This is a genomic window from Marinobacter santoriniensis NKSG1 (assembly GCF_000347775.1).
GTDB classification, from domain to species: domain Bacteria; phylum Pseudomonadota; class Gammaproteobacteria; order Pseudomonadales; family Oleiphilaceae; genus Marinobacter; species Marinobacter santoriniensis.
Genome location: NZ_APAT01000029.1, coordinates 1 through 55,977, shown reverse-complemented (window position 1 = coordinate 55,977; position 55,977 = coordinate 1). Strand labels below are relative to the sequence as shown.

Annotated in this window: 64 protein-coding genes and 1 pseudogene (1 of these 65 only partly in view); 9 read left to right on the top strand and 56 right to left on the bottom strand. The window is 56.8% G+C overall.

Going from position 1 to position 55,977, the window contains the following annotated elements; translation table 11 throughout:
* The 7 genes from glnE to typA form a co-directional block, all read right to left on the bottom strand.
* A protein-coding gene (gene glnE / locus MSNKSG1_RS18005) for a bifunctional [glutamate--ammonia ligase]-adenylyl-L-tyrosine phosphorylase/[glutamate--ammonia-ligase] adenylyltransferase (RefSeq protein ID WP_040887085.1) crosses the window boundary here: on the bottom strand, positions 1-325 show its 5' end (the start). The gene continues 2,579 nt to the left of window position 1, outside the view; 325 of the gene's 2,904 nt are visible here — the first part of the coding sequence; it begins with the start codon at positions 323-325; the stop codon falls past the left edge of the window.
* Positions 326-395: 70 nt separating this feature from the next.
* Positions 396-1,250: a CYTH domain-containing protein gene (locus MSNKSG1_RS18000; protein ID WP_008940726.1), complete on the bottom strand. Its 855-nt coding sequence runs from the start codon at positions 1,248-1,250 to the stop codon at positions 396-398.
* A 101-nt stretch (positions 1,251-1,351) separates the two neighbouring features.
* The gene (locus tag MSNKSG1_RS17995; RefSeq protein ID WP_040887084.1) at positions 1,352-2,392 is read right to left on the bottom strand and encodes a porin; all 1,041 of its coding nucleotides are present in this window, start codon (positions 2,390-2,392) and stop codon (positions 1,352-1,354) included.
* A gap of 240 nt (positions 2,393-2,632) precedes the next feature.
* A complete protein-coding gene (locus MSNKSG1_RS17990) occupies positions 2,633-3,658 on the bottom strand; it encodes a porin (protein WP_008940724.1) in 1,026 nt (341 codons plus the stop codon).
* 500 nt (positions 3,659-4,158) lie between these two features.
* Positions 4,159-4,617: a D-aminoacyl-tRNA deacylase gene (gene dtd / locus MSNKSG1_RS17985; protein WP_008940723.1), complete on the bottom strand. Its 459-nt coding sequence runs from the start codon at positions 4,615-4,617 to the stop codon at positions 4,159-4,161.
* 84 nt (positions 4,618-4,701) lie between these two features.
* Positions 4,702-5,664, bottom strand: coding sequence for a prolyl aminopeptidase (gene pip, locus MSNKSG1_RS17980; protein ID WP_008940722.1), 963 nt, complete (start codon positions 5,662-5,664; stop codon positions 4,702-4,704).
* 135 nt (positions 5,665-5,799) lie between these two features.
* Positions 5,800-7,617, bottom strand: coding sequence for a translational GTPase TypA (gene typA, locus MSNKSG1_RS17975; RefSeq protein ID WP_008940721.1), 1,818 nt, complete (start codon positions 7,615-7,617; stop codon positions 5,800-5,802).
* 222 nt (positions 7,618-7,839) lie between these two features.
* Between typA and MSNKSG1_RS19495 the strand changes: the two are divergent.
* The 4 genes and pseudogenes from MSNKSG1_RS19495 to MSNKSG1_RS17960 form a co-directional block, all read left to right on the top strand.
* Positions 7,840-8,358: pseudogene (locus MSNKSG1_RS19495) on the top strand (GGDEF domain-containing protein); the annotation flags it as partial.
* Entirely contained in the window at positions 8,332-8,901 is a 570-nt protein-coding gene (locus MSNKSG1_RS19490) for a GGDEF domain-containing protein (protein WP_406564609.1), read from the top strand. The pseudogene MSNKSG1_RS19495 and the gene MSNKSG1_RS19490, both read left to right, overlap by 27 nt.
* Positions 8,902-9,236: 335 nt before the next feature.
* Positions 9,237-10,640: a glutamate--ammonia ligase gene (gene glnA / locus MSNKSG1_RS17965; protein ID WP_008940720.1), complete on the top strand. Its 1,404-nt coding sequence runs from the start codon at positions 9,237-9,239 to the stop codon at positions 10,638-10,640.
* Positions 10,641-11,008: 368 nt separating this feature from the next.
* A complete protein-coding gene (locus MSNKSG1_RS17960; protein ID WP_040887090.1) occupies positions 11,009-12,325 on the top strand; it encodes an IS1380 family transposase in 1,317 nt (438 codons plus the stop codon).
* A 182-nt stretch (positions 12,326-12,507) separates the two neighbouring features.
* Here the strand turns inward: MSNKSG1_RS17960 and MSNKSG1_RS19710 are convergent, their stop codons facing one another.
* Both MSNKSG1_RS19710 and MSNKSG1_RS17955 read right to left on the bottom strand, forming a co-directional pair.
* Positions 12,508-12,633: an IS1/IS1595 family N-terminal zinc-binding domain-containing protein gene (locus MSNKSG1_RS19710; protein ID WP_455032232.1), complete on the bottom strand. Its 126-nt coding sequence runs from the start codon at positions 12,631-12,633 to the stop codon at positions 12,508-12,510.
* 264 nt (positions 12,634-12,897) lie between these two features.
* A complete protein-coding gene (locus tag MSNKSG1_RS17955) occupies positions 12,898-14,199 on the bottom strand; it encodes an IS1380 family transposase (protein ID WP_008940718.1) in 1,302 nt (433 codons plus the stop codon).
* Between the two features lie 342 nt (positions 14,200-14,541).
* On the opposite strand from MSNKSG1_RS17955, the gene MSNKSG1_RS17950 reads away from it, so the two are divergent.
* From MSNKSG1_RS17950 to ntrC, 4 genes are all read left to right on the top strand, one after another.
* Complete coding sequence (locus tag MSNKSG1_RS17950; RefSeq protein ID WP_227498062.1) at positions 14,542-15,798, top strand: methyl-accepting chemotaxis protein; 1,257 nt, start codon at positions 14,542-14,544, stop codon at positions 15,796-15,798.
* Positions 15,799-16,629: 831 nt separating this feature from the next.
* Positions 16,630-17,157, top strand: coding sequence for a DUF4124 domain-containing protein (locus tag MSNKSG1_RS17945; protein ID WP_040887083.1), 528 nt, complete (start codon positions 16,630-16,632; stop codon positions 17,155-17,157).
* 242 nt (positions 17,158-17,399) lie between these two features.
* Positions 17,400-18,494 (top strand): nitrogen regulation protein NR(II), encoded by a 1,095-nt coding sequence (glnL, locus tag MSNKSG1_RS17940; protein WP_008940715.1) that lies wholly within the window; start codon positions 17,400-17,402, stop codon positions 18,492-18,494.
* A complete protein-coding gene (gene ntrC, locus MSNKSG1_RS17935) occupies positions 18,491-19,924 on the top strand; it encodes a nitrogen regulation protein NR(I) (protein WP_008940714.1) in 1,434 nt (477 codons plus the stop codon). Before glnL ends, ntrC begins: the two co-directional genes overlap by 4 nt.
* 50 nt (positions 19,925-19,974) lie before the next feature.
* Here the strand turns inward: ntrC and MSNKSG1_RS17930 are convergent, their stop codons facing one another.
* From MSNKSG1_RS17930 to MSNKSG1_RS17840, 19 genes are all read right to left on the bottom strand, one after another.
* Positions 19,975-23,565, bottom strand: a complete 3,591-nt coding sequence (locus MSNKSG1_RS17930; RefSeq protein WP_227498061.1) for a DUF6701 domain-containing protein — start codon at positions 23,563-23,565, stop codon at positions 19,975-19,977.
* A gap of 110 nt (positions 23,566-23,675) precedes the next feature.
* A complete protein-coding gene (locus MSNKSG1_RS17925) occupies positions 23,676-24,098 on the bottom strand; it encodes a hypothetical protein (RefSeq protein ID WP_008940712.1) in 423 nt (140 codons plus the stop codon).
* A complete protein-coding gene (locus tag MSNKSG1_RS17920) occupies positions 24,088-24,858 on the bottom strand; it encodes a PulJ/GspJ family protein (RefSeq protein ID WP_008940711.1) in 771 nt (256 codons plus the stop codon). Before MSNKSG1_RS17920 ends, MSNKSG1_RS17925 begins: the two co-directional genes overlap by 11 nt.
* Positions 24,858-25,343 carry a type IV pilus modification PilV family protein gene (locus tag MSNKSG1_RS17915; protein WP_040887089.1) on the bottom strand — a complete coding sequence of 162 codons (486 nt, stop codon included), beginning with the start codon at positions 25,341-25,343 and terminating at the stop codon, positions 24,858-24,860. Before MSNKSG1_RS17915 ends, MSNKSG1_RS17920 begins: the two co-directional genes overlap by 1 nt.
* A 5-nt stretch (positions 25,344-25,348) precedes the next feature.
* The gene (locus MSNKSG1_RS17910) at positions 25,349-25,816 is read right to left on the bottom strand and encodes a type II secretion system protein (protein WP_008940709.1); all 468 of its coding nucleotides are present in this window, start codon (positions 25,814-25,816) and stop codon (positions 25,349-25,351) included.
* A 56-nt stretch (positions 25,817-25,872) separates the two neighbouring features.
* Complete coding sequence (locus MSNKSG1_RS19655) at positions 25,873-26,373, bottom strand: prepilin-type N-terminal cleavage/methylation domain-containing protein (protein ID WP_008940708.1); 501 nt, start codon at positions 26,371-26,373, stop codon at positions 25,873-25,875.
* 28 nt (positions 26,374-26,401) lie between these two features.
* Positions 26,402-26,929, bottom strand: a complete 528-nt coding sequence (locus tag MSNKSG1_RS19615; protein ID WP_008940707.1) for a type II secretion system protein — start codon at positions 26,927-26,929, stop codon at positions 26,402-26,404.
* 35 nt (positions 26,930-26,964) lie between these two features.
* A complete protein-coding gene (locus tag MSNKSG1_RS17895) occupies positions 26,965-27,507 on the bottom strand; it encodes a hypothetical protein (protein WP_152638819.1) in 543 nt (180 codons plus the stop codon).
* 9 nt (positions 27,508-27,516) lie between these two features.
* A complete protein-coding gene (locus MSNKSG1_RS17890) occupies positions 27,517-28,743 on the bottom strand; it encodes a type II secretion system F family protein (protein WP_008940705.1) in 1,227 nt (408 codons plus the stop codon).
* Positions 28,743-30,512, bottom strand: coding sequence for a GspE/PulE family protein (locus MSNKSG1_RS17885; protein ID WP_008940704.1), 1,770 nt, complete (start codon positions 30,510-30,512; stop codon positions 28,743-28,745). Before MSNKSG1_RS17885 ends, MSNKSG1_RS17890 begins: the two co-directional genes overlap by 1 nt.
* On the bottom strand, positions 30,512-31,630 hold the full coding sequence (locus MSNKSG1_RS17880) for a tetratricopeptide repeat protein (protein ID WP_008940703.1): 1,119 nt from the start codon (positions 31,628-31,630) through the stop codon (positions 30,512-30,514). The genes MSNKSG1_RS17885 and MSNKSG1_RS17880 overlap by 1 nt, the downstream gene beginning before the upstream one ends.
* Positions 31,627-32,466, bottom strand: coding sequence for an ExeA family protein (locus MSNKSG1_RS17875; RefSeq protein ID WP_008940702.1), 840 nt, complete (start codon positions 32,464-32,466; stop codon positions 31,627-31,629). Before MSNKSG1_RS17875 ends, MSNKSG1_RS17880 begins: the two co-directional genes overlap by 4 nt.
* Position 32,467: 1 nt before the next feature.
* Positions 32,468-34,186: a pilus (MSHA type) biogenesis protein MshL gene (mshL, locus tag MSNKSG1_RS17870; protein WP_227498060.1), complete on the bottom strand. Its 1,719-nt coding sequence runs from the start codon at positions 34,184-34,186 to the stop codon at positions 32,468-32,470.
* A 26-nt stretch (positions 34,187-34,212) separates the two neighbouring features.
* Positions 34,213-34,536, bottom strand: a complete 324-nt coding sequence (locus MSNKSG1_RS17865; RefSeq protein WP_008940700.1) for a hypothetical protein — start codon at positions 34,534-34,536, stop codon at positions 34,213-34,215.
* A gap of 1 nt (position 34,537) precedes the next feature.
* On the bottom strand, positions 34,538-35,224 hold the full coding sequence (gene gspM, locus MSNKSG1_RS17860; RefSeq protein ID WP_008940699.1) for a type II secretion system protein GspM: 687 nt from the start codon (positions 35,222-35,224) through the stop codon (positions 34,538-34,540).
* A complete protein-coding gene (locus tag MSNKSG1_RS17855) occupies positions 35,221-35,829 on the bottom strand; it encodes a PilN domain-containing protein (RefSeq protein ID WP_008940698.1) in 609 nt (202 codons plus the stop codon). Before MSNKSG1_RS17855 ends, gspM begins: the two co-directional genes overlap by 4 nt.
* Positions 35,829-36,647 (bottom strand): type IV pilus biogenesis protein PilM, encoded by an 819-nt coding sequence (locus MSNKSG1_RS17850; RefSeq protein ID WP_008940697.1) that lies wholly within the window; start codon positions 36,645-36,647, stop codon positions 35,829-35,831. The genes MSNKSG1_RS17855 and MSNKSG1_RS17850 overlap by 1 nt, the downstream gene beginning before the upstream one ends.
* A 310-nt stretch (positions 36,648-36,957) precedes the next feature.
* Positions 36,958-37,485: a single-stranded DNA-binding protein gene (gene ssb / locus MSNKSG1_RS17845; protein WP_008940696.1), complete on the bottom strand. Its 528-nt coding sequence runs from the start codon at positions 37,483-37,485 to the stop codon at positions 36,958-36,960.
* A gap of 57 nt (positions 37,486-37,542) precedes the next feature.
* Positions 37,543-38,913, bottom strand: a complete 1,371-nt coding sequence (locus MSNKSG1_RS17840; protein ID WP_040887086.1) for an MFS transporter — start codon at positions 38,911-38,913, stop codon at positions 37,543-37,545.
* 186 nt (positions 38,914-39,099) lie between these two features.
* Here MSNKSG1_RS17840 and uvrA point away from each other — a divergent pair, with 186 nt between their 5' ends.
* Complete coding sequence (gene uvrA / locus MSNKSG1_RS17835) at positions 39,100-41,922, top strand: excinuclease ABC subunit UvrA (protein ID WP_008940694.1); 2,823 nt, start codon at positions 39,100-39,102, stop codon at positions 41,920-41,922.
* Between the two features lie 228 nt (positions 41,923-42,150).
* Here uvrA and rplQ read toward each other — a convergent pair whose 3' ends face one another.
* The 28 genes from rplQ to rpsJ all read right to left on the bottom strand — a co-directional run bounded on the left by rplQ (position 42,151) and on the right by rpsJ (position 55,780).
* Complete coding sequence (gene rplQ / locus MSNKSG1_RS17830) at positions 42,151-42,549, bottom strand: 50S ribosomal protein L17 (protein WP_008940693.1); 399 nt, start codon at positions 42,547-42,549, stop codon at positions 42,151-42,153.
* A 33-nt stretch (positions 42,550-42,582) separates the two neighbouring features.
* Positions 42,583-43,587, bottom strand: coding sequence for a DNA-directed RNA polymerase subunit alpha (locus MSNKSG1_RS17825; protein WP_008940692.1), 1,005 nt, complete (start codon positions 43,585-43,587; stop codon positions 42,583-42,585).
* Positions 43,588-43,622: 35 nt separating this feature from the next.
* Positions 43,623-44,243, bottom strand: coding sequence for a 30S ribosomal protein S4 (rpsD, locus tag MSNKSG1_RS17820; protein ID WP_008940691.1), 621 nt, complete (start codon positions 44,241-44,243; stop codon positions 43,623-43,625).
* A gap of 18 nt (positions 44,244-44,261) precedes the next feature.
* Positions 44,262-44,651 carry a 30S ribosomal protein S11 gene (gene rpsK, locus MSNKSG1_RS17815; protein WP_007153992.1) on the bottom strand — a complete coding sequence of 130 codons (390 nt, stop codon included), beginning with the start codon at positions 44,649-44,651 and terminating at the stop codon, positions 44,262-44,264.
* 13 nt (positions 44,652-44,664) lie between these two features.
* A complete protein-coding gene (gene rpsM / locus MSNKSG1_RS17810; protein WP_008940690.1) occupies positions 44,665-45,021 on the bottom strand; it encodes a 30S ribosomal protein S13 in 357 nt (118 codons plus the stop codon).
* Between the two features lie 142 nt (positions 45,022-45,163).
* Complete coding sequence (gene rpmJ, locus MSNKSG1_RS19025; RefSeq protein ID WP_004580765.1) at positions 45,164-45,277, bottom strand: 50S ribosomal protein L36; 114 nt, start codon at positions 45,275-45,277, stop codon at positions 45,164-45,166.
* Positions 45,278-45,310: 33 nt separating this feature from the next.
* Positions 45,311-46,633: a preprotein translocase subunit SecY gene (gene secY, locus MSNKSG1_RS17805; protein WP_008940689.1), complete on the bottom strand. Its 1,323-nt coding sequence runs from the start codon at positions 46,631-46,633 to the stop codon at positions 45,311-45,313.
* Positions 46,634-46,650: 17 nt separating this feature from the next.
* Complete coding sequence (gene rplO / locus MSNKSG1_RS17800; RefSeq protein WP_008940688.1) at positions 46,651-47,085, bottom strand: 50S ribosomal protein L15; 435 nt, start codon at positions 47,083-47,085, stop codon at positions 46,651-46,653.
* Position 47,086: 1 nt separating this feature from the next.
* Positions 47,087-47,275 (bottom strand): 50S ribosomal protein L30, encoded by a 189-nt coding sequence (gene rpmD / locus MSNKSG1_RS17795; RefSeq protein WP_008940687.1) that lies wholly within the window; start codon positions 47,273-47,275, stop codon positions 47,087-47,089.
* 4 nt (positions 47,276-47,279) lie between these two features.
* Positions 47,280-47,780, bottom strand: coding sequence for a 30S ribosomal protein S5 (gene rpsE / locus MSNKSG1_RS17790; protein WP_008940686.1), 501 nt, complete (start codon positions 47,778-47,780; stop codon positions 47,280-47,282).
* Between the two features lie 12 nt (positions 47,781-47,792).
* Entirely contained in the window at positions 47,793-48,140 is a 348-nt protein-coding gene (rplR, locus tag MSNKSG1_RS17785; RefSeq protein WP_008940685.1) for a 50S ribosomal protein L18, read from the bottom strand.
* Positions 48,141-48,149: 9 nt separating this feature from the next.
* Complete coding sequence (gene rplF / locus MSNKSG1_RS17780) at positions 48,150-48,683, bottom strand: 50S ribosomal protein L6 (protein WP_008940684.1); 534 nt, start codon at positions 48,681-48,683, stop codon at positions 48,150-48,152.
* Between the two features lie 9 nt (positions 48,684-48,692).
* Positions 48,693-49,085, bottom strand: a complete 393-nt coding sequence (gene rpsH / locus MSNKSG1_RS17775; protein WP_008940683.1) for a 30S ribosomal protein S8 — start codon at positions 49,083-49,085, stop codon at positions 48,693-48,695.
* A gap of 88 nt (positions 49,086-49,173) precedes the next feature.
* Positions 49,174-49,479 carry a 30S ribosomal protein S14 gene (gene rpsN, locus MSNKSG1_RS17770; RefSeq protein ID WP_008940682.1) on the bottom strand — a complete coding sequence of 102 codons (306 nt, stop codon included), beginning with the start codon at positions 49,477-49,479 and terminating at the stop codon, positions 49,174-49,176.
* A gap of 13 nt (positions 49,480-49,492) precedes the next feature.
* Positions 49,493-50,032: a 50S ribosomal protein L5 gene (gene rplE, locus MSNKSG1_RS17765; protein ID WP_008940681.1), complete on the bottom strand. Its 540-nt coding sequence runs from the start codon at positions 50,030-50,032 to the stop codon at positions 49,493-49,495.
* A 15-nt stretch (positions 50,033-50,047) separates the two neighbouring features.
* A complete protein-coding gene (gene rplX, locus MSNKSG1_RS17760; protein WP_008940680.1) occupies positions 50,048-50,368 on the bottom strand; it encodes a 50S ribosomal protein L24 in 321 nt (106 codons plus the stop codon).
* Positions 50,369-50,385: 17 nt separating this feature from the next.
* A complete protein-coding gene (rplN, locus tag MSNKSG1_RS17755; RefSeq protein WP_008940679.1) occupies positions 50,386-50,754 on the bottom strand; it encodes a 50S ribosomal protein L14 in 369 nt (122 codons plus the stop codon).
* A gap of 18 nt (positions 50,755-50,772) precedes the next feature.
* Complete coding sequence (rpsQ, locus tag MSNKSG1_RS17750) at positions 50,773-51,039, bottom strand: 30S ribosomal protein S17 (protein WP_008940678.1); 267 nt, start codon at positions 51,037-51,039, stop codon at positions 50,773-50,775.
* 1 nt (position 51,040) lies between these two features.
* Positions 51,041-51,232: a 50S ribosomal protein L29 gene (gene rpmC, locus MSNKSG1_RS17745; RefSeq protein WP_008940677.1), complete on the bottom strand. Its 192-nt coding sequence runs from the start codon at positions 51,230-51,232 to the stop codon at positions 51,041-51,043.
* On the bottom strand, positions 51,232-51,645 hold the full coding sequence (gene rplP, locus MSNKSG1_RS17740) for a 50S ribosomal protein L16 (RefSeq protein ID WP_008940676.1): 414 nt from the start codon (positions 51,643-51,645) through the stop codon (positions 51,232-51,234). Before rplP ends, rpmC begins: the two co-directional genes overlap by 1 nt.
* Before the next feature lie 12 nt (positions 51,646-51,657).
* The gene (gene rpsC / locus MSNKSG1_RS17735) at positions 51,658-52,341 is read right to left on the bottom strand and encodes a 30S ribosomal protein S3 (protein ID WP_008940675.1); all 684 of its coding nucleotides are present in this window, start codon (positions 52,339-52,341) and stop codon (positions 51,658-51,660) included.
* 11 nt (positions 52,342-52,352) lie between these two features.
* Complete coding sequence (gene rplV / locus MSNKSG1_RS17730; protein ID WP_008940674.1) at positions 52,353-52,685, bottom strand: 50S ribosomal protein L22; 333 nt, start codon at positions 52,683-52,685, stop codon at positions 52,353-52,355.
* Positions 52,686-52,701: 16 nt separating this feature from the next.
* Positions 52,702-52,977, bottom strand: coding sequence for a 30S ribosomal protein S19 (rpsS, locus tag MSNKSG1_RS17725; protein WP_007154011.1), 276 nt, complete (start codon positions 52,975-52,977; stop codon positions 52,702-52,704).
* A gap of 24 nt (positions 52,978-53,001) precedes the next feature.
* Positions 53,002-53,829, bottom strand: a complete 828-nt coding sequence (gene rplB / locus MSNKSG1_RS17720) for a 50S ribosomal protein L2 (protein ID WP_008940673.1) — start codon at positions 53,827-53,829, stop codon at positions 53,002-53,004.
* Positions 53,830-53,846: 17 nt separating this feature from the next.
* Positions 53,847-54,140, bottom strand: coding sequence for a 50S ribosomal protein L23 (gene rplW, locus MSNKSG1_RS17715; RefSeq protein WP_008174862.1), 294 nt, complete (start codon positions 54,138-54,140; stop codon positions 53,847-53,849).
* The gene (gene rplD / locus MSNKSG1_RS17710) at positions 54,137-54,742 is read right to left on the bottom strand and encodes a 50S ribosomal protein L4 (RefSeq protein ID WP_008940672.1); all 606 of its coding nucleotides are present in this window, start codon (positions 54,740-54,742) and stop codon (positions 54,137-54,139) included. Before rplD ends, rplW begins: the two co-directional genes overlap by 4 nt.
* An 11-nt stretch (positions 54,743-54,753) precedes the next feature.
* Positions 54,754-55,392, bottom strand: coding sequence for a 50S ribosomal protein L3 (rplC, locus tag MSNKSG1_RS17705; RefSeq protein ID WP_008940671.1), 639 nt, complete (start codon positions 55,390-55,392; stop codon positions 54,754-54,756).
* Between the two features lie 76 nt (positions 55,393-55,468).
* The gene (gene rpsJ, locus MSNKSG1_RS17700) at positions 55,469-55,780 is read right to left on the bottom strand and encodes a 30S ribosomal protein S10 (protein ID WP_004580743.1); all 312 of its coding nucleotides are present in this window, start codon (positions 55,778-55,780) and stop codon (positions 55,469-55,471) included.
* Positions 55,781-55,977: the final 197 nt, after the last annotated feature.

Here is a 55,977-nt window from a genome sequence, read left to right as displayed (position 1 = left end):
CCCGCCGGAACTGGCGGAGGGCCTTGTGGAGATCGGGCTCAGTACTCACACCGGACCGGAACTCCTGCCAACGCTCAGCCAGATAGGTCTTCGTCGTGGGCTCAGCCAGCGAGCGAGAGGCAACCAGTTCCTGCACCTGCTCCGGATGGCGCTCAAGGGTTTGCCGGATAAACAGGCTGCGCCCGATCGCATCAGCGATCGTCTGCTCTGAAAAACGCTCATCTGCCATTAACCAGTCCGGCACGCCGTCCGGAAAAACGCTTCCCCAGCAACTCGATACATCGTCAGCAATCAGCGACGGCAATGCACTCCATGGCTCGGACATAAATCAGACCTCTGCAACGGCGAAATAGTGTTCACTGCGACATGAACCGACATCCAAAAGCACGGCGCCTTCACGCATGGGCCAGAGCCAGTTGCAACTGCCCCAGATCCCGAGCAGACACAAGCGAACGGATCGGTGTACCGGATTCGATCGCGTCGAAGACAGAATCAGGATTCGAAAGGACCTTTGATGCGTGACCAATACTCCGAAGCCCCTTGAGTTCGTCTTCCCTGAACTTCGGCGGCGTACCGGTCAACCATGCCAGACTCAATCGCTGGAGAAATCCCTCAACCGTCAGAGGCCCTGAACCCGTCTCAATCCGCGGGTGATACAGCCCTGCCAGATGGTAGCCCTGCTCTGCCTTGCTGACGAGGTTCAGGAAAACCGGGACCTTGGCCGCCAGGGTCTGAGCATAGGACATCAGGGCCCCGGAATCCCCGGCTTTCAGCTCGAACTCAACCTCGTGCAACGGCACCACTTGATCACCACTGACAACCTGACCGGAATCCAGCGCTACTTCAATTTCAGCGGTCTCAGTGACGATCCACCAGGTGCGACGCTGGAAATTGGTCTCGAAAATGACTGATAGCTCGGCCAGGTTCACGCGTTCCGCCAGCGGCGAATCCGCCAGAAGTCCCAGTTGCAGGTTCGGCCCCGGCAATGGCCACTCCCACTCCTGCCGACGGTGGGCACCAGCAACGAAATCGCCCCGGGTTTTCAACGTCTGGATAAAGCGATCGCCCGCCTGCCGGACTCTCAGGGCTGCCTTTTCCCGATTCAGGTCGGCCGCTGGCGTGTCGAAATAGCGATTGACCAGGTGTTTCTCTTCACCGAAACGGGCCTCCCGGAGCGTCGATACCCACCGCTCCACCGCCGGGATGTTCTCTTCCGAAATCGTCAGTTTGATTTCAAGCTCTTCTGCCACACTGCCTTCTCCTGAGATATTTATCTGAGAATACATAAAAAAACCGGCGACCCGAAAGTCACCGGTTCTTCTGGCACTGCCCTGATCAACTGTTCAGGGGATCAGAAGTAGTAGACAGCACCAACGGCGGCAATGGAACGACGATCAGTGTAGGCGTCGTTACCCTGCACATTCGTGTATTTGTACACCTTATCGCCACTGTACATGTAGCCCTCTATCCAGACGTACATGTTGTCGGACAGGTTATGCAGCGCCTGGAGAGCCCAGACGTCGCTCTTGAGATTATCGGGCGTGTCGAAGTCTTCGAGCTGGTAGGAGGCAGAGAAGGTGTTGGCGCCCATGGTGTAGATTCCCATCACGCCGTAGACGTCGGACACGTCCTTGCGAGTCTGGTACTCACCGGTCACACGCAGATTGTCCAGGTTGTAACTGGCCCGCAGACCGTAGGTGTTTTCGTTGTTGGGGTCAGAGCCTGCTTTAGAGCTGGAGTAAGAGGAGTTACCGTCATTGGAGTCCATCGCCAGCGCCAGCTCCAGACCATCCATTTCGTACATGGCTGCCAGCTGATACGGATAGGACTTGCTGCCGGCTTTGCTGTCGCCATTGACCTGAACCGCCGCACCGACTTTCAGGCCACCCCAGGATGGGGACTGGTACTGAACGAGATCACCTTCGCCAGTGTCGTAGCTACCACCGACACCGGTACCGTATTCGTAGTGATTGTAGATCTCATCGATGGCGGTTTCGTAGGTGGAATCGTCAGAACCGACCCAGATTTTTCCGAACCGGTCGCCTTTCACACCGATGTAGGCCTCGTCCAGGTCAGTCAGGCCCTGACCGCCACCTTTCTGATCAGCACTGAACTCCATCTCCGCCTTCAAGAAGCCTACGACACCCGGCGCGATCTCGTGATCGTGCTTGAAACCAATGGTGGAACCGTTATCAGCAAAATCCAGAGTGGAAGGGCCATTGTCGTAGTTGTCATGGACCACGGCGAGCTGGATGTTACCGTAGATTTCCGGCATGGAATCTATCCGGGCCGACAGCTCGGAGGCGGACAACATGGAGGAGTCGTCAGCGGCCAATACTGCACAAGAGAAGGTTGCGGCGGAGATAGCCGTTGTGATGAGCGCTTTTTTCATATTGAGTGTTCCTTATTGGCATTTACTCAGGTTTTAGCAACGCGTTCCAACCCCGACTCTGACGCGATAATCAGTGTTAGAAAAGCACGATGATCAAGATTCTACATTATCCGAACGCACTCAAGCAGAGCCCTGCAATCCGAACCGGTAGTAACCGGGAGAACATAAAAAAAACCGGTGACCCAAAAGTCACCGGTTTTTCTGGTACCACTTTGACTAGCTGTTCAGAGAATCAGCGGATCAGAAGTAGTAAACAGCGCCTACGACGCCAACAGTCTCTTGGCTCTTGTTGGCAACACCGTATACGCCGTCGTCGCCGCCACCAAGGTAGCCTTCAACGTAGACATACATGTTGTCGGACAGGTTGTGAAGAGCCTGAGCGGTGACAGTGCTCTTCTCGGTATCGTTGGCATCATCAGCAACAGCCAGCTCGTAAGACAGAGCAAACTGGTTCGCGCCCATGGTGTAGACGCCTTGTACGCCGTACAGATCGCCAACGTCTTTACGAGTCTGATATTCACCTGTGAAAGCCAGATCGCCCATGGTGTAAGTACCACGCAGGCCGTAGGTGTTTTCGTTGTTGGACTGAACGCCAGCGGTGTCTGGGTCAAGATCTTTGCGAACGTCGTTAGAATCCATCGCGAAAGCGATTTCCAGAGCGTCTACAGAGTAGATAGCCGCCAGCTGGTAAGGATAGGATTTAGATCCACCGTTCTTGTCGCCATTGATCTGAAGAGATGCACCCAGCTTCAGGCCACCAAAGCTCGGAGTTTCGTATTGAATCTGGTCACCTTCACCAGTGTCATAGCTGCCACCGATGCTCAGGTCAGCCGCTTCATAGAAGTTGGCGATGCTATCAATGGCGCGCTCGTAAGTTGAATCGTCAGAACCGACCCAGACCTTACCGAACTTGTCGCCTTTCACACCGATGTAGGCTTCGTCCAGATCGGTCAGACCATTGCCGCCACCCTTCTGGTCAGCGGTGAATTCCATCTCGGCCTTGAAGAAACCTTCAATGCCCGGAGCAATTTCGTGGGAGTGCTTGAAGCCGATGGTGCTTCCATTGTCGCGGTGATCGATGCTGGAGTCGCCGCCGTCAACATTGTCGTAGACCAGCGCGTACTGGATGTTTCCGTAAACAGTCGGCATGGAATCCATCTTGGCAGCCAGCTCGGAGGCGGACAGCATGGATGAGTCGTCGGCAGCCAGCGCTGCGCCAGAGAAAGTGGCCGCTGCAATAGCAGATGCGATGAGCGTTTTTTTCATGTTGCGTCTTCCTTTTTGAGTTAACTCAGGTTTTAGCGACGGGTTCTAATCCCGATTTCTAGGGCGTCACCAGCCAGGCTGGATGAGCCGGATTCTGCATTATCTGCATGTCATTTTTGTGACAGTTCGATAACTTTTCTTATTTTTCTGAAAAATCTACGCCTCGGCAGATCTTTATAGTTCAATCACTTACAAGGCCTTCTTAAAGCCTTGCATGATGAATCTGTTTTAATACAAAGACACCGATTTTGCAAATTTTAAACCGCGCCTTTTTAGCCTGATTGGCACCTGAAACGCAATCTTTTATAGCGTTTCATTTCAAGCGCTTTGACGAACCTCTCATTACAAGTATGAGGCCAGCCTCTTAATTTTTCTTTGGTATCAGTCAATTACAGAAAAACCATTCCCGTGGCATCCAGGGTAGACCGCCAGAGCCCGGAATCTCACGCACCAAAGTGCAGCATGTCGAATGTGCACGCCTGATTTAAGTGCAGGAAAGCTCAGACCTCTGTGCCGGACACCTCCAGAAGAAAGGTAACAGGGCCATCGTTAATCAGCGCTACTTTCATATCCGCACCGAAACGCCCCGCAGCCACCCGGCTCATATCCATCGAGCCCTTGGCGTATTCGACAAAGTCCAGGAAAAGGGTATTGGCGAGCTCCGGTTTGGCGGCGTATGAAAAACCAGGGCGGGTGCCGGAACGGGTATCGGCAGCCAGAGTGAATTGAGGAACCACCAGCAATTCGCCTTCAATGTCCAGAAGACTTCGGTTCATCCGGCCCTGGTCATCAGGAAAGATACGGTAGGAAAGGATTTTCCGGCACAGCTCTTCGGCACACCGGGCATTGTCTCCCTGCTCGACGCCAAGCAACAGAAGGACACCACGCTGGATGGCGCCAATCTCCGCGCCGTCAACAGTGACACTGGCTTTCGATACTCTCTGGATCAGCCCCTTCATTCGCTTCCTGCAAACCGGCTCGAGTAATAAACGCGCGAAAGTTTATAGGGGCCAGTCATTAACCGCAACCCATCCCGGGCCACTTTAATCTGCGTGCCACTCCGACCGCGCTGCTACCTCCTCAACCCCACGGATCAGCGCATCCACGATGGCCGGCTCCGACGCTGAATGGCCGGCCTCGCGAATAATACGAAGCTCCGCCTCTGGCCAGGCCTTGCTCAGCGCCAGAGCATTATCCAGAGGACAGACCATATCGTATCGACCGTGAACAATAACCCCCGGGATGTCGGCCAGTTTGCGGGCATCCCGGACAATTTGATCCGGCTCCAGAAAGGCATTGTTCATAAAATAGTGGCATTCGATTCTCGCCAGGGCGATCGCGACGTGGGGATGCCCGAAATGTTCCACGACTCTCGGATTCGGATGCAGGGTCGCACAACGGCCCTCCCAGATAGACCAGGCCTTGGCCGCCTGGATCTGCTCCAGCTCGTTGCTGCTGGTCAGCCGTCGATAGTAGGCGGACACCATCTCGCTCCGCTCCTCCGGCGGGATCGGGGCCATATAGTCTTCCCAGTAATCCGGAAAGACCCGGCTGGCACCTTCCTGATAAAACCAGTGGATATCCCGGGGCCGACACAGGAATATACCTCTCAATACCAGGCCAAGCACTCTCTCCGGATGGGTCTGAGCGTAGACGAGGCTGAGCGTCGACCCCCAACTGCCACCGAAAAGCATCCATCGGTCAATTCCTAGAAACTGACGGACGGCCTCCAGGTCCTCAACCAGCTTATCGGTACTGTTACCCTCCAGCTCGGCCAGAGGCGTCGAACGGCCGGCACCACGCTGGTCGACCAGAATGATGCGAAACCGCTCCGCGTCGAAAAAACGCCGGTGATAATCTTCACAACCTCCCCCCGGCCCGCCATGCACAACGATGACCGGAATCCCGTCGGGATTACCACTTTCCTCGACATAGAGTTCATGAGGAGGATCGACGGCCAGTCGATGCTGGGCATTTGGCTGGATTTCAGGGTAGAGGTTGAGCATGGGCGGTACTCCGGCGCAAAGACTTTACCGGAGTTTGGCTGAACATCGGATGAGAAGAAAGTTCTCCGCCGGATCGGGAAAAATAAAAAAGGGCAGATGAAAATCTCATCTGCCCTTTTGGGTGATCGCAAACGCTTACTTCTTGGCGCGCTTACGCTCGTTCTCGGTCAGCAACTTCTTCCGCAAACGGATCGATTTGGGGGTCACTTCCACCAGCTCGTCATCGTCAATGAATTCCAGCGCCTGCTCCAGGGTATGCTTGATGGGCGGCACCAGGCCAATCACTTCGTCCTTGCCGGAAGCACGCATATTGTCCAGCTTCTTGGCCTTGGTGGGGTTGATCACGATGTCGTTATCACGACTGTGAATACCGCACAACTGCCCTTCATAGATCTCGTCCCCCGGGGCCAGGAACAGCTTGCCGCGACTTTGCAGGGTTTCCAGCGAATAGGTCATCGCGGTACCTTTGGCCATCGAGATCAACACACCGTTCTGGCGGCCACCCATGGCACCTTCCTTGATCGGTCCATAGTGACTGAACGTGGAAGTCAGAATGCCGGTACCGGACGTCATGGTCAGAAAAGCATTACGGAAACCGATCAGGCCACGGGCCGGAATGAGGTATTCCACACGCATGCGACCCTTACCATCCGGAATCATGTTGGTCATCTCGCCCTTGCGCAGACCGAGCTGCTCCATCACCGGTCCCTGGTGCTGTTCCTCGATATCCACGATCACATTCTCGTACGGCTCCTGCTTGACGCCGTCAATCTCGCGGATAACCACTTCCGGACGGCCCACAGCCAGCTCAAAGTTCTCCCGACGCATGTTCTCGATCAGAACCGACAGGTGCAGCTCACCACGGCCGGATACCTTGAACTTATCGGCAGAATCACCTTCTTCCACCCGCAGCGCCACGTTGTGAAGAAGCTCTTTTTCGAGGCGTTCCTTGATATTGCGGCTGGTGACGTACTTTCCTTCTTTACCGGCGAACGGAGAGTCGTTCACCTGGAATGTCATGGAAACGGTTGGCTCGTCAACGGTCAGTGCCGGCAGAGTTTCCACATTGTTCGGATCACACAACGTATCGGAAATGAAGAGCGGATCCAGACCGCTGACACAGACAATGTCGCCCGCCTGCGCTTCATCGACTTCAACCCGCTGAAGACCGGAATGCCCCATGATCTTCAGAATACGACCATTACGCTTCTTGCCATCGGAACCGATGGCCACTACCGGAGTATTGGTACGCACAGCACCACGCATGATTCGCCCGATACCAATTACGCCCAGGAAGCTGTTGTAGTCCAGCTGGGAGATCTGCATCTGGAAAGGGCCGTCCATATCCACTGCGGGCGCGGGAACGTGATCCACAATCGCCTGGAATACCGCATCCATATTGTCGTCCAGGTTTTCATGCTCCATACCGGCAATGCCGTTCAGGGCGCTGGCGTATACGATGGGGAAGTCCAGCTGTTCGTCAGTGGCACCAAGGTTATCGAACAGATCAAAAACCTGATCCACGACCCAGTCCGGGCGTGCGCCGGGACGGTCAATCTTGTTTACCACAACAATCGGCCGAAGACCCGCTGCGAAGGCTTTCTGGGTCACAAATCGGGTTTGCGGCATGGGGCCGTCAATGGAATCCACGACCAGCAGCACACTGTCGACCATACTCATGACGCGCTCGACCTCACCGCCGAAATCCGCGTGTCCCGGCGTGTCCACGATATTGATATCGTAGTCGTTCCATTTCAGGGCGGTATTCTTGGCCAGGATGGTAATGCCCCGCTCCTTCTCCTGGTCGTTGGAATCCATCACGCGTTCGCTTTCAAGCTCTTTGCGATCCAGGGTTCCGGACTGACGGAGCAGCTGGTCAACGAGGGTCGTCTTGCCATGGTCGACGTGAGCAATAATGGCGACGTTTCTTAACTTGCTGATATCATTGGACATAAAAAAGATTTCACTTCATTGGAAAAGAGCTTTTCTGGCTTGAATGCACAAAGCTCGGAATACGCGTCCAGCCTGCCGGGGCTGGAGCCTGCAAATAAGGGGTGCGAAATTGTACATGGTTTAACCTCTCATTTATATGTATTTCTTCTCTGCGGCCCCACACTCTGCTTTAATAACGACCTGCCGCCGTCATCGACAGACCAAAAACTTCAACGGATCGCTATGGACACCTACAGGGAATCCCAGAGACAGCTTGCGAGGCCCTATCGCAAGGCCGTACTTCGAACCCTACTGGGACTCACCTTCGTGTCCGACATCCTGTTCTGCTTTCTGAATCTTCAGCGGGGCAACCACCCCCTGGCCTTTGCAGAGCTCGGAATGTCGATGTATTCGGCGTTCATTTTTGTTGCCGTGCGCAGAACCCAACACCTTGAACGCTGGGTACTGGCGTACCTGCTGCCGTTTTTCATCACCATGATGTACGCCCTCTCCACCCCTCGCGCCACGACCACGGTCTTCGCCTGGGTTCTGCTGATTCCGATCCTGGCCCACCTTCTGACCGGGCGCCGACAGGGACTGATCATTTCAGCGACCTTCATGTCAATCGCCGCCGTGATCTTCTAGCTCAAGAATCGGGACAACCCCGAACTGATGGCCGTTATTCCGATTGCCAACATCGGCATCATGTCGTTTTGCATCCTGGCCTTCTCGCACATCTACGAGATCACACGGGAACAGTCGGAAAAAAAGCTGCTGAAACTGGCCCAGACCGATCCGCTTACCGGGCTGGCAAACCGGGTGAGACTGACGGATGTCTTCGAACGCGAAAATCGCAGGAGCCTCAGGCAGGGAACACCATTGACGGTAATGATTCTGGACCTGGATCATTTCAAATCCGTGAATGACCGGTTTGGCCATGGGATGGGTGACAAGGCGCTGCAGCATGTTTCCCGGATATTGCAAAAGTCCCTTCGCCGAACTGACCTGGCAGCACGATTGGGTGGGGAAGAGTTTGTACTGCTACTTACCGAAACTTCAGAAAAGCAGGCTAAAGCGGCGGCTAAAAAAATTCGCGAAACCATTGAGAGCTCACCATTGATGCATTCTGGCGAAACCATCAGGTTGACCGTCAGCGGCGGTATCGCCGAATATGGCGCGCATGGTGATTCGCTTCAGGCTCTGATCCGCCAAGCCGACAAGTGCCTCTACCATGCCAAACAGACGGGCCGGAACCAGATTATCCATATTGAGGATGCGCCCGATACTTCACCGGCCTGTTCATGAACATGAGCCGCACACAAAACCTCATGCGCACCAAAAAAAGGCGACCACTTCCATATTGCACCATTTTAGCGCACTCATGTGCTGCCTTCTGGCCTGGAAAGAGCTGGCGGAGCGCCCCGAACCCGCGCGGCTGCGCCTTTGTGGCGCAGGGAACCAATTCTGGCAAGCGCTTTGCTTTGGTTCCGGCAGCCGCACAAATTGTCAGGTAACGGATCCGAGCTTCTGATAAGCTTCCGATACCCAAAACAATGATCGGACCTCAGACTCTCTGAACGATCCGGCATCGCGAACATGAAACAGGCCCGCGCAGCGGGATAACTTACGGAGCATGCACAATGTCCAAGACAATTGATTTGATCAAAGAACACGAAGTCAAATGGGTTGACCTGCGCTTCACCGACAGCCGCGGTAAAGAGCAGCACGTCACCCTGCCCGCGACTGAAGTCGACGAAGATTTCTTCACCGAAGGTAAAATGTTCGACGGCTCCTCCATCGCTGGCTGGAAAGGCATCAACGAATCCGACATGATCCTGATGCCGGACGACGAAACCTCCGTCCTGGATCCGTTCACCGAAGAGACCACCGTCAACATCACCTGCGACATCGTGGAGCCTTCCACCATGCAGGGCTATGAGCGCGATCCCCGCTCCGTTGCCAAGCGCGCTGAAGAGTATCTGAAATCCACTGGTATGGCAGATGGCGCCCTGTTCGGTCCGGAGCCGGAATTCTTCGTGTTTGATTCCGTCAAGTGGAAGACCGACATGCAGGGTTCCATGTACGAAATCTACTCCGAAGAAGCCGCCTGGGTTTCCGGCGAAGACTTCGACCGCAACAACATTGGCCACCGCCCGGGTGTTAAAGGCGGATACTTCCCGGTTCCGCCGGTTGACAGCCTGCACGACCTGCGTGGCGCCATGTGTGCCGCCATGGAATCCATGGGCCTGGAAATCGAGGTTCATCACCACGAAGTTGGTACTGCCGGCCAGTGTGAAATCGGCGTTGGCGCGAACACCCTGACTCGCAAAGCCGACGAAGTTCAGATCCTCAAGTACTGTGTCCACAACGTGGCTCACGCCTACGGCAAGACCGCTACCTTCATGCCCAAGCCGGTTGTTGGCGATAACGGTTCCGGCATGCACGTGCACATGTCCCTGAACAAGGACGGCAAGAACCTGTTCGCCGGTGACGGCTATGCCGGCCTGAGCGAGATGGCGCTGTACTACATCGGCGGTATCATCAAGCACGCCAAGACCATCAACGCCTTCACCAACAGCTCCACCAACAGCTACAAGCGTCTGGTACCCGGCTTTGAAGCACCGGTCATGCTGGCCTACTCCGCCCGTAACCGCTCTGCCTCAATCCGTATTCCGTACGTGAGCAGCCCGAAAGCACGTCGTATCGAGGTTCGCTTCCCGGATCCGTCCGCCAACCCGTACCTGGCGTTCGCGGCACTGATGATGGCTGGCCTTGACGGCATCCAGAACAAGATCCACCCGGGCGATGCCATGGACAAGGATCTGTACGACCTGCCGAAGGAAGAAGCCCTGAACATTCCGACCGTCGCCGAGACCTTCCAGGAAGCCCTGGATTGCCTGGAAAACGACCACGAGTTCCTGACCCGTGGTGGCGTGTTCACCGAAGACATGATCGCTGGGTACATTGAACTGAAGCGTGCCGAGGTTGAACGTCTGAACATGACCACTCATCCGGTCGAGTTCGATCTCTACTACTCCTGCTAATCTGGCTCCTGCCGATTACCGGAGAATAAAAAAGCCCCGCATCATGCCAAGCCGTTCACCTAAAGTGGATCTGGTTTGGCCGGGCTTGGCGACAAGAAGGGTCGGTGGATTTATCCACTGGCCCTTTTTTATGCGCTGGTCTTCGCGTATTTGTCGAGATAGATGATATTTTCTAATGGGCCTTTTGCCAGACCCAGGCGCATCGCCGGAGTCTTGCCTTTGTCATTCGGTTTGCAGTAGTTGTAATAAACTCGGCACCTGAATCCGTGACTTCAACCGGCTAAAACTGCGCCCAAAGCCTGCAATAACAAGGCCTTGAACGGTATAGTAGCTCGTGACATCCATTCACCCAGTCAGTGCTTTCGGCCATTCGTACTTTTACTCTCCAACAATCCCGAACCGAAGTCTACACACCCCACGGCGGACTGGCCTTGGTGGGCCACTGCCTGAATCGGCACACGTCGCTGATCAAGACGGCTCGCACGGTCGTCAAACGCCACGGTATTCCGAACATTGAACTGATTCGGACGTATCTTGCTCTGATTACATTGGGCAAGAGTGACTTCGAGGCGGTCGAGCCGGTACGCACGGATCCGTTCTTCAAATCGGCCATGGACATCAAGCAGTCGCCATCCTCGGCTCGTTTGCGGCACCGATTCGATGAAGATGCCAAGGGCCTGACGCCCCTGTTGGATGATGCCAGCGTTGAGTTTCTTCAGTCCGCCGAAGCCCCGGTGTCACCCCTGTCGATGGGCCATGTGGCCCTGGATATGGATGTCTTTCCCATGGACAACAGCCAGACCCACAAAGAGGGCGTCAGCTATACCTACAAGGGTTACGACGGCTATGCACCCATTGCCGCGTATCTGGGCCAGGAAGGCTGGTGCCTGGGTTGTGAGCTGCGCCCTGGCAGCCAGCACGCCAATAACGGGTTTCTGGATACCCTCAAACGGGTCCTGCCCCGGGCCCGGGCAGTGACGGACAAGCCCATCCTGCTGCGCCTGGACAGCGCACACGATGCCCGTGACAATCGCGACTTTCTGCGCGAGCAGAAGCAGGTCGACTTCCTGATCAAGTGGAACCCTCGCAAGCAGGATCCCCTGGCCTGGGCGGACAAGGCCTATACCCAGAAAGCCTGGTCGCTGGACCGCGACGGCAAGATGGAAGCGGTTCTGTCAGAAGACCTTCCCGATGAACCCGGCCTGCGTCGCATCGTCAAGGTCACCGTTCGCACCAGCGATGCCTCCGGTCAGCTGTACCTGGAGCCAGAGGTTAGCGTCGAAGGCTGGATTACGTCCTTGTCCGCCAGTGTGGCCAGTGAGCAACAAATCATGGCGCTGTACAGCGACCATGCCACCAGTGAGCAATTTCACAGCGAGTTCAAAACCGACCTGGACCTGGAGCGCCTGCCGTCCGGCAAGTTCGACACCAACAACCTGGTCATGGCCTTCGCAACCATGGGTTACAACGTGCTGCGCTGGATGGGCCTGAGACTGACCGCCCCGGATGCGCCGGTGCGCCACCCGGCCAAACGTCGTCGTTTGAGAACCGTGATGCAGGAACTGATGACCATGGCCTGCCGCCTGGTGCACAGCGGCCGACAGTGGATTCTGCGCTTTGGTCGGCACTGTCCGGGCTTTGCCGTTTACCGTGACCTCTATGGAAGCCTTGCCTCCTCCGGTTAAGCCAGTTCGATAACAGCCGCCACCTTAAAATCACCCGGGGAAACCATACCGGGGCAACCCGCTATTGTCTGGCGACCCTGACTTGATCAAAAAGCAGCCAGGTTTGGCCGCTGATCGACGTCAGACTGCGCGTTCCGGTGTTTTTAAACACAGTCGCAACCTGCTTTTTGCCAACTACTCGCTCATATTAGCGCCGATGCCGCTTTGCGGGGTGTATTGGCCTGCAAAGTCACTGATTCAAATGTCTTCCGGCATGAAAGACATTGATAGCGTTGAGAACCCGAGGCTGTTTTCCCGCGTCGTTTTATTTCGCCGCCGTCACGTGTGCAACCGTTGGGGCAATTTAAATCAGGACCTGACAGATATCGGCTGATTCGATGAAGCTCTTGAGCAACAGCCTGGTTACTCTTAACCCGGATTTCTCATAGCCACCCAGCAAGCTTCGCAGACCAGTTCCATTAACGCCAGAACCGAGTAATTGAGCCTGATTTGGCGATTATTTGATCACTTTCCGACGTTCAGGCACACCTCCCCCTTTCCCCCATTGAGTCGGGCCGGGGGAGCTCGGTCTTCTAATCTGGAACCAGTCGGCGAACCAGGGCAGAGAGTTCGTCTTTATAAGGATAGCCATCACTCATCAGCACCCGTATCCGCCGGGTGTTACGAACGATCACGGCACCGACCTTGATCAGCTTGAGCCGTAGGTTGCTGGCGCTCATTCTCTCGAAACGGGTGTTTTTCAGATATATCCGTAAGCGTTCGAACAGCGTGTAGGCGAATCCTGATAGGATCAGCCGCCACTGATTGGTCCACCACTGAGTACTGGAGGTGCGATCCGCAAACAGGTATAGCTGCTGATCCTTGATCCGGTTCTCCATGTCGCCCCGGGCGCAGTATTGCTCATAGTAGAGCTTGAAGCCGTCGTCGTAGCGGGAGCTGATAATGAACCTTGGGTTGGCGCCCAGCTCGCCTTCTTCCAGGCGAGCCACCACCCAGCGAGGGTGTTTCCAGGTGCGGGCCTGATATTGGAACCGATAGGTGGCGGAGACTTTTTCTCCGAGCTCCTCGTGAGCGTTGCGCACCAGCATCGAGGGCACATCGACTTCCTTGAGCAATCGGCTGTTTTTGCTGATACCCACCAGGTAATCCACGTTGTTCCGGTCGCACCAGCTCAGCAATCGGGGGCGATAGAAGCCACTGTCACCCCGGAACACAATGCGGGTGTCAGGCCAGTACTGACGAATGAAGCGAACCAGAAGAGCCAGAATGGCCCAGCTGTGGCGACTGTCGCTTCGGTTGCTGGTGCGTAGGTAACTGACTAACAAGTGACGGCCACAGAATACATACAAGGGGAAGTAACAGTGGTGATCGTAGTAGGCATTGAAGAACTTGCCGGGCTGGTCGCCATGCACTGGCACATCGGTGCCATCAAAATCCAGCACGATCTCCTTCGGTGGTTCGTCATGCTGCTCAATGAAGTGATGCCAAAGTAGTTCATGGGCGTCGATCACCGACTGCCGGTCCACGCGCTGCTCCATCCGGCACAGAGTGGATTTGCCCGCCAGGATGGCATCCTCACCCATAGCGGTCTGAAGGGCCTGATCAAAACGGAGTGCCTCGTGATCGTTCAGGTCTTCGTACCCGGCCGCTACGCCGAACACCCGCTGTCGGGTCATGGTTTCCAGTTTGTGGCGAACCAATTCCGGGTTCCGCGGGTCATTGAGAGTTGAAGCCAGGCGTTGAGTCAGACGGTGCTGTTTGTCGACTTCGCGCAGTAAAAGCAATCCGGCATCGGACGTGATGTGACCGCCGGAAAAATCGGCTTCAATTTGACGGCGGGAGAGTGGCGAGAAGGTCAGTTTTTCAGGTACCATTTTGGATAGCGGCTGTTAGTACTTGATGGATTGGTTAGGCTCTTGAAATCATAGCACTTTCAGCCGCTTTCTTTTATCCCCTTATGAGAAATCCGGGCTAAGGGCCGAGGTAATGCTTCCTGAATATGCATCGGGCGAAAAAATTGATCTGAGCTCTACAGAACCTGGTGTATCTGCCGTTAAAATTAACAGTTAAAAATTCCAATACCTCCGCTTGCCGGATTTGCCTGAGTAATACTGATGATCCTGTCTAAAAAACGAGTAAAACAAGAGATTCAATCGTTACTTGATAACGGCGCGCCTGCCCGTTGCCCGGACTGGCTTTCTCCTCTGGCAGAGTACGTGTCTGCAGTGCGTTCAGAGGAGTTGGCGGTAGCCAACGGCGCTGTCGATGTCTCCCGTCATATATCTGGTCTGGGCCAGGGCGCTCTGGAGTTTGACGACCGCATTCATAATCTCGTCAACAATATTCAGACGTTGTCCGCCGCCATTGAGGAAATGTCGGCTAGTGCTTCAGAAGTGGGTGGCCTTGGCCAGAATGTGCTGGAGCAGGCCTCCCGGGTAAATGAGTACACCAAGGAGTCCATCTCCGCGCTGGAGGATATGGAGGCGCGTCTGGCCGAGGTGGATATTGCCCTGACCCAAGCCAATGAGGAAATGCGTTCGCTGGCAGAGCAAACCCGGAGTATAGAATCGCTTACCAACACGGTGAACGAGATATCCGACCAGACCAACCTGCTTGCCCTTAATGCGGCGATTGAGGCCGCCCGTGCCGGTGAGGCGGGCAGGGGCTTTGCCGTGGTTGCGGACGAGGTGCGGCAATTAGCTGCCCGAAGTGCGGGCGCGGCGCAGGAAATCAACGGGATTGTCTCGCAGATTATTTCCGGCTCCGAATCGGTTCAGTCCCGGCTGGGAAATTCCGTGCGTGCTGTGCAGGCCTCGGGGGAAAGCCGGACGCGGGTGGCGGAGGTGATACACCAATCTCGGGAGTCCTCGAACATCAACTATGACCAGGCAACCGCCATTGCCGCTGCGGCCGAAGAGCAGAGCCAGGTGGCCGCGGATATGGCGCGCCAAGTCAGTGCCAACTCTGAAGATTCCGATGCTCTGGCCAGCATTTTCCAGAATTTGATGCAGGCGATTCGCCCGCTCCGGGACGACATTGACCGCACCTTCAGTCAGATCCGGTTAACCACGCCTTGTCTCATGCTGGCCAGTGCCAAGCGTGATCATGTGGTCTGGGTGGACAAACTCATCCGCTTTGCAATATTCAATGAAAACTCGATCACCGAGGCGGAATTGAAAGATCACACTCAGTGCAGATTGGGCCATTTCCTGGCCAGCGACAAGGCTGAGCCCATGCAACAACTCCGCAGTTCTGATCGCCTGATTAACGTGGTTCATCCACAGGTGCATAAAGCAGGCCGGGAGCTTTATAAAACGGTCCAGGAATTCCATCAGAAGACGATCAGTTTCGATCGCTATTCTGAACTCTCGCGTGAGTTGGTAGCCACACTCAAGTCTTCCTCAGACGAAGTCATTGACCTGTTGGATGACATGATTGAGGAAGCTCTGAAGCGTGGAGATATGGACTGCTAGGCAGTCCTTCACGCCAACTCGGATGGATCTTTAGTATCACCGGGAGACAGCCGAAGAGGGGGGGTGATCAGATCCCGGTCGAAATGGTTTCCGTTGTGCTCTCGTATGAGGCCAGTTGCCCTGTCTATGATTCGTTTCAGTGCGCTTGGGTGATTTTTGACCTACGATTTCAGCCTGTTATTGGAATTACAGCGTTTGCCAATAGTTGCATACCCAACTACTTGGAAAGGACAGTCATCGGGGTTAATAACTCGGTTCTTTCGACACTCCTGTACTGAATTTCCGCCAAGGAGAGTCTTGGTCTATCCGCCTGAATGTCCGCTTTGCGACCAAGGCTACTCACGGACCTCAGCTAAACAAAAGCGAACATTCGGATCTCACGCGTTTTGGTCTATTTTCAGCCGTCGAGAGGTCTAAGTGATCGCCGATCGATTATGGAAAATCGGAACCTGATGGTAGGAAAACTTAGCACAGGATACTCAAACCGGTGAGAGACCAAAGTTCTCGCAATCTGGTGCCCCGCAGCCGTTAACTTGAATCCCCTCAAACCTCTCAGGAACTCGCGGCCAATCCTTCTGGCAAGATTTCTTTCTCATGAAAAAAGGCAACATACTGTCTGGATATCCAGTAGCATAGCGCCTTTTCGGGCCAGACCAAGCCGTTCAGATCCACTTTAGGTGAACGGCCTGGCATCATGCGGGGCTTTTTTTGTGCACAACCGCACACTCTCCCGCTCTTAACGATATGTAACGAATATCGCCGGACACCGGCGTTGAAAACCCAACAAAGGCCGTTGATAATCGACCGGAAACAACATGACAGGTTGCACTTATGAACGCGATGCACGGAATAGCCGCGGCAATGCTGCTGGCGACTCTGACCACGCCGGCCATTGGCGAAGTCTACAGGCATGTCGATGCCCAGGGTAATGTGACCTTCTCGGACGAGCCCATGGACGGAGGCGAAGCGATCAAGGTCAAACCTGTCACGACGGTTACCCTGCCAAAGCCGCAAACCGTAGAAGAGACCGACAAGCTTCGCGAGGAAGTAAAACGGGAGGGCGCTGTCTACGATTCCGTTTCCATCGTATCGCCCCAGAATGGACAGGCGTTCAACAGTGGCAGCGGAGACGTCCGGTTCGAAGTCACCAGTAATCCGGAACTCCAATCCGGGCACAAGTATGAGGTGACGCTGGACGGCCAACCCGTTGGCCAGTCGACGTCCAGTTCCATCGTGGTCAACAACGTCTATCGCGGAACCCACGAAGCCCGCGCATACATCATCGATGAGAAAGGCGTTCAGGTAAAAGCCGGCTCCTCCATCAGTTTTACGGTACACCGTCCCTCCGTCCTCAGATGATCTTTCGCCCCACATTGGTGCATTCGCACCACGAAGCAGCCATACTCTGATCAGCAAGAGGGCGAAAGCTCGACGCTGCACAGGTCGGTCATCTTCCGCTGCACCAGTAGACGGCATGCCGTAGCGCTGTTCAGGCCTCCTGCCCGACCGTCGCCCATCACTGAGCCAGTAATGGTGCAAGATGGTTCGCTTTTTGCAGTTTACCTCCCGTCACTTTCTGAACGACTCAACAGGATGGGTTCATGGCCGCATCACCCGCCACAGTCAATGGTTATAAAAGCATTCTCGACAGCCTGACTACGGCGGTTCTGGTGCTTCAGGACAACCTGAAAATTCAGTATCTGAATCCAGCCGCAGAAAGCCTTTTCGAAACCAGCATGACCCGCAGCCAGGGCCAACCTTTTGCAGACAGCCTGGTGGACTCCGAGGATGCCCTGAAAACCCTTTACGCCGCGCTGGAAAACGGCCAGTCGTACACCCGCCGGGAAGCCGAATTCCTGCTCCCCAGCGGTGCACGGCTCACCGTGGACTACTCGGTCACGCCTATCTCGCTGGACCCCACCGAATTATTGATTGAGATTCAGCCACGGGATCGCCTCCTGCGTATCAGCCGGGAAGAAGACATCATTTCCCAGCAGGAGACCACACGCATCCTCGTCCGGGGCATGGCTCACGAGATCAAGAACCCTCTCGGGGGTATACGTGGCGCAGCCCAGCTTCTGGACCGGGAACTCAGCGACGAGGACCAGCGGGAATATACCCAGGTGATCATTGATGAGGCGGATCGTCTCAGAAGCCTTGTTGACCGGATGCTTGGTCCCCATAAGGCCCTGCAACTCGCGCCCACCAACGTCCACGAGGTGTTGGAACGGGTACGAACGCTACTGGAGGCGGAAAGCAAAGGTCGCGTGATCTTCTGCAGGGATTACGATCCCAGCCTGCCCGAACTGATCGGAGACAAGGAGCAGCTCATCCAGGCGTTTCTGAACATTGCCCGTAACGCCATGGAAGCCGCGTTCGAGAACCAGACCGGACAGACCAACAGCGAACCTCCAACCATCACCTTCCGGACCCGTGCCCTGCGGCAGTTCACAATCGGCCATCGACGATATCGCCTGGTGTGTCGGGTGGACATCATCGACAACGGGCCCGGTATTCCGCCCGATCTGCTGCAAAACATTTTCTATCCGATGATCAGCGGACGCGCCAGCGGAACCGGTCTCGGCCTGTCCATCACCCAAAGCATCATCGGACAGCACCATGGACTGGTCGAGTGTGAAAGCGAACCCGGACAAACCGACTTCATCATCTTCCTGCCTCTGGAGGAAAACTCATGAGCCAACCGGCAAACGTCTGGATCATAGACGACGATAAAAGTATTCGCTGGGTGCTGGAGCGCGCCCTCAACCAGGCCGGTATGAACCCCCGCGTCTTCGACAGCGGCGACAGCATCATGACCCGACTGGAACACGAACGGCCCGATGCCATTATCAGTGACATCCGCATGCCGGGCGTCGACGGTATCACGCTGCTGTCACGCATCGTCGAAGGCTACCCAGACGTACCAGTCATCATCATGACCGCCCACTCCGATCTGGAGAGTGCGGTGACAAGTTATCAGACCGGTGCGTTCGAGTATCTGCCCAAACCCTTCGACGTGGACGATGCCGTTGCCCTGGTCAAACGGGCCGTGGCCCATGCCCACGAAAAGCGCGCGACCTCCGAGCCACAAATGGAGAGCAGCCAGCGCAACGCCGAAATCATCGGTGAGGCGCCGGCCATGCAGGAGGTTTTTCGAGCCATCGGGCGGCTGTCACATTCCAACATTACCGTACTGATCAACGGTGAAAGCGGCACAGGCAAGGAACTGGTCGCACAGGCCCTTCACAATCACAGCCCCAGGGCCAAGCACCCGTTCATCGCGCTGAATATGGCCGCCATCCCCAAAGACCTGATCGAATCCGAACTGTTCGGTCATGAAAAGGGCGCCTTCACCGGGGCCGGGGCCGCTCGCCAGGGCCGTTTCGAGCAGGCCAACGGCGGAACCCTGTTCCTTGACGAAATCGGCGATATGCCGGCCGATACCCAGACCCGCCTGCTTCGGGTGCTTGCCGATGGCGAGTTCTATCGGGTGGGAGGCACCACGCCCATCAAGGTAGATGTCCGCATCATCGCCGCCACTCACCAGGATCTCGAGAAACTGGTCCAGGCCGGGAGCTTCCGGGAAGACCTCTTCCATCGCCTGAACGTCATCCGTGTGCATCTGCCCAAGCTGGCCGAGCGCCGGGAAGACATTCCCCGACTGATGCAGCACTTTCTCAAGCGTGCGGCCAAGGAACTGGCGGTTGAGCCCAAAATCCTCCGGCCGGATGCGGAAGAATACCTGACCACACTGCCCTGGCCCGGCAACGTCCGCCAGCTGGAGAACACCTGCCGCTGGCTGACCGTCATGGCCAGTGGCCGCGAAATTCACATCGACGACTTACCCCCCGAACTGCTGCACCAGGCCGAGTCAGAAATGGCAGCGACCGGGCTGACCTGGCAGGAGGGCCTGCGTAATTGGGCAGAGCAGGAGCTCAAACGGGGCAAGAAGGGAATCCTGGACACAGCGGTGCCGGAGTTTGAACGGATCATGATCGAAACCGCCCTCCGCCACACAGGAGGCCGCAGACGGGATGCCTCCATCCTGCTCGGATGGGGACGCAATACCCTGACCCGAAAAATCAACGAACTGGGACTGGACCACCCCGAGAACGACGACGATTAGCGAACCACCGGGTTCGTAAGCGGTTTGGCGGGGCCCTGGCCCCGCCTTTTTTATTGCTCCTGCCAGTAGATCACGCGGTCATTACCCCGATAGACCCCAAACGTTGCCAACGCAGACGGATCTTCAAGCGTGCCGTCTCCGTCCTGATCAAACGCCAACCAGTCTGCCACATTCCAGACCAGGGAATCGGTGCCTTGCGAGCCATCTGGAACCAGTGAAAGCGGGCCACCCAGCCCGGCACTCAGAGTGCCACTGGCGGCGCTCAGGGAATGGTGGTTTTCAGTATCGGTGATGTCCGTGGTCGTCCAGGCGGTACAGCTGTCGGCGGTGTTGGTGACAAAGCCCGAGCCATTCCAGTATTCGGCACGAAACGGCATCGGGAGCGCCGCCAGGGTTTCCGGTCCGTAGGCGTTTTCAAGAAAAAGGCGACCATAACGGATGTCGAAGTTGGCTGTAGGGTTAAACGTATAGGGGGTTGCCGCCGCGGACACCCCATCCGAGTCTGTCATATCCGATACCTGGAACGAGAGATCCGGAAGAAACGGCGAAATTCTGGTTCCGACGGATTTATCAAACGCAAACTGGTCCGCCATGGAATACTGATAGGAAAGCAATCCCGGCTGAGATACAGTCAGACCGCCCGTAACCGGGGTGGTCGTCAAAGATACCGGAGAACCGGACACATCAACCGCTGTCGAATCGCCACCCGGGAAAACGCGGTCGACATCACCGGCAACCAGTTTTCTGAATCCCGGAGCCGTGTAATTCAAAGTCCGCGATCCCTGAACAGACACAGGCTCGATACTCAACGACGCAGGCACTTTCCATCCAAATGGCTCTCCGGTATAGGTAAAGGGAGAGCCACCAGCCGAACACTCTGCCTGCAGTTCACCAGGGTCGGTGGTCACCTCGAAACGGTCCGGATAGAAACGCCCGATCGGCGCACTCGTACCACCGGGCACTGTCCTCCCGAGATAGGCACCAGTACCAGGCGTTGCCAGAAACCGGAAAACGCCCACTTCAGAAACCCGAGTGGCCACCGTTTGCGTTGCTGTCGATGACGCACCATGGGAATACGAGGCTGGCACAACCGTTCCCGGCGCCCCGCCGGAAGGCGCGACCAGACTGGAGGTCAACGGGATGCCGGAAAGACTGAAATTCGGCGTCGTCGGGTTGCCCTGACACAGATCTGTATCGCCGCCGCCTTCCCAACCGACGGCTTGAACAGTCAGATCAAAGGACTCCCCGGCCTTTTTGAAACGCGGACAGGTTGAATCGCCGGCCAGACATTCTCCCGCTGACCGGACACACAGGCCGGCCGGAATGCTGACAAAACTGTCGGCACCGGGCATCTCCAGACCACTGTCGCCAGTTGCCGCGGATCCCAGGTAAAGCGCATTCAGGTTCATCCGCCCCGCATCCGGATACATCACGTCGATCTGTGCGACACCACCAGCACCAAAGTCCAGGTCCAGAGTTGTAGCAGCGGTCTGGCTTCCGCCGATTTCCGTACCGTTCACCGACAGTGGGCGGCTTGCAGGACGTCCTGCGGCGCCTGGATCGACATAGGTGGACCAGAAGGAAACCGGCTTGCGCACGTTCTCGAACGCCGGCACACAGGCATCCGTCTGATTGTCTCTCCGGACAGCCCGAACCTGTATCGAGCTTTCCGGCTTGTGCGAAGTAAGGTCGGGGACATCAAAGGCCAAGCCGGAATCGTAGAATGGCAAAGAGCACTTGCTGCTCGATAGCCCGCCACTCCCGTTATCGCACAAAGTGACGGACTGAGGCCGGGTCGACGGTTGCGAGCCCACGACATTGAGCCTGACATTGCCCGCGGTCGTGTGCTGGAGAGAAGCCTGCGCGGTACCGCCGCTGATTGACAGCACATTGCCTCCAGCCCAGCCACTGCTCGGCGCCAGAGTCGCATTTACCGGATCGGTAAACAGCTGATCACAGGCCGCATTGGCACAGGCCCGAACCGTTACCGTCTCGGACTGACAGGTTAGCGCAACACCATCGTGCACAATTTCGAAGTGGTCGACCTGCTGACCGACCGGATTCAGTTTCAGGGCACACAACTGAACATTGTCCAGCTCATGGATATTATTGGATCCACCCGTGGATCCCGTCAGCGACAGCAACAGGTTTTCCGGAATGGTACTCTGGGAAGCAACCGATCCAAGATCGATACGCACCAGTTGGGAGAAATTATTGCCGGTTCCGCTGGTGTCCCTCTCGACGGTCGCAATAGGCCCGACACCGGCCCTCGAGTCCACGGTAATGCGATAGCGGTGGGGACTGGACTGACCCGTTGCGTCCACACCGGGATTGAGCTGGCCCGAGTCAGCGAGGTAGGCATAATCCGGTGCCGAGCCCCTCACCGCCACAGAGTCTGGCGTGCGCCCGCTATTGCCGCCAACCCGCCCTTCGCTGCGATTCGAGAAATTTCCGAACTCATCCAGACCGATGCCAAGCCATCCTCCGGCAAAGCCGCTGTCTCCATTATTTCTTTGAGCATATCCCAGCGATCCACCATAACTTCCCGGCTGGGGGGTAATCAGCGCATCCGACAGGACCACCGCGACACCGTCTGCCCCGCTTCCACCGTAGGCGTAATAATCGAACTCCAGAACAATGAGATTATCCGCGCCAGGGATCTCGCGCTGTAATGTGGCGGCCGTGGCCTGGTTACTGGCGGCTTCAGTCATTCTTAGCCGGCCATTTCCCGTCACGCCGGGAGTGAAGGATCCTTTGGACACTGACGTGACCCAGTCATTCGCATCCAGGGTCGATGAAGAAAACTGATCGTCGAAACAGGTCAGTCCACCCGTGGGATTCCCTACATCAATCTGGATGTCATCCCGGCCGAAAACTGAATAGTTTCGACACGCCAGTCCCCAGTAACCGGAATCACTGCAATATCTGGACTCAAACGCAACCGTGAAGGTGCCCGTCTGATTGAACGTATGCGTTTTCTCAACGGCGCGATCACAGGGGGATGAATTGAATCCGGCCTGACCAATGCTGGAACCATCCAGAAACCATGAATCGATCCAATCGTCACTCCAAAATGAGGGCTCGGCGGAAGGACAGCCTCTGGCGGTAACGGAGAAGGTGACGGTCTCACCCACATTCACCCGAACCGGCCCCGTACTCTGGCCGTTGGCACTCAGGACAATCGCCGGATTGCAAAGGCCGGTCAGAAGCCCACTGCTCACACCACTGTAGTCGGCAGTCACACGACTGTTATTGCCATAGTAAATGGCGCCGCCAGCGGCTATGCCTCCGTCCACATTGCCGTTATTCCCGACTCCAACACTCCCAGTGGCGTATACAAGACCACGAAGTTCAGCGTTGTTGCCAAGCGAAAGACTGCCTTTGACCACCAACAGCAGCTGGTCGGCATTTCCATTGCTGTTGATCATGAGGCCATTACCGGACGCCAGCGATCCATTCACGAAAATGCGAACACTCGCACCGCTGGCGATATTCAGCCGATAGTTATTGGGGAGATTCGTCGACGAAAAATAATAGTCGCCATCGGCCAGGGTGGTGCCAGATTGTGGCCAGGCATTGTTGGCAAAAGGGACCGATCCAAGATCCAGAGTATGACCCGATGCCTGAAGATTCGGAGTCACTCCGCTGGCGTTGCTAAAAACATCGGTGCAGGTTGCAGCCCAGAGGTTTGTAGCAAAGAGAGTCAGAATGGCGAAAAAAACCATTCGGGAAAAAGCAGCAACGACGCTCATCATCGAACCCGTACCTCCACAACTCGACGGGCAGCCTCTTGCCCCGCTCCACATCGGCCTTCACTCACAATGGTATAAAGCCTGTCGCCACCATTGCCATTGACGGCAGTGGCGTCCTCCTGGGAACACTGGAGCCTCGCCTCGCATCCGGAAAGCGCCTGTTTGGAAAAGGCTACTGTCCAGTTCGAGCCGCCGGCAGGACAGGCGCGCCCTTCATAGAGCACATCCGTCACACCGACCTGAGCGCCACTTTCGGCCGCAAAAAATGCCCGTTGGGACTGGATCTGGAGACTCAGCGATTCGCCAGACTGCTGCTGCAACTGGGACATACCGAAGACCAGCAGGGATAGCACCGTGATCACAAATATGGCAATCGGCAAACCCGCACCATTTTGATACTGACCGGGAGATCTAGGGTACATTCCGGATCTGGACCTCCTGCCGTGTGGTGGTGGTTTCATCGCTACCGGTATCGTAATCCTTGAGGGTAAGCGCAAATTCGACAACGGCCGCGCGCTGATAGGTTGGCGGGGTAAAACGGAAATCGACTGGCCCCGAAAGGTTCGCCGACATCACTTCGCGCACACCGCCTGTCGGGGGCGATGGTTGAGAGGTTGTGCGTCCATACCCTGAATACCGGTAAAGCATTCGTCCGTTCTGACACACACTGACCGGACTTCCGATGACATACAAACGGCGCTCCGGGGACTGCTGACGGAACCGATGGGCACTGCTCAGGGTGATCGTTCCACCAGCTATACCGGCGATGGGTGTCGAGACCGGACCAGGATTGGTTGATCCGTACAGCTCCGAGGTTGTCGCCCCATAGCCATAGATCAAGGCCCGGTTTCCCGCTGCAGGCACCTGACTGAACGGTACGATGTCAATCTTGTCGAACCCCGGCCCCTGTGTCCGGTGGATGTAGTTCGTCGCGGCCAGAACCGGCAGCCACTCCAGGCACTGACCGCTGACCCGTATTGATAGAGGAAATGCTTCCCGCAGCTGGCGCGAAAGCTGTTCACCGATAACTACGCCCTGCAGCGCCCTTTGCTGGCGGGCACTGACGTCCAGAGCGCCACGAGTGGACAGGGACACGAACTGAACGGAGATGGTCGCCACGATGGCCAGGATGACAATCACCATGACCAGTTCCACGAGCGTGAATCCCTTCGCGCCACGCATCAGAAATTGGCCCTGTAGAAAGTAAACGCATAATTGGTATTGCCCGGATCCCGGATCGTGATATCGATCCGTTTGGCGTCGGCTGAGGGGAGGCCAACCTCACCACCCGCACATTGCACGTTGACACTGACTTGAAACCCACTGTAAGAGGCGGGATCCAGAGCCGCCCCTGATGCATTACGGGGAGGATCGTTCGAGATCGCGTCGTAATCGTCCACGTCATCGTAAGAGGCACGACTGGGCTCTTCCGTATTGATGTTGCATCCGGCGTGCCGTGGGACTCCGCCCGGCGGGGTATTTTCATCGTACCGGCGCGAGAGGATCTCATCGGCATAGAGCTGAGCGAGTGCCACCGCACGTGTCTGATTAAGCGGATCGGCACTCCGACCACTGAGCAACGCGAAGGCACCCACCACACCGGCTACGGCAACACTGATAATCACAATGGTGATGACCAGCTCCACCAGGGTCGCGCCTCGCTGCATCGGATTCACTGACAGGCCCCCTGATACACAGCGCCCAGGGAGCTGATGCAGGTCTGGAAATTACTCTCACCGGTAAAGGTCAGAGCCACATCCGAACCGGAGGCCAGCGCTCCCAACGGCGTGAAGTTCAGGGTGAGCGGCAGCGATGCCCCGGTCAACGAGGCACCGTGACGATTGATCGAAAAGGTTCGTGACTCGGGGGTTCCGCCGCCGACCGTAAACCGGAACTCATCGGTTGTCTGATCAATCGTCAGACTCCCGGCCTGATTGCCTGCCAGCGCTGCCTGCTGGGCAAGCAGCGTGGCAGAGGCCAGTTGCTGGGTGGCAACCAGCGGGGAGAAGGCGGAGCGGCTGGTGAATAGTCCGACTCCGATGACAGAAATTATGCCTATCAGAATCAGAACCATCACGAGCTCTACCAGCGTGAATCCACGGACGAAAAGCTGTCTCTCGAAACGACTTCTAGCGCCCATAGCCTTCCTCCTGGGGCCGCGAAAAATCCTTCTACAGCCCCTTTCGCTCAACGCTATCAGCAACCAGAGTCAGTAACCGTCACACTATAAGGAGAGGTGATTGGTCCGGTATTGTCTGTCGCTGCATTGGCTGCTTGGTATTGAACTGAGCAGCTCGTCTGCAGCTCAAGAGTGATCGTGTCACCGCCGGCAGTGCCGCCACTGTCGGTGGTTGATACGGTGTAATCATTCGTGGTGTCAACATCAACGGCTGCAAGGATACCTGCGGCGTCGGCCGTTGGATAACCATTAACCATTGTGACCTCCTGACCGTCCAGAGTCACTTTAGCTCCAAGTCCACTACCCTTAGCCAACTGAGAAGAATGAGCAATAGAGGCAGCTGATTTCATAGCTCCAGCAAGACCTTGTACGGAAGAGGCTCTTGCATCGCCCCCCAAATCTGCAAACCTCGGCAACGCAAACGCCGCCAGAATCCCCAGAATTACAATCACCATGACCAGTTCGATCAGGGTGAAACCTTTTTCATTGCGCGCAGGAATTGCGTTCATCATTTTCATGGTTCTACTCCACGTTTTGCTTGGTTGATCAGTTAATGGTTGTTGTCACTTCACCGGTGTCGGCGTCATAGACGATGGTGCTGCCCTGGCCGTCCGGCTGGTAGGTATAAACACAGTCGTCCCCTGGATCGCCGTCTGCGTCCGGTTGTGTCCTGACCGCGTAGTCCGGATTGGCCCCAGCAATTGTCGGCGCGTTCGCCTGCAACAAGCCCTGCCAGATCTCCCGGCAGCGTGCCACATCCATATTCGTGTTAAGCGCACCACCGGTTGCCGTAGGCCAGCCCTCACCGCTTACATCGATATTATCATTCCCGAACCCCTGAACGTTGGCGGTGGCTGCGGTAAACCCGTTCGAAACCCACTGGGTCTTGGCCAGGGCCACGCCGGCGGACAAAGCGCCTGCCGTCGCCCGGATACTGGACTGGTGGGCCTGTTCGGACAGCTGGGCAAACCGTGGCAGAGCAAATGCCGCCAGAATCCCCAGGATGGCAATCACCACCACCAGTTCGATCAGGGTAAAGCCCTGGCCGCGATTCAATCTTCTCTGGCTTTTCATAATAATGCGTTCCTTCTTTTTATGGGGGCCCCAAATCAATTCTCAGTCACCGGTTCCAACATCAACCCGGTCGTTCTCTCCGATTCGTCCTGACGGCCATCACCGTTCCGGTCCGAAAACTGTGTCGTCACCATCCAGCCCAGCGTCGCGCCTGGCTCGGCCACCCGCTGGCCGATCTGGATTCGATGCTCCGGCCGGTATAGCAACCGGCCAGTCTCTGCGGCATGATCCCTCACGTTCAGACGCGACCGAAAACACCATTTACCGCGCGCGGGACCGTCACCCTTGCAGACACCTTCGTACGAATTCCAGTTCTGCTGCACCAACCCCACCGGATTGATGCCCACGTAGTTTTCGAGACGGGCATCCCGGTCCAGCATGATTTCTGCACCCTTGACGACCAGGGCCGCCCTGAGCTGACTGAGCACAAGCCCGACACTCTGCCGCTCCACCTTGCTGGCCTGGCGTTCCAGTGCTCCCAACAAAAACCACCAGAGCACCGCCAGTATTACAAGCACCAGAGCCAGACGAAATCGACGGCTATTCGCCAGTTCACTGCTTCCCGTTAGCCTCGACACTGGCAATGGCTACCTCCCCAGCGCTGCGGCTCCCAGGTCCCAGATCGGCAGAAACACACCCAGCGCCAGAATCAACACCAGTATGCCCATGGCTACGATCAGAATCGGCTCAATGGATTCAGCCAGGCGTTTCAGACCAAAATCGACGTCTTCGTCGTAGAAGTCCGCCACGTTGTTCAGCATATCATCCACCGACCCGGTTTCCTCACCCACTGCGATCATCTGCAGGATCAGCGGTGGGAACATACCACTCTGCCGCGCGGTCCGAAGCAGGCTTTCACCCCGCTCGATCCCGAACCGCATCTCCCGGATGTGGGTCGCAATCCACGCGTTGTCAGTGGCGTTGGCCACCACACTCAAGGCATGGGTCACCGGCATGCCGGCCGCCAGCATGGTTGCGAAATTACGCGCAAACCGGCTCAGCGTAATCAGTTCCAGCAGGTTGCCAATCACCGGCAAGCGCAGCTTGTATCGATCCCAGGTCAAACGCCCCTGCTCCGTCTGCTTCCACTGCTGAACCAGCATACCAAGCGCCACCCCTGCGAACAGGACGACGTACCAGTAGCCCAGCAAAAAATTGGAGGTCGCAACCAGTATCTGGGTGAGAAACGGCAGGTCGGCACCCAGTTTGTTGAAGACCGCGGCAAATTTCGGAATCACCAGAAAGTTCACCACCATCAGCGCCGCCAGCAGGGCGACCATCACAAAAGTGGGATAGCGCATGGCCTGTGTCAAGCGACGTTTGGTATCCCGCTCAAGTTCCAGAATCTCGGAAAGGCGCTTGAAGCCATCATCCAGCCTTCCCGTGTTCTCGCCGACGTGGATCATGGCCACAAACAAATCGGAGAAGACCCGTGGATGCACCTGCATGGCTTTGGCCATCGTGGTGCCACCCTCCAGGCGGGTGGTCACATCCTCTAACACCTTTGCCAATACCGGCGACTTTGTTGTCTCCGCCAGCCCCCGCATGGTCCGGATCAGAGGAATCCCGGCCCGGGTCAGGGCGTGCATCTGGCGACAGAAAACGATCAACTCATCCAGAGTCACGTTCTGGCGGAACAATCCCATATTGCGGATTCGGTCTGTTACCGAGACACGCGGCTGATGTTCGCGGATAGTCAGTGGTGTAATGCCCCGGCGCATCAGCTCGGAGGCAGCGGCATCCACGTTCGCCGCCGACAGTTCACCTTGCTGGACACTTCCGGAAGCGTCTTTCCCCCGATACCGGAAATCCATCAGGACGAACCTCCCAGCGGGCTATCCGGCATGGGGATCTCGTCCTCGGGCGAGAATTCCCCTTCCGATGTGGCCGCCACCCGGGCCACCTCTTCCAACGTCGTCACGCCGCGCAACGCATAATCCATGGCACAGCAGCCCAATGGCCGGTACCACGGGCTGTTTCTGGCCGCCCGAGTGAAGCCGGAAACGTCACTGCGCCTTAGCGCGTCCAGCATGGATTCATTCATTTCCAGCAACTCGTAGACGCCCACCCGGCCCTTGTACCCGGTGTTACTGCACTGATAGCAGCCTCGTCCGTGGACAAAACCGGCCTCGAGATCCAGCGGATCCAGGTCATAACTCTCCAGCCAGACCCGTTCCTGGTCCGTCGGTTCGTAAGGCGACGAACAGTTCTCACAGACCCGGCGGACGAGACGCTGCGCCACCACACCCAGCAGCGAACTGGCCACAAGAAAGGGCTCCGCGCCCATATCGACCAGGCGCATGGCGCTGCTGATCGAATCGTTCGTGTGCAAGGTCGATAGAACAAGGTGACCGGTCATGGCCGCCCGCAGCCCTATTTCCACAGTCTCCCGATCCCGCATTTCTCCCACCAGGATGACGTCCGGATCCTGTCGCAGGGCGGCCCGCAGGACGTTGGCAAATTCCAGACCGATTCTGGGATTGACCTGAACCTGAGTGATCCGGGGCAGACGGTACTCCACCGGGTCCTCGGCAGTGATCACCTTGACCTCCGGCCGGTTCAGTTCGGTGAGCGCGCCGTAGAGGGTCGTGGTCTTACCGCTACCCGTCGGGCCGGTTACCAAGATCATGCCGTGCGGCTTGTGGATCATCCTTCGGAATCGTTCCAGGACATCCTCGGGCATGCCAGTGCTGTCCAGATTCAGAATGCCCTGGCTCTGGTCGAGCAGACGCATGACCACCGATTCACCAAACTGAACGGGCATGGTGGAGACCCGCACATCAATACTGCGGCCTTTGACACGCACATTGAAGCGCCCGTCCTGGGGTAACCGTTTCTCGGAGATGTTCAAACCGGCCATGAGTTTCAAACGCAGCACGAGGGCGGCGTTGACCCGTTTTTCCTTCATGACCTGTTCCTGGAGCACGCCATCCACCCGTTGGCGAATCCGGACCACGGACTCGTCCGGCTCGATATGGATATCCGAACTCCGCGCCTGCACGGCGTCCTCAAACAGCGTTTTCAGCAGTTTGACGACCGGCGCATCCTCGCTCTCCGACTCGGCCGACAAATCCGCGAGGTCGAAGGCGTCGTCGCCCAGCTCGTCTTCAAGCTCCTCCGCCAGGGAGGCAATCTCTTCGGTTCTCCGGTACACGAGATCGAGCGTATTGAGCAGTTCGCTTTCCCGGACGACGGCCTGTTTGATGGGCTGCTTGAGCACCCGGACAAGTTCATCGTAGGCAAAGATATCTAGGGGATCCGCCATGCCTACCAGCAGTTCGCCATGCTGTTCCGCCAGCACGATAGCCCGGAACCGCCGCGCCATCGCCTCGGGAAGCTTTTTCACCAGCTCGTTGTTGAACTGATAGTGGCGCAGTTGCACAAACGGCACGTCGAGCTGCCGCGACAGAATGTTCAACAGACTGTCTTCGTCGACATAGCCGAGATCAATCAGCGTGCGCCCCAGTTTGCGCCCGGTATCTTTCTGCTCCCGCAGCGCCGTCATCAGCTGGTCTTCGGTGATGACCTCGTTCTGAACCAACAGGTCACCAATGCGGATCTTTTTTTTCGGTTCGGTCGTCATCATCCAGCCTGTAAGGTTTTCAGACGTTCGCGTACGTAATCAGCAAGCGCCGGCGGCAACCCCGGCAGCGAGGCCGCCTCGGCGTAGGCCCGCGTTGCGCTGTCCAGCCGGCCCTGAGATTCCAGGGCAATGGCGAGCCCCACCCACCAGGCCGGACGGCTGTCATCGGAGGCCAGCAGCCGGGTCCATTGTTCCGCAGCCGCCTGATTCTCTCCGGCCTGCTGCAACAGCGTGGCCAGTGTAACCAGGTATTCCGGATGGCTTTGCACCGGCGGAATATCGTTGCGCAACGTGGACACGGCCGCCTTCAGGTTTCCACCAGCAAGCAAGGCCCGGGCGCGCAACACCCGGAGGTTCGGGTTACCGACGCCGGCTTCTTCGGGCAACCAGTCCAGTGCTTTCTGGTCACGCCCCGACACCAGGAACCCTCGGGCGAGCGCCTCACGGCTCTGCGGTGCCTGTTGTCGCTGCAGCAGGGCACGCAGCCTCACTTCGGCTTCATCGGCCCGGCCGGACCGCAACAAATCACCAATCTCCCGACTCAACTGGCGGTCACGAAACTCTGGCGTCTCACGCACTTGTTTTACCGAGGGCGACGGCGGTTCGCTATCCGTCGACGCTTCTGAGGTTTCCGGTTTTTCAGTTGTCGATACCGAAACGGTTGCTGTTTTTTCCACCGCCCGGCGATCGGATGCAACATCTGATGACGAGCCGGCCTGGTCATCCGGCACAAAATCGGCGGTATCGGTATCCGTATCCGGATGACGTGAAGGTTTACTCCCTGTTACGGGTTCCGGATGCGCCGCGGCAGGGACCTCGGTCGTGGGTTTCTGTTCGATGGATACCGCCGGCGAGGTCTCATGTTGCCCGGCTGCAACAGGCACAGCGGACCTCTCCGCCGGGATTACGGCAACGGCCTCCCGCGTCGTTGACGAAGAGTCCGGCCACAGGTACCAGCCGCCTGACCCCGCGGCGATGACACCAAGGACTGCGACAAGAATCGGGAATCGGCGCGATCGCGTGCCGGTAGCAGACGGTTGACCCGTGTAGACGCCGGGCTGGCTACTCCGTTGCTGGCGCTGTTCTGCCGCCCGAAGTGCATCGTTCAGAAGACTCATATCCACCTCCCGATCAGCCCGGGCCGGACCGCGCTGTCGGTATCCCGGATGGCACTCAACACATGTGCACGCCCGACCTGTCGCGCGCCCTGCCCCCACGCAGCAAGCAGTCCCTTGTGCGCCAGGATATTGACCAGCCGGGGAATCCCTCCGGAGGAACGGGCAATGAGTTTCAGGGCACCGGGCGCGAACAGTTCGCCGCCGTTATACCCGGCCTGGGCAAGCCGGTGGCGAAGATACTGGGCAACCGAGGCGCGATCCAGTGGCTTCAGGTGATACTGAAAGGTGATTCGCTGACGCAGCTGACGCAAACTGTCCTTGCCGAGCAGCTGATCGAGTTCGGGCTGACCAAAAAGCACTACCTGAAGCAGCTTCGTGCTCTCGGTTTCAAGGTTGGTCAGCAGTCTCAACGCCTCGATGGTGGGTTCCGGCATGACCTGGGCTTCGTCAATAACGAGCACAACGGACTGCTGGTCCATCGCCAGGTCAATCAGGCGCTGGTTAAGCGCCTTCAGCACCTGATGGGTGTTGGAACAGCCGGAAATATCGACGCCGAGCTCTTCCGCGACCGCCTCATACAGGGTATCCGCCGACAGGTGAGGATTGGGTATGTAGGCCGTACAGGCAATATCATCCAGCTCATTGAGTAACAGTCGACACAGCAGGGTCTTTCCCGTGCCCACCTCGCCGGTGATCTTGATAAAGCCCTCCCTTTCCCGGAGTGCAACCAGAAGGAGTTCCAGCGCATCGGCATGGCTGGGTGACCGCAGAAAGTAGCGGGTATTGGGCGTCAATGCGAACGGTGCTTCCTGCAGTCCGAAGTGGGTCTCGTACATATTACCGTGGCGCGCGCTCCGGTTCGGGCTTGACCGACTGGGAGGATTGCAGGAGTTCCCGCAACACTTTCATCCGTTGCTGGCTCGACGAAATATCCGAAGCCATGGCGCCCCTGCCGGCCACCACCGGTCGGAGCAGAATCACCAATTCGCTCTTGCGTGAGTCAAACTTGCGCTGCTTGAACAGTTCACCCAACAGCGGAATATCGCTGAAAAACGGAACCGCGGAGTTATTGTCTTCACTGGTGTTCTGAATCAGGCCGCCGATCACGACAATCTGCCCGCTGTCAGCCCGGACGACGCTGTCCGTTTCCCGCACCGTGCTCTTCGCCAGCGGCAGCGTGACATCCCGATCACCAATCGTAATCACTTTTTCCTGATCGCTTACCTCACTGACGGACGGGTGAACGTGCAGCGTGATGGCCCCGTCATCTGCGATCTGGGGTGTTACATCCAGCGAAATGCCCGAGAAAAACGGCGTCAGCTCAACCGAGGTGGTCGTGCTGTCTGAACCGGTCAGGTTGGTGTTGTCCTTGTTGAAGTCTATATCGGTGACGAAGAACTCATCCGTCCCCACCTTGATCACCGCTTTCTGGTTATTCACCGTGGAGACCCTCGGGCTGGACAGGATCTGAACATTGCCCTGGCTGCCGAGGAGCTGGATCAACGCTGAAAAGCTGCCCTCACGGAAAGAGGCGGAGAACAGGCCGCCAATATCCGAGGTGCTGATGGTCTGCCCCGCCAGAGATTGAGCGGTAAAGTCAGCCGGGAGCCCGTCACTGGCAGTAATGGACGAGGCACGCTGAAGATCCGACCAGTTGATGCCCTGCTGATAGCCCTCATTGAGCGCCACCTCGAGAATCTTGGCTTCAAGCACCACTTGTCGTTGCATGATCAGCTCCGTTCGCCGGAGATAATCCTCTACGAGTTTCAGGGTATCGGAGCGCCCCCGAACCATAACCAGGCCCGCACCGGCATTCACGATCACCTGATCGCCGGCCTCCGAATCAACCATCATGTTCAGGGTGGCCTGCAGGTCATTCCAGAAATCCGACTCGGTTTTTGTGGAAATGGTGGTGCCCACCAGGTTCCGGTCCTCGTTACCTGTGTTGGAGTTACTGGTTCCATTGTTATTGCCGGACGAGCGCGAACTCGTCACCTGACCGGAGCTGACACGGGTCTCCGAACCACCCTTGCGCTTGAAATCGAGGTAATCGATAGAGAAGATCCGGGTCTGGAGCCTGTCGGCCTTGACCCGATAGAGACGCCCCTTGCGCTCGATATCCAGGTTGTAGAGATCTGAGACGATGTCCATGACTTCCGGCACGGTGACATCGTGAAGGCGAAGGTCGATCGGCATTGCCAGCCCCGGGTCCACCACCACATTGAAACGGGTGCCCGCCACCAGCGATTCAAAGAAACTGCGGGCTTCCACCGCACGGGCGTTAACGTCAAACCGGTCATCACGGGAGTCGTCCGGTTGCAAGGGCGGCAAAAGCGCCGCGCTGACATCTGCCGGCAGGCTGGCCTGCGCTGTCTGCTTCGATGCATCGGGCTGCTGGTTCTGTTCAGCAGCATCAGCATTGTCCAGGTTTTTCACAATCTCGTCGGCGGCATCGGTCGACGTGGCGGTGGATGTTCGCATGAGAGGATTGTTGCTGCACGCGGACAGTACCAGCCCGACCATGCAGGCCAGCGCCGGTCGGCAGATCTTTCTCATGATGCTTCTGGTTGCCTCCGTATTGTTCATCGACTCACCCGCACACTCGGCAGCGACTCAAGCCGGAGCACCCGTTTGTGCCCACGGTCGAGAACCTCAACCCGATCAGAATGAATGGCTTTCACGCGCACCCCGTTCACCGTCTCACCTTCGCGCATTGGGCGACCGTCGATCACGGCCACTCGTCGACCATCGCCGTACACGATGGAATCCAGCGACAGCGGCCTCAGTGGCGCGGGCTTCGCTGACGGTTCCTCAGCATGTGGCGGACGCGTTGGGTCCTGCACCGCATTCGCCGGGCCCCAGACGAGCAACAACATGATCAATCCAATGCTACGGGCGATGTTCATATCAGATTCCCAGCCATGCCTTGTCCAGGCTCAGAGTGCGCACGTCAATGACGGCCTCGCCTTTGGGCCAGTCACCAGCCGTGTATTCCAGACGGACCCACCCAAGGCGATCATCGAGAGACTCGAGCTTTTTCAGATAGGCAAGCACCGCCGGGTAACTCCCGGTGATACGTAGCTCCACCTGGTGCGCGTACAGAAGGGGGTCCGATTCACTGTCATTCTTTGCGTTATCCGACGGGGCACTCTCGGCAAACACCGGTTCAGGCGTTTTGAGTTCGAGAGATTCGAGAACAAGATCGTCCTGGGCCGACAGGATCTGGCGAAGCAACGCAACCATTGCTTGCGGAGCGATGAGCCGATCCGCGGTCTCACCGATCTGCCGGTTCAAATCGTCAAGCCGCTGGCGCCGTTGGGCCAGCGTTTTCCGTAGCGCTTCGGAGGGATCCCTGGACAGCGTCTGCTCCAGGGTCTGCTGCTGGGCCAGCAACTGATCCTGTTGATTCCCGGCGGCATCCAACTGTTCTCTGAGCCCGTCACGGACCCGGTACTGAGGCTCCAGAATCAGAATCCAGACCAGAAAAAGAACCACCACGATGGCGGTAAATGTCATGAGGGTGCGTTCGCGAACAGGTCGCTCATCAAAGCGGTCTGCGCCTTGCCGGTACAGGTGTTTCAGGTGGGCGATCATGATCCACCCTCCTCACCGGGACGCGTGGCCACGAAAAACTCGACCGAGCCGCCCTTTTCCGGCCGACTCAGCCGGAACGAACCAAAGGTGCGTCCGCGAAACTCCGCCGACTGCCCCAGCCGTTCCAGATAGACGGGAACCCGATGGCTGTCACGCGTCCGGCCACGAATTTCAGCATGAAGCGGATCCAGCTCCAGGGTGATTCCGGTAAGCCAGACCTGATCCGGTATCTGCTGTGCCAACGCGGACATCAGGGGGGAAAACGTGCCGCTTTGCCCGACCGCAAGCCCGGCAACCCGATCCAGCAGGTGCTGACGACGGGCCAGTGTCCGGTTGAGACTTTCCAGTTCCGTTTTCAATCCGGGATCCGGCTGTCGCTGCTTCACCGCTTCGGACATCGCTGTGACGGCAGCCTGTAACTGTTCATTGCGGTTCTGCGTCATTGCCAGTTTCGCCTCCAGCTGCCGGCTCTGATAAGACGACCAGAATCCAACCGCAAGAGCCGTGACAAACACGACCACCAGCGATAATACGGCTGTAGTCGCCGTGAGCCTCTGATGCCGGGGACGCAGTTCACTGGTGTAAAGATTGACCTGCTGAATCATTATGAAACATCCCCCACGAGACCACTGCTCCATGCAGTGACACACCGACTATCGAGCGACTCGCTCAGCCCGAGAGACGCCCAGTCAGGCGTAGCAATCTCGGCGGCCACGTAGGAGGACAACATGGAGGACAATGGCAGAACGCTGTCCCGCGCTGCAAGGAAAATGGTGTTCGGGGGAACCTGTCCCATCTGGCTTTCGTAGTAGTCAAGCGACCGCTGGATCTCCAGCGCCAGCGTCTGGACCGCACTCTCCTGGCGGGCCGCATCCCTCAGCTCGTCGTAGGAAACATCGAGCCGACGTGACAGATAGAGGGTCTTTCCCCGACAAATAACCAGCTGACCGTAATTCTCACGCAAGTGCACCAGCGCAGTGCTCCGATCGGTAACGGCCAGGCGTGCCACGAGATTGCGTAAAGCCAGCTCCGCGATATCCACGCGTTCCAGCTGCATGCCGCAGGACAGCACCAGAGAAGCCAGATCGCTCACCAGCGTCTTTCGCGCGGCCACCACATTGGCCAACTCTCCCCGACCTCTGGCGCCATCACTGGGGAAGGGAAAAACGTCTGATACGGCATCGGAAGGACTGAAATCGAGCAGGTCCTTGAGCTTCCACTTCAGCGCGTCCGCCAATTCGTCTTCTTCGACCCCCTCAGGCCGTTCCATCTGGAACACCTGATACTGGTCCAGCGGCAGAACCAGCGTGGTGACAGCACCCGCCCAGGCATTTTGCTCGACCAGGGCCTGGAGGGTTTCACCTCGCCTGGCCGGCGGACATTCGGAAAAACCGGAACGAGGATCAGGACCCTGAACGTTCATCGCCCAGGCAATTCCGTCGGGACGTACTTCGAGGGAAACGCGTTGTGCAGCGTGCCCTGGCCGAAATATGTTTTTCAGTTTTTGAAGCAAAGAGACGCTGCCCATGGATACAGACTGGAAGATGAAAACACTCGCACGATCCGGTTTATTATTATTGGCCAAAAAACGGCCATTTACAGTGGGTTACATGATAGATCAAAAACAACCCTAACCCTACGTTTTTTGATCGATTTCACGTCTTTTTGCAGCGGCGTTACAAAAACCCCCCGCAAACGCGAGGGCTTTTCAACAAGGCGATGAAACGAATGCATCAAAAGGGGATGTCGTCATCGAAGTCGTCAATCGGCTCCGGCATGCTACCGCCCTGTGACGGCTGGCCATATCCGCCCGCCGGGGCCTGCGAGGACCCTCCAGACTGAGGGGCCGCCGCGGCCTGACTGGCCTGCTGAGGACGTCCTGCCGGAGCGCCCTGGGACATGCCGCCTTCACCACCGCGACTGTCCAGCATCTGCATTTGGCCATTGATATCGACAACCACTTCGGTGGTGTAACGATCCTGGCCATCCTGCCCCTGCCATTTTCGGGTTTGCAGCTTACCTTCGATGTAGACTTTGGAGCCTTTCCGAAGATACTGACCGGCCACTTCCGCCACCTTGCCGAACAGGACAACGCGGTGCCATTCGGTTTTCGGAACCAGCTGCCCCGTCTGACGATCTTTGTAGCTCTCATCGGTGGCCAGGTTCAGATTGACCACCGCATTACCATTCGGGGTGTAGCGGGTATCCGGATCCTGTCCGAGATTGCCAATAAGAATGACCTTGTTTACGCCTCGTGCCATCGTATGCTCCTGACTGAAGTTTCTGGGGAGCCCGCACTCCCTGCGGGCTTCCGGATTTCAAAGACTGTTACCCTGCCGGACAAATGCCAGTTCGGCAAGTCGTCCCTCATCGAATTCCTGCCGGTCTATTTTGAGGTAAGCGGTTGATGCCTCCTCGACAATGACCACATCCCGCACACCCGGCAGTTCGCGGAGGCTCGCATCCACATCGTCGAACCGGCCGGACACGGCTTGCTGCAACTGTACCATGAAACTGGTTGTGTAGCCCGGCGTCGGCATCGTAAGAGCCACCAGCAGCCAGATCAGAAGCACCGCAACCATCAGCCCTACCACGCCGGACACGCCGATAGACTCCAGCATCATACCGCCAAGGGAACCGCCAATGAATGCTCCCAGAAACTGAGAGGTGGAATAAACCCCCATGGCCGTACCCTTGCTCGCCGCCGGCGCTTCCTTACTGATCAGTGACGGCAGGCTGGCCTCAAGAAGGTTGAACGCCATGAAAAAGAAAAACAGGACGATCCATGCAAATAGCAGGCTGTGCCGCAGATTCGACAGCGCACCGGCGGCGGCCGTCAACAAGGCAATGGCGCCACACAGGATTGCTTTCATCTGCCGCTTTTTCTCACCAATGATAATAAATGGAATCATCGCAAAGAACGACGTTACCATCACAGTGAGATAGAACCACCAATGGGAGCTACTGGCCAGTCCCAGCTTATCCTCAAGGACTGTCGGGAACACAAGAAACAGGGAGGTCAGCACAAGATGGAGCGAGAAAATCCCGAAATCGAGACGCAGCAAACGCCCCTCGCTCAACACCCGCCCCAACATCTCCCGTGCGGGCTGAGTATCCGCGCTGGCACGCTGCTGGTGCGGCGTTGGAACCACCCGGTGCACAATCACCAGAGCAACCAGCGATAGCGCGCCGGTGGCATAGAAAATACCGGAAAGGCCGAAGTGCGAACCAATCAACGGCCCCAGCACCAGGGACACCGAAAACGACAGACCAATGGACATGCCCACCGTCGCCATGGCCTTGGTACGTTCCTCCTCACGGGTGAGATCGCTCAACAGGGCCATCAGGACACTGGCAATTGCACCCGACCCCTGTAAAACCCTTCCCGCAATCACCACGTATATGGAATCGGTGGACGCGGCAAGCAGGCTGCCGATCGCAAACAGGATCAAACCGATGTAGATCATCCGTTTGCGACCAACACGGTCCGAAAGCATGCCGAAGGGAATCTGAAGGAGTGCCTGACTCAGACCATAGGCGCCGATGGCAAGTCCAAGCAGCGCCGGCGTTGCGCCCTGGAGGTCCTTGCCGAGTAGCATGAATACGGGCAGCACCATGAACAGGCCCAACATGCGCATCGCATAAACGGACGCCAGAGCAGAAACAGAACGTTTTTCCAGTGCATTCATCGCAGTGGGTACCTCAGCCGCGTAGTGAAAGCCAATGGCCAGGAAGCATCGGGCCTCCCGCAGGGCGCGCATTGTAGCAGAAGCCGCGTTTGCGAGGGACTGACGGCATGCCATGAGTCATTTGCGGTTTCACGAGCACTATGATAACGCGGTATAATTTTCGTTTTTTTCGACCTGAGAGGTGTTATGGATCATATCCAGATCAAGGGAGCCCGTACCCACAATCTGAAAAACATCGACCTGGATATGCCACGGGACAAACTCATCGTGATCACAGGCTTGTCCGGATCCGGCAAATCCTCTCTCGCCTTCGACACGCTCTACGCCGAAGGCCAACGGCGCTACGTCGAATCCCTGTCCACCTACGCGCGACAGTTTCTGTCGATGATGGAAAAGCCGGATGTGGACCACATCGAGGGGCTGTCGCCGGCCATCTCGATCGAGCAGAAGTCCACTTCTCATAACCCGCGGTCAACCGTAGGCACCATCACCGAAATCTACGATTACCTCCGGTTGCTGTTTGCCCGCGCCGGGGAACCGCGCTGCCCGGACCACGACCAGCCCCTGGAGGCCCAGACGGTCAGCCAGATGGTTGACCAGGTACTGGCCATGCCCGACGGCAGCAAGCTGATGATCCTCGCGCCGGTGATTCGTGACCGGAAAGGGGAGCATCACCAGGTCATCGACAACATGCGTAGCCAGGGTTTTATCCGACTGAGAGTCGACGGAACCGTCTACGACATCGATGACGTGCCCGAGCTCGACAAAAAGCGCAAGCACCAGATCGACGTCGTGGTGGATCGGTTCAAGGTCAAAGAGGGGCTTGAGCAGCGCCTCGCAGAGAGTTTCGAGACCGCTTTGGAGCTCTCGGACGGCATCGCTCTGGTAGCACCCATGAGTGGCGATGGCGAAGAACACACCTTTTCCGCACGCTATGCCTGCACTCAATGCGGCTACTCCCTGAGCGAGCTGGAACCGCGGCTGTTTTCGTTCAACAACCCGGCCGGAGCCTGCCCGACCTGTGACGGCCTGGGCGTCAAACAATTCTTCGATCCCGAAAAAATCATTCAGCACCCGGAGGCGACGCTTGCTCAAGGCGCCATCAAAGGCTGGGATCGTCGAGCCGTCTATTACTTCCAGATGCTGAGCAGCGTTGCTGAGCACTATGGCATGGACCTGGACACGCCCTGGGAAGATCTTCCCGACAGTTTCCAGTCGGTTCTGCTCCACGGGTCCGGCACAGAAAATATCCCGTTCCGGTACGTCAACTCACGCGGCCAGATCATGGAAAAAGCGCACCCGTTCGAAGGCATACTGCCCAATCTCGAGCGCCGGTACCGTGAAACCGAATCCCAGAGCATGCGCGAGGAACTGGCCAGAAACCTGAGCACACAGCCCTGCAAGGACTGCCATGGCTCCCGCCTGCGGCGCGGCGCTCGCCACGTGTTTATAGAAAATCGCAACCTGCCGGCCATCACGCATTTGCCGGTCGGGGAAGCCCATGATTATTTCGAGCAGCTCGCCCTGCCCGGTCGCAAAGGCGAAATTGCGGAAAAGATCCTCAAGGAAGTTCGGGAAAGACTGCAGTTCCTCGTCAACGTCGGCCTGGAATACCTCACCCTGGAGCGCAGCGCCGATACTCTCTCGGGGGGCGAGGCCCAACGGATAAGGTTGGCGAGCCAGATCGGGGCAGGCCTCGTGGGCGTCATGTACATACTGGACGAGCCTTCCATTGGTCTCCACCAGAGGGACAACGATCGCCTGCTGGCGACCCTCACCCACCTGCGGAATCTTGGCAACACGGTGATCGTGGTCGAACACGACGAAGATGCGATCCGGGCGGCCGACTATGTGATCGACATAGGCCCCGGAGCTGGCGTCCATGGCGGTCATGTCGTTGCCCGGGGTACACCCGCTGACATCATTGCCAACAGGGGATCCCTCACCGGCCAGTATCTCAGCGGCGAGAAGGAAATCGCCGTTCCCGACACCCGCAAGACCGGCTCAGGAAAAACCCTGACGCTGACCGGCGCAACCGGGAACAACCTCCAGGACATCACTCTGAATCTACCCCTTGGCGTAATGACCTGCATCACGGGCGTATCCGGTTCCGGCAAATCCACCCTGATCAACAGCACCCTTTACCCGGTAGCGGCGGCAAAGCTTAACAAGGCCACCAGCCTGACCCACGCACCCTATAAATCCCTCAAAGGGCTGGACCATCTGGACAAGGTCATTGATATCGATCAAAGTCCGATCGGACGAACCCCGAGATCAAATCCGGCCACCTACACAGGCCTGTTCACCCCCATCCGCGAACTCTTCGCCGGCACGCAGGAAGCGCGCTCCCGGGGCTACAAACCAGGACGCTTCTCCTTCAATGTGAAGGGTGGACGATGCGAAGCCTGCCAGGGCGATGGTGTCATCAAGGTGGAAATGCACTTTCTCCCGGACATCTACGTCCCCTGCGACGTCTGCAAGGGCAAACGCTACAACCGGGAAACCCTGGAAGTCCGGTACAAAGGCAAAAACATCAACGAAGTACTGGAAATGACCGTCGAGGAAGGTCGGGAATTCTTTGATGCGGTCCCTTTCCTCGCCCGGAAGCTCCAGACACTCATTGACGTGGGCCTATCCTACATCCGCCTTGGCCAAAGTGCGGTGACACTATCCGGTGGTGAAGCCCAGCGCGTAAAGCTCGCCAAAGAGCTCTCCAAACGGGACACCGGAAAGACACTGTATATCCTCGACGAACCGACCACCGGCCTGCACTTTTATGATATCCAGCAACTGCTCAACGTGCTGGAACGGCTCAGGGATCATGGCAATACCATCGTGGTCATCGAGCACAACCTGGACGTCATCAAAACCGCCGACTGGATTGTCGATCTGGGCCCGGAGGGCGGCTCCGGCGGCGGCCAGATCATCGCCGAGGGCACTCCGGAGGATGTCGCGGAGAATCGCGCTTCCCACACCGGTCGTTATCTGAAACCGATGTTGAAAAGATAAGGGGCAATATCCGGTATATCAGGAAAGTATGTCGGTCCGAGAGTGCGGGTGAGTTTCTGCCCGAAAAATGTGTCTGAGCGAAACGAGTTATTTTTCCGCAGTAACTCCACCCGCACTCTCGGGTCAGCCACCATCGCTATCAGGCTTCCAGGCCATACAGCTCAAGCAGGCATAAAAAAACCGGAACCCTTTCGGATTCCGGCTTTTCATGGGCGATTCAGAGGACGATTAATCCTCGTCTTCGTCCACTTCTTCTGCTTCGACATCCAGAGGACGACCAACCAGCTCGACGAATGCCATCGGGGCATTATCGCCGGCACGGAAGCCGCACTTCAGGATGCGGAGGTAACCCCCCGGACGGTCGCTATAGCGCGGACCCAGCTCATCAAAGAGCTTGGCAACCGCTGCATCGTCGCGCAGGCGGGAAAATGCCAGACGACGGTTCGCAACCGAATCATTCTTGGAAAGCGTGATCAAAGGTTCCGCTACCCGACGAAGCTCTTTGGCTTTCGGCAGCGTTGTTTTGATCAGCTCGTGTTCAACCAGTGACGCAGTCATGTTACGGAACATGGCCTTGCGATGCGCACTGGTCCTGCTGAACTTACGACCACTCTTACGATGACGCATTGCTCTGATTCCTTACCTTAAACTAATCGGCGATTAACCGCCCAGAACCCGGTCGTCGCCACGAAGGCTAGCCGGCGGCCAGTTATCAAGACGCATGCCCAGAGACAAACCACGGGACGCAAGAACGTCCTTGATCTCTGTCAGCGACTTTTTGCCAAGGTTAGGCGTCTTCAGCAGCTCCACTTCGGTACGCTGAATCAGATCGCCGATATAGTAAATGTTCTCAGCCTTCAAGCAGTTAGCTGAACGCACTGTCAATTCCAGATCGTCGACCGGGCGAAGCAGGATCGGATCGATTTCTTCCTCTTCTTCAACGCGCTCGGGCTCTTTCTCGTGATCGAAATCAACAAACACCGCCAGTTGCTGCTGGAGAATGGTTGCCGCCCGACGAATCGCTTCTTCCGGGTCAATCGTGCCATTCGTTTCCAGATCAATCACCAGCTTGTCCAGATCGGTCCGCTGCTCAACCCGCGCACTTTCCACGGCGTAGGCCACGCGACGAACCGGGCTGAAGGTTGCGTCCAGCTGCAGGCGTCCGATGGCGCGAGTCTCGTCCTCGTCGAGGCCACGCTGGTCTGCCGGCTCATAGCCGCGACCACGGGCGATACGCAGACGCATGTTCACTTCACCGTTTTCACTCAGGTGACAGATCACATGATCCGGATTCGCGATCTCAACGTCGTGATCCAGCTTGATATCGCCAGCTGTAACAACACCCGGGCCTTTCTTGCTGAGCGTGAGCTCGGCTTCGTCCCGACCGTTCATTTTCACGGCGACGCCCTTGAGATTCAGCAGAATCTCAATGACGTCCTCCTGGACACCCTCGATGGCGCTGTATTCGTGCAGGACACCGTCGATCTGCGCTTCAGTAATGGCGCAGCCCGGCATCGATGACAAGAGAATACGGCGCAGTGCACTGCCCAGAGTGTGGCCGAAACCACGCTCCAGAGGCTCGAGAGTCACCTTCGCACGCGTTGCGCTGGATTCCTTCACGTCAATGGTACGAGGTGTCAATAACTCATGTACTGAACGCTGCATAGACGCCCCTATCTGCTATCGTTGCTTACTGGGCTTTACTTGGAGTAAAGCTCGACGATGAGGTTCTCGTTGATGTCGGCCGGAAGTTCAGTACGCTCAGGCACTGACTTGTAAACGCCGGACATCTTGTTGGCGTCAACCTCTACCCAGCTTACCGGTGCGCGGCTTCCGGCCAGATCCAGGGCGCCTTTAACGCGCAACTGGTTTTTGGCCTTCTCGCGCACGCTCACAACGTCACCTGGCTTGACCTGGTAAGACGGGATGTTCACCGCCTTGTCATTTACCAGAATCGCCTTGTGAGAGACGAGCTGACGGGCTTCTGCACGGGTCGAACCAAAACCCATGCGGTATACAACGTTGTCCAGACGACCTTCCAGAAGCTGAAGCAGGTTTTCACCTGTTGCGCCCTTCAGACGCGCAGCTTCCTTGTAGTAGTTACGGAACTGCTTCTCCAGTACGCCGTAGATACGACGGACTTTCTGTTTTTCACGAAGCTGTACGCCGTACTCGGACAGACGACCGCGACGCGCGCCGTGCATACCCGGCGGAGTCTCGATGTTGCACTTCGAATCGAGCGCGCGAACGCCGCTCTTCAGAAAAAGATCTGTCCCTTCACGACGAGACAGCTTGCACTTCGGGCCTATATAACGAGCCATATTTCACTGTCTCCTGTGTTAGACGCGGCGCTTCTTGGGCGGACGACAGCCGTTGTGTGGAATCGGCGTCACATCAGTGATGTTGGTAATCTTGTAGCCACACGCATTAAGCGCGCGAACTGCAGATTCACGTCCGGGCCCAGGACCCTTAACCTCTACATCCAGGTTTTTAAGGCCGTATTCAGCAGCCGCGTTACCGGCTCTTTCAGCTGCTACCTGCGCAGCAAAAGGTGTACTCTTACGTGAGCCGCGGAAACCGGATCCACCTGAAGTGGCCCAGGACAGAACGTTGCCCTGGCGGTCCGAAATGGTCACGATAGTGTTGTTGAAGGACGCGTGGATGTGCGCGACGCCATCAACAACCGTCTTTTTCACCTTTTTACGGGTACGTGTACCTGGCTTTGCCATGTTTGCCTACCTGTTACTTGCGAATAGGTTTGCGAGGACCTTTACGGGTGCGGGCGTTGGTCTTGGTGCGCTGGCCACGGACCGGAAGGCCATGACGATGACGCAGACCACGGTGGCATCCGAGATCCTTCAAACGCTTGATGTTCATCTGTACTTCACGACGCAGATCGCCTTCGACAGACACCTTTCCGACTTCAGAACGAAGTGCTTCAAGCTGCTCGTCGGTAAGGTCCTTGACCTTGACGTCCGGCTTAACGCCGGTTGCATCGCAAAGCTTCTGGGCTGTTGTCTTGCCAACACCGAAAATGTAGGTGAGCGAGATAACAGCATGTTTGTTATCGGGTATATTGACACCGGCTATACGTGCCATCCAAATTACTCCGCGTTCAAAGCTTTGCTGTGTGAATTTTCCGCCACAAAAAGGGCGCGAAATAATAGCGCCCGACCCGCATCCGAGTCAAGCGCTACCATTCCGAACCCCTTTTGCAATGTCAGAACGTTTCCCGAAGGAATCAGCCCTGGCGCTGCTTGTGACGAGGCTCCGTGCAGATGACTCGAACCGAGCCATTGCGACGAATTACTTTGCAGTTACGGCAAATTTTCTTTACCGAAGCGCGTACTTTCATTGTCGACTCCAGTTTTCAAGGGGAACGGGACTGTTACCCGTTCCGTCCATAGCCCTTGAGATTGGATTTCTTCATCAGCGATTCATACTGATGAGACATCAGGTGTGACTGCACCTGTGCCATAAAATCCATCACCACGACTACCACAATCAGCAGTGACGTACCGCCCAGATAGAAAGGTACATTCCCGGCCACCATCAGGAACTGAGGGAACAGGGACACTGCTGTAATGTACATTGCACCGAACAGCGTCAGACGGGTCAGCACGCCATCAATATACTTGGCAGTCTGCTCGCCCGGACGAATGCCCGGAATAAAGGCGCCGGAACGCTTGAGGTTATCCGCAACTTCCTTCGGGTTGTACATCAGCGCCGTGTAGAAGTAGCAGAAGAAAATCACTGCTGCCGCAAACAGGATGATGTACAGGGGCTGACTGGGCGCCAGGGCCTGTGACAACTCGCTCAACCACTCCATTCCTTCGCCCTGACCGAACCATTGTCCCAGCGAGGCCGGGAACAGGAGAATCGATGAGGCGAAGATCGGCGGGATCACGCCGGCCATGTTCACCTTCAGAGGCAGATGGCTGGATTGCTGAGCAAACACCCGACGGCCCTGTTGACGCTTGGCGTAGTTAATGGTCAATCGGCGCTGACCGCGCTCCATGAACACCACAAAGCCAATGACAGCCACCGCGAGAATCGCAATCCCCAAAACGACCAGGAGACTCATCTCGCCGTTGCGGGCCTGCTCAAGCGTCTGGCCGATTGCACCGGGCAACCCGGCGACAATACCGGCGAAAATCAACAGCGAGATGCCGTTGCCAACGCCCCGCTCGGTGATCTGCTCACCCAACCACATCATGAACACGGCACCGCTCACAAACGAGACGACTGCCACGAAGTGGAAGCTGAAGCTATCGGTAAAGGTGACCCCCTGAGAGGCCAACCCCATGGAAATACCGGCGCCCTGTACAAGCGCCAGAATGACCGTACCGTACCGCGTATACTGACTGATCTTGCGACGACCAGCCTCGCCTTCCTTTTTCAGCTGCTCAAGCTGCGGACTCACCGCAGTCATGAGCTGCATGATAATAGAAGCCGAAATGTACGGCATGATACCGAGTGCGAAGATACTCATGCGCTCAAGCGCACCACCGGAAAACATGTTGAACATGCTCAGGATCGTCCCCTGATTCTGCTCAAACAGTGCCGCCAGTCGATCGGGATTGATACCTGGCACCGGGATGTGGGCACCGATCCGGTACACCAGCAATGCCAGGAAGACAAACCAGAGCCGCGAACGCAGCTCTGCCAGTCCTTTTCCCCCGCCCGCAGGCAATGATGCTGTCTTGGCCATTTAGTCCTCGACTCGCCTTAGTCTTCGACTTTACCGCCCGCGGCAGCAATTGCCTCGCGTGCGCCTTTGGTGACCCGCAGGCCCTTGACGGTTACCGGACGACTCAGCTCGCCAGACAGGATAACCTTGGCTTCCCGAATCTCCTCGCGGATCACGTCAGCCTTTTTAAGAGCCTCCAGATCAACAACGTCGCCTTCAACTTTCGCCAGTTCATTCAGGCGAATTTCCGCAACATAGCGCTGCTGCCGGGAAGTAAAACCAAATTTCGGCAGACGACGGGCCAACGGCTGCTGACCGCCCTCGAAACCGGGAGCTACGGAGCCACCGGACCGGGACTTCAGACCTTTATGACCACGGCCGCCGGTCTTGCCGAGACCGCTACCGATACCACGGCCGACGCGTTTGGCGTCGGGGCGTGAACCGGGTTCCGGAGCAAGTTCGTTCAGACGCATCTTAGTTCTCCTCAACCCGTACCAGGTAATTTACCCGGTTGATCATGCCGCGAATGGAGGGAGTATCCTCCAGCTCAACGGTCTGACCGATTTTACGAAGACCCAGGCCCTTCACACACAGCTTGTGCTTCGGCTGACAGCTGATCGGGCTGCGGGTCAGTGTTACCTTGATTGTTTTCGCGTTCGCCATGACTTCAACCCAGAATGTCTTCCACGGATTTACCGCGCTTGGCTGCAACGTCCTCAGGCGCCTTCATGGCCTGGAGACCCTTGATGGTAGAACGTACCACGTTCACCGGGTTGGTAGACCCGTAACACTTGGACAGTACGTTCTGAACACCCGCAACTTCCAGCACCGCACGCATCGCACCGCCGGCGATGATACCAGTACCTTCAGAGGCCGGCTGCATGAAGACTTTGGAGCCCCCGTGCTGAGCCTTGACCGGGTATTGCAGAGTGGTGCCATCCAGCGCCACGTCTACCATGTTCTTACGTGCAGCTTCCATCGCCTTCTGGATGGCCACAGGAACTTCCCGGGCCTTACCACGGCCGAAACCAACGCGACCTTTGCCGTCACCCACTACTGTCAGTGCGGTGAAGGCGAAAATCCGGCCACCTTTAACAACCTTGGCGACACGGTTAACCTGAACCAGCTTCTCCTGGAGCTCAGGCGCCTTCTGTTCGTTAACGCTCATCTTCTCCACCTCTTAGAATTGCAAGCCAGCTTCACGGGCCGCATCGGCCAGAGCCTGTACGCGACCGTGGTAGCGGAAACCGGAACGGTCAAACGCAACCTTCTCAATGCCCGCCGCCTTCGCACGCTCAGCAATCAGCTGACCGACTTTTTTGGCGGCTTCCACGTTACCGGTTGCACCCTGGCGCAGTTCCTTATCCAACGTGGAGGCAGATGCCAGCACCTTGCTGCCATCCGCAGTCGTGACCTGTGCGTACATGTGACGCGGCGTGCGATGAACACACAGACGGTCAGTACCCAGCTCACGGATCTTCATGCGCACTTTGCGTGCGCGACGCAATCTTTCTGTATTCGCGCTCATAGTCCCGCCTTATTTCTTCTTGGCTTCTTTGCGTCTGACCTGCTCATCCGCATAACGAACACCCTTGCCCTTGTACGGCTCGGGCGGACGGAACGCACGGATTTCCGCAGCGACCTGGCCAACCTGTTGCTTGTCGATCCCGCGAATCACGACTTCCGTGTTGGACGGAGTCTCAGCGGTGATCCCCTCGGGCAGCTCATACTCGACCGGGTGTGAAAAACCCAGTGTCAGATTGAGCTTCTTACCTTGCGCTTGGGCACGGTAACCTACGCCCGTCAGCGTGAGCCTGCGCTCCCAGCCTGTGGAAACACCGGTCACCATGTTGTTAATCAGAGCACGGGTGGTACCAGCAAGAGCGCGGGACTGTTTTGCACCATCGCGGGCAACGAAACGCAGGACATTTTCTTCCTGGCTTACTTCGACCGCCTGGTGAATGGTGAATTGAAGCGCTCCCTTGGAGCCCTTCACATTAATTTCCTGTCCGTTCAGCTTAACCTCAACACCGGAAGGCAGCACGACAGGATTATTGGCAACCCTGGACATGTGGTTCTCCTAAAATACGGTGCAGATGACTTCGCCACCCACGCCCGCAGCTCGTGCGGCGCGGTCTGTCATAACGCCCTTGGACGTTGAGACAATCGCGACTCCCAGACCGCCGGATACCTTCGGCAGTTCCCCGGCGCCTTTATATTGGCGCAGACTCGGACGGCTGACCCGCTTGATCTCCTCAATAACCGGCTTGCCACCGAAGTATTTGAGGGTAATCGTCAGCTCGGGCTTCGCGTCAGCTGAAACAGAGAAATCTTCAACGTAGCCTTCGTCCTTGAGGACCTGGGCTACGGAGACCTTCATTTTCGAAGACGGCATCGTCACATCAGCTTTTGACGCCATCTGTGCGTTACGGATACGCGTAAACATATCCGCAAGCGTGTCTTGCATACTCATTGGTATGAGGCTCCTGATCTTTTTAGTTGTGCAGCGGCTTGCCGCACCGCTTACCAACAGGCACCCGGCCAAGGCCAGGCAACCTATCTTACCAGCTTGCCTTGGTCAGGCCCGGAACGTCGCCGCGCATGCCGTATTCACGGAGCTTGATCCGTGACAGCTCGAACTTGCGCAAAACGCCGTGGGGACGACCAGTCACCTGGCAACGATTACGAAGACGTGCGGGACTGGCATTGCGAGGAAGCTGCTGGAGCTTCATCTGTGCGTCCCAACGTTCTTCATCGCTGGTATTCGGGTTCTTGATAATCGCCTTGAGCTCAGCGCGCTTGGCTGCGTACTTTGCAACCATCTTCTCGCGCTTCAACTCACGCTGTTTCATGGATACCTTAGCCATGTCACTCGTTCCTTTATTTCTTGAACGGAAAGCCGAAGGCTTTCAGCAGTTCGCGACCTTCGTCGTCGGTACCAGCCGTGGTGGTGATGGTGATATCCAGCCCGCGGATCTTGTCGACTTTGTCGTACTCGATCTCCGGGAAGATGATCTGCTCACGAACACCCATGCTGTAGTTACCGCGTCCGTCGAAGGACTTCGGGTTCAGGCCTCGGAAGTCACGAATGCGGGGAACCGCAATGTGAACCAGGCGATCGAAGAAATCCCACATACGCTCACCGCGCAGTGTGACTTTACAACCAATCGGCCAACCTTCACGGATTTTAAAACCCGCTACGGATTTCCGTGCCTTGGTGACCACCGGCTTCTGGCCGGCCAGGCGCTCGAGATCCGCTACAGCGTTCTCGATCAGCTTCTTGTCACCTACTGCTTCACCCACACCCATGTTGAGGGTGATTTTTTCGATACGCGGCACCTGCATGATGTTCTTGTAGCCGAACTCCTTCTGCAGGGCGGGTACCACTTCCTTACTGTACTGCTCTTTACTGTTTAGCATCGTAACCACCACCGCTTACTGGTTATCGACGGCTTCATTCGTGGATCTGAAGATCCGCGTTTTGCTGCCGTCTTCCTTGGTCTGGAAGCCAACACGATCGGCTTTGCCGGTCTGCGGATTGAAGATAGCCACGTTGGAAACCTGGATAGGTGCTTCTTTCTCGACGATGCCACCCGGGGTGCCCAGCATCGGGTTCGGCTTGGTGTGCTTCTTGATCATATTGATCCCGGAAACAATCACTTTACCATCGTCCTGAACTTTCAGGACTTTACCACGTTTGCCTTTGTCTTTGCCCGTTGTGACGATGACTTCGTCGTCTCGTTTGATCTTTTTCATAACCGGCCTCTGGTCCTTTAAAGTACTTCGGGTGCCAGTGAGATAATTTTCATGAACTTCTCATTACGCAGTTCACGGGTAACCGGTCCGAAGATACGGGTACCAATCGGTGCGTCCTGATTGTTCAGAAGTACTGCCGCGTTACCGTCAAAGCGGATCAAAGACCCGTCCGGACGACGAACACCCTTACGGGTGCGCACGACTACAGCTTTCAGGACCTGGCCTTTCTTCACCTTGCCGCGGGGAATGGCTTCCTTGACGGTCACCTTGATGATATCCCCGACGCTGGCATAACGCCGGTGTGACCCGCCCAGGACCTTGATGCACTGAACCTGACGTGCACCACTGTTGTCCGCGACTTCAAGCATTGTTTGAGTCTGAATCATGGTTGTTCTCCGGGCGAATTACACCTTCGATGCACGTTCGGTAACTTCAACCAGGGCCCAGCTCTTGGTCTTGGAGACCGGACGGGTTTCCTGGATGGTTACACTGTCACCGATGTTGCACTGGTTGCTCTCATCATGAGCCTGAATCTTGGTAGAGCGCTTCATGTACTTTCCGTACAGCGGATGCTTAACCTGACGCTCGACCAGAACCACGATGGACTTGTCCATCTTGTTGCTCACGACCTTCCCGCTCAGAGTTCTGGCAGTTTGGGTAGCTTCGGTCATGTCACTGTCCTGCCTTTTCGTTCAATACTGTTTTCACGCGAGCGACGTCGCGCTTCACCTTGCCGAGAAGGTGAGACTGATTCAGCTGACCTGTCGCCTTACGCATGCGCAGGTTGAACTGCTCCTTCAGGAGGTCGATCAGCTCTTTGTTCAGCTCCTCGACTGACTTTTCACGCAGCTCTGTTGCTTTCATCACATCACCGTCCTCGTTACAAAGGTGGTCTGTACCGGCAGTTTGGCCGCTGCGAGAGTGAAGGCTTCACGTGCCACATCTTCGGCAACACCTTCCATCTCGTAAAGCATACGGCCAGGCTGGATCTCAGCCACCCAATATTCGACAGAACCTTTACCTTTACCCATACGTACTTCGAGCGGCTTGCTAGAGATCGGCTTGTCCGGGAACACCCGGATCCAGATCTTGCCGCCCCGCTTGATACGACGGGTCATGGTACGACGCGCTGCCTCAATCTGGCGCGCAGTTATACGTCCACGACTGGTCGCTTTCAATCCGTATTCACCGAAGCTCACCTTGTTGGCACGGTGAGCAAGACCGGTGTTACGGCCTTTCATTACCTTGCGGAATTTGGTGCGTTTTGGTTGCAGCATAAGAGTGCCCCTTTACTTAGAACCTTTCTTCCCAGAGGCTTTCTTGTCAGCACGGACCTGCTCCATACCACCAAGAATCTCACCTTTGAAGATCCATACCTTGACGCCGATGATGCCGTAGGTAGTTTTCGCTTCGTAGGTCGAGTAATCGATGTCTGCACGCAGTGTGTGCAGAGGAACGCGACCTTCGCGATACCACTCTGAACGGGCAATCTCAGCACCCCCGAGACGACCGCCTACCTGGATCTTGATACCCTTGGCGCCTTGACGCATGGCGTTCTGAACCGCGCGCTTCATGGCGCGACGGAACATCACACGGCGTTCCAGCTGACCGGCAACGTTCTGCGCTACCAGGCGGGCATCCAGGTCCGGCTTGCGGACTTCCTCGATGTTGATGTGCACAGGCACACCCATCATGTCGCTGACTTCGCGACGCAGACGGTCAACATCTTCGCCCTTCTTACCGATAACAATACCGGGGCGGGCAGTATGGATCGTGATCCGGGCGTTCTGAGCCGGGCGCTCGATCACAATCTTGCTGACAGACGCCTTAACCAGACGCTTGTCCAGAAACTCGCGAACCTGAATATCATTCAGCAGGTTCTTGGAGTATTCCTTCTTGTCGGCATACCAGACTGAGTTGTGCTCTTTGATCACACCCAGGCGAATGCCGGTTGGATTTACTTTATGACCCATCTGAGCATCTCCTACTTGTCGGCGACCTTGACGGTGATATGACAGGTGCGCTTGAAAATACGGTCAGCGCGCCCCTTGGCTCGAGCTTTGATGCGCTTGAGCGTTGGGCCCTCATCCACCATGACGGTGGAAACCCGCAGATCATCTACGTCCAGACCTTCGTTGTGCTCAGCATTGGCAATCGCAGACTCAAGAGCTTTCTTGATGACTACGGCCGCCTTTTTTGGGCTGAAAGTCAGAATGTTCAGGGCGTCCTCAACCGCCTTGCCGCGTACCTGGTCAGCGACAAGACGTGCTTTCTGAGCTGAGAGGCGAGCGCCCTTGTACTTGGCTGCTACTTCCATTTCTATTACCTCAGAATCAGCGTTTAGCTTTCTTGTCGGCCGCATGACCACGATAAGTACGCGTTGCCGCGAACTCACCCAGTTTATGTCCAACCATATCTTCGGTGACATAAACCGGCACGTGCTGCTTGCCGTTGTGGACTGCAATGGTCAGGCCTACCATCTCCGGAAAGACTGTTGACCGGCGGGACCAGGTTTTAATGGGCCGCTTGTCGTTAGCTTCCAGAGCTGCCTCGACCTTCTTCAACAGATGCAGGTCTATAAAAGGACCTTTCTTCAAAGAACGTGGCACAGCAAATTACCTCTATGTAGTCGTTTACTTGGCCGAACGACGACGTACTATCATCTTGTCAGTACGCTTGTTCTTACGAGTCTTATGCCCTTTGGTCGGAACACCCCACGGAGTAACCGGGTGACGTCCGCCAGAGGTACGCCCTTCACCACCACCATGCGGGTGGTCAACTGGGTTCATAGCAACACCACGTACTGTTGGCCGTTTGCCGCGCCAACGTGATGCACCCGCTTTACCAAGTTGCTTGAGGCTATGCTCACTGTTGGACACTTCACCCAACGTGGCACGGCAATCTACAAGCACCTTTCGCATTTCACCTGAACGCAGGCGGATGGTGGCATATGCACCTTCCCGAGCAACCAGCTGTACGGATGCGCCCGCGGAGCGAGCCAGCTGGGCACCTTTGCCAGGCTTGAGTTCGACGCAGTGGATCACGGAACCGACCGGAATGTTCCGGAGCGGCAGAGTGGAACCCACCTTGATCGGCGCGTCGATACCGGAGCGCACCGGATCACCGATCTGCATACCTTTGGGAGCGATAATGTAGCGACGCTCGCCATCGGCATACTTCAGCAGTGCGATGTGCGCAGAGCGGTTCGGATCGTATTCCAGGCGCTCAATGATCGCCGGAATACCATCTTTGGTCCGCTTGAAATCGATAACACGGTAGTGTTTTTTATGACCACCACCAACGTGACGAGTGGTAATGCGACCAAAATGGTTACGACCACCCGACTTGCTCAGAGTTTCTACCAACGGCTCGTAGGGGCGCCCCATGTGCAGATCCGGGTTGTAAAGCTTTACAACGTGGCGGCGTCCGGCAGATGTTGGTTTGGTTTTGACGATCGGCATATTACGACCCCTTTACCTTATTCCACATCCAGAAAATCGATGTCCTGACCTTCTGCCAGCTTGACGTAAGCCTTACGAATGTCATTACGCTTGCCGAATCCGCGGATAGTGCGCTTGAGCTTACCCTTGCGGTTCAGAACCTGAACACCTTCTACGGTGACGTTGAACAGTTGCTCAACGGCTTTCTTGATCTCCGGCTTGGTCGCGTCAGGCGCTACACGAAAAACCACCTGACCACGCTCTGCTGCCAGAGACGCTTTCTCTGATACGTGCGGCCCCAGCAGGACCTTGTAAATACGTTCCTGATTCATCCCAGCATCTCCTCGATCTTCTTCAGAGCGGGAACAGTCACCACGACGTTCTCGAAGGCAACCAGGCTGACCGGATCGAGCCCTGCAACATCACGCACATCCACATGGGGAATGTTGCGCGAAGCAAGGTGCAGATTCTGCTCGACGTTTTCAGACAGGATCAGAGCGTTGGAAACACCGAGATCCTTCAGCTTGGCACTAAATGCCTTTGTCTTCGGGCTTTCGACATTCATATCGTCGACCACCACGAGACGCTCCTGGCGAACCAGCTCGGAGAGAATCGAGCGCATCGCCGCACGATACATCTTGCGGTTGACCTTCTGCTCAAAGTCGCGGGGCTTGGCAGCAAAAGTAACACCGCCGGAACGCCAGATCGGGCTACGAATAGTACCCGCGCGGGCACGACCAGTACCCTTCTGACGCCAGGGCTTCTTGCCACCACCACTGACTTCGGAACGTGTCTTTTGAGCCTTGGTACCCTGACGACCAGCAGCCATGTAGGCAGTGACGACCTGATGTACCAGGGACTCATTGAAATCTTTGGCGAACGTAGCGTCGGAAACGGAAATTCCCTTATCGCTACCAGTAATTGTCAATTCCATCGCACCGCTCCTCAGGCTTTGACTGCAGGCTTGATGACAACGTCGCCGCCAGTTGCGCCAGGAACGGCACCACTCACCAGCAGCAGGTTGCGCTCGGCGTCAACACGGACGATCTTCAGGTTCTGCACGGTAACCTGCGCATTACCCATCTGGCCCGCCATCTTTTTGCCCTTGAACACTTTGCCCGGAGTCTGGTTCTGACCAATGGAACCCGGGGCGCGGTGAGACAGGGAGTTACCGTGAGTCGCGTCTTGCATGGAGAAGTTCCAGCGCTTCACGCCACCCTGGAAGCCCTTACCCTTGGACTGGCCAATGGCATCAACCATCTGGCCATCTTCAAAGATGGACGCACCGATTTCGCCACCAGCAGCCAGCTCTTCGCCTTCGCCGTCGGCCAACCGGAATTCCCAGACACCACGACCAGCTTCGACGCCTGCTTTGGCGAAATGACCAGCCTCAGCCTTGGTAACGCGTGAGGAACGACGAGTGCCTACCGTAACCTGAACGGCACGATAGCCATCGCTTTCGAGAGTCTTCAGCTGGGTAATCCGGTTGGGCTCAACCTCGATTACCGTTACGGGCAGCGCTTGCCCGTCTTCCGTAAAAATACGGGTCATACCGGCCTTCCGACCGACAACACCAATTGCCATGTTTCACCTCTTAAGTGTACGGGGCTCGCACCCTCTATGGCCTTATGACAGTTACACAGACTAATACCGGGCGGTATTAGCCGAGGCTGATCTGAACGTCTACACCTGCTGCCAGGTCCAACTTCATCAGAGCATCTACTGTCTTCTCCGTCGGCTCAACAATGTCGAGCAGACGCTTATGCGTACGAATTTCATACTGATCCCGCGCGTCCTTATTAACGTGCGGAGAAATCAATACCGTGTACTTTTCCTTCCGCGTCGGCAGAGGGATTGGGCCACGCACCTGAGCGCCGGTCCGCTTGGCGGTATCGACGATCTCCTGCGTGGACTGGTCGATCAGGCGATAATCAAACGCCTTCAACCGAATTCGAATTTTTTGGCTTTGCATGATGCACCAAACTCCACTCGTAGCAGCTACTGTTTAGCCGACCTTCAAAAAAAGGAGCCGCATTGTATGCATAATACCCAACCCTGTCAACAGCCAGGCTGATTGACCAGGTCAGGCAGACTTTGCGACTGAAACAGAAAAAGGGGCTGATCATTCAGCCCCTTTTTCCTGATCAAACGAGCCTAATTACTCGATGA

Bases quoted from the DNA above. Each gene is read 5' to 3' on its own strand.
- MSNKSG1_RS19615 (WP_008940707.1), bottom strand. From the start codon at position 26,929: ATGAAAAGCCAGAGAAGATTGAATCGCGGCCAGGGCTTTACCCTGATC.
- MSNKSG1_RS17955 (WP_008940718.1), bottom strand. From the start codon at position 14,199: ATGGTACCTGAAAAACTGACCTTCTCGCCACTCTCCCGCCGTCAAATT.
- MSNKSG1_RS17850 (WP_008940697.1), bottom strand. From the start codon at position 36,647: ATGAACGTTCAGGGTCCTGATCCTCGTTCCGGTTTTTCCGAATGTCCG.
- rplQ (WP_008940693.1), bottom strand. From the start codon at position 42,549: ATGCGTCATCGTAAGAGTGGTCGTAAGTTCAGCAGGACCAGTGCGCAT.
- rpmJ (WP_004580765.1), bottom strand. From the start codon at position 45,277: ATGAAAGTACGCGCTTCGGTAAAGAAAATTTGCCGTAACTGCAAAGTA.
- rplB (WP_008940673.1), bottom strand. From the start codon at position 53,829: ATGCCGATCGTCAAAACCAAACCAACATCTGCCGGACGCCGCCACGTT.
- glnA (WP_008940720.1), top strand. From the start codon at position 9,237: ATGTCCAAGACAATTGATTTGATCAAAGAACACGAAGTCAAATGGGTT.
- MSNKSG1_RS17880 (WP_008940703.1), bottom strand. From the start codon at position 31,630: ATGAGTCTTCTGAACGATGCACTTCGGGCGGCAGAACAGCGCCAGCAA.
- MSNKSG1_RS17865 (WP_008940700.1), bottom strand. From the start codon at position 34,536: ATGAACATCGCCCGTAGCATTGGATTGATCATGTTGTTGCTCGTCTGG.
- rpmC (WP_008940677.1), bottom strand. From the start codon at position 51,232: ATGAAAGCAACAGAGCTGCGTGAAAAGTCAGTCGAGGAGCTGAACAAA.
- MSNKSG1_RS17915 (WP_040887089.1), bottom strand. From the start codon at position 25,343: ATGCAGCGAGGCGCGACCCTGGTGGAGCTGGTCATCACCATTGTGATT.
- rpmD (WP_008940687.1), bottom strand. From the start codon at position 47,275: ATGGCGAACGCGAAAACAATCAAGGTAACACTGACCCGCAGCCCGATC.
- rpsJ (WP_004580743.1), bottom strand. From the start codon at position 55,780: ATGCAAAGCCAAAAAATTCGAATTCGGTTGAAGGCGTTTGATTATCGC.
- rplP (WP_008940676.1), bottom strand. From the start codon at position 51,645: ATGCTGCAACCAAAACGCACCAAATTCCGCAAGGTAATGAAAGGCCGT.
- MSNKSG1_RS17945 (WP_040887083.1), top strand. From the start codon at position 16,630: ATGAACGCGATGCACGGAATAGCCGCGGCAATGCTGCTGGCGACTCTG.
- MSNKSG1_RS17990 (WP_008940724.1), bottom strand. From the start codon at position 3,658: ATGAAAAAAACGCTCATCGCATCTGCTATTGCAGCGGCCACTTTCTCT.
- glnL (WP_008940715.1), top strand. From the start codon at position 17,400: ATGGCCGCATCACCCGCCACAGTCAATGGTTATAAAAGCATTCTCGAC.
- rplX (WP_008940680.1), bottom strand. From the start codon at position 50,368: ATGAAAAAGATCAAACGAGACGACGAAGTCATCGTCACAACGGGCAAA.
- rpsD (WP_008940691.1), bottom strand. From the start codon at position 44,243: ATGGCTCGTTATATAGGCCCGAAGTGCAAGCTGTCTCGTCGTGAAGGG.
- uvrA (WP_008940694.1), top strand. From the start codon at position 39,100: ATGGATCATATCCAGATCAAGGGAGCCCGTACCCACAATCTGAAAAAC.
- rpsC (WP_008940675.1), bottom strand. From the start codon at position 52,341: ATGGGTCATAAAGTAAATCCAACCGGCATTCGCCTGGGTGTGATCAAA.
- rpsN (WP_008940682.1), bottom strand. From the start codon at position 49,479: ATGGCTAAGGTATCCATGAAACAGCGTGAGTTGAAGCGCGAGAAGATG.
- MSNKSG1_RS17890 (WP_008940705.1), bottom strand. From the start codon at position 28,743: ATGGATTTCCGGTATCGGGGGAAAGACGCTTCCGGAAGTGTCCAGCAA.
- mshL (WP_227498060.1), bottom strand. From the start codon at position 34,186: ATGAGAAAGATCTGCCGACCGGCGCTGGCCTGCATGGTCGGGCTGGTA.
- rplO (WP_008940688.1), bottom strand. From the start codon at position 47,085: ATGCGTCTGAACGAACTTGCTCCGGAACCCGGTTCACGCCCCGACGCC.
- MSNKSG1_RS17925 (WP_008940712.1), bottom strand. From the start codon at position 24,098: ATGTACCCTAGATCTCCCGGTCAGTATCAAAATGGTGCGGGTTTGCCG.
- dtd (WP_008940723.1), bottom strand. From the start codon at position 4,617: ATGAAGGGGCTGATCCAGAGAGTATCGAAAGCCAGTGTCACTGTTGAC.
- MSNKSG1_RS17920 (WP_008940711.1), bottom strand. From the start codon at position 24,858: ATGCGTGGCGCGAAGGGATTCACGCTCGTGGAACTGGTCATGGTGATT.
- secY (WP_008940689.1), bottom strand. From the start codon at position 46,633: ATGGCCAAGACAGCATCATTGCCTGCGGGCGGGGGAAAAGGACTGGCA.
- rplF (WP_008940684.1), bottom strand. From the start codon at position 48,683: ATGTCCAGGGTTGCCAATAATCCTGTCGTGCTGCCTTCCGGTGTTGAG.
- pip (WP_008940722.1), bottom strand. From the start codon at position 5,664: ATGCTCAACCTCTACCCTGAAATCCAGCCAAATGCCCAGCATCGACTG.
- gspM (WP_008940699.1), bottom strand. From the start codon at position 35,224: ATGATCGCCCACCTGAAACACCTGTACCGGCAAGGCGCAGACCGCTTT.
- rplD (WP_008940672.1), bottom strand. From the start codon at position 54,742: ATGGAATTGACAATTACTGGTAGCGATAAGGGAATTTCCGTTTCCGAC.
- rplR (WP_008940685.1), bottom strand. From the start codon at position 48,140: ATGAGCGCGAATACAGAAAGATTGCGTCGCGCACGCAAAGTGCGCATG.
- typA (WP_008940721.1), bottom strand. From the start codon at position 7,617: ATGTCCAATGATATCAGCAAGTTAAGAAACGTCGCCATTATTGCTCAC.
- rpsK (WP_007153992.1), bottom strand. From the start codon at position 44,651: ATGGCAAAGCCAGGTACACGTACCCGTAAAAAGGTGAAAAAGACGGTT.
- ssb (WP_008940696.1), bottom strand. From the start codon at position 37,485: ATGGCACGAGGCGTAAACAAGGTCATTCTTATTGGCAATCTCGGACAG.
- MSNKSG1_RS17855 (WP_008940698.1), bottom strand. From the start codon at position 35,829: ATGATTCAGCAGGTCAATCTTTACACCAGTGAACTGCGTCCCCGGCAT.
- MSNKSG1_RS17995 (WP_040887084.1), bottom strand. From the start codon at position 2,392: ATGAAAAAAGCGCTCATCACAACGGCTATCTCCGCCGCAACCTTCTCT.
- MSNKSG1_RS17875 (WP_008940702.1), bottom strand. From the start codon at position 32,466: ATGTACGAGACCCACTTCGGACTGCAGGAAGCACCGTTCGCATTGACG.
- rpsE (WP_008940686.1), bottom strand. From the start codon at position 47,780: ATGAGCGTTAACGAACAGAAGGCGCCTGAGCTCCAGGAGAAGCTGGTT.
- MSNKSG1_RS17885 (WP_008940704.1), bottom strand. From the start codon at position 30,512: ATGACGACCGAACCGAAAAAAAAGATCCGCATTGGTGACCTGTTGGTT.
- rpsH (WP_008940683.1), bottom strand. From the start codon at position 49,085: ATGAGTATGCAAGACACGCTTGCGGATATGTTTACGCGTATCCGTAAC.
- rpsM (WP_008940690.1), bottom strand. From the start codon at position 45,021: ATGGCACGTATAGCCGGTGTCAATATACCCGATAACAAACATGCTGTT.
- rplN (WP_008940679.1), bottom strand. From the start codon at position 50,754: ATGATTCAGACTCAAACAATGCTTGAAGTCGCGGACAACAGTGGTGCA.
- rplV (WP_008940674.1), bottom strand. From the start codon at position 52,685: ATGGAAGTAGCAGCCAAGTACAAGGGCGCTCGCCTCTCAGCTCAGAAA.
- rplW (WP_008174862.1), bottom strand. From the start codon at position 54,140: ATGAATCAGGAACGTATTTACAAGGTCCTGCTGGGGCCGCACGTATCA.
- ntrC (WP_008940714.1), top strand. From the start codon at position 18,491: ATGAGCCAACCGGCAAACGTCTGGATCATAGACGACGATAAAAGTATT.
- rpsQ (WP_008940678.1), bottom strand. From the start codon at position 51,039: ATGACCGAAGCTACCCAAACTGCCAGAACTCTGAGCGGGAAGGTCGTG.
- rplC (WP_008940671.1), bottom strand. From the start codon at position 55,392: ATGGCAATTGGTGTTGTCGGTCGGAAGGCCGGTATGACCCGTATTTTT.
- MSNKSG1_RS17910 (WP_008940709.1), bottom strand. From the start codon at position 25,816: ATGGGCGCTAGAAGTCGTTTCGAGAGACAGCTTTTCGTCCGTGGATTC.
- rplE (WP_008940681.1), bottom strand. From the start codon at position 50,032: ATGCTAAACAGTAAAGAGCAGTACAGTAAGGAAGTGGTACCCGCCCTG.
- MSNKSG1_RS19655 (WP_008940708.1), bottom strand. From the start codon at position 26,373: ATGAAAATGATGAACGCAATTCCTGCGCGCAATGAAAAAGGTTTCACC.
- MSNKSG1_RS17840 (WP_040887086.1), bottom strand. From the start codon at position 38,913: ATGAATGCACTGGAAAAACGTTCTGTTTCTGCTCTGGCGTCCGTTTAT.
- MSNKSG1_RS17825 (WP_008940692.1), bottom strand. From the start codon at position 43,587: ATGCAGCGTTCAGTACATGAGTTATTGACACCTCGTACCATTGACGTG.